55 protein-coding genes and 1 pseudogene (1 of these 56 only partly in view) are annotated in these 57,671 nt (G+C 41.3%); 32 read left to right on the top strand and 24 right to left on the bottom strand.

The genetic code is table 11. From position 1 onward, the window contains the following. From ACLFKQ_RS17990 to ACLFKQ_RS17980, 3 genes are all read left to right on the top strand, one after another. A protein-coding gene (locus ACLFKQ_RS17990; RefSeq protein ID WP_449001152.1) for a glutamine synthetase family protein crosses the window boundary here: on the top strand, nt 1–781 show its 3' portion. The gene continues 578 nt to the left of window position 1, outside the view; only the last 781 of its 1,359 coding nucleotides appear in the window; its start codon lies off the left edge, out of view; its stop codon occupies nt 779–781. 126 nt (nt 782–907) lie between these two features. After that, a complete protein-coding gene (locus ACLFKQ_RS17985) occupies nt 908–2,041 on the top strand; it encodes an amidohydrolase family protein (RefSeq protein ID WP_449001151.1) in 1,134 nt (377 codons plus the stop codon). Nucleotides 2,042–2,272: 231 nt separating this feature from the next. Continuing rightward, nucleotides 2,273–2,476, top strand: a complete 204-nt coding sequence (locus ACLFKQ_RS17980) for a hypothetical protein (RefSeq protein ID WP_449001150.1) — start codon at nt 2,273–2,275, stop codon at nt 2,474–2,476. A 193-nt stretch (nt 2,477–2,669) separates the two neighbouring features. Here ACLFKQ_RS17980 and ACLFKQ_RS17975 read toward each other — a convergent pair whose 3' ends face one another. Further along, nucleotides 2,670–3,164, bottom strand: coding sequence for an N-acetyltransferase family protein (locus ACLFKQ_RS17975; protein ID WP_449001149.1), 495 nt, complete (start codon nt 3,162–3,164; stop codon nt 2,670–2,672). A gap of 181 nt (nt 3,165–3,345) precedes the next feature. Between ACLFKQ_RS17975 and ACLFKQ_RS17970 the strand changes: the two genes are divergently transcribed. The 3 genes from ACLFKQ_RS17970 (at nt 3,346) to ureC (ending at nt 7,293) form a co-directional block, all read left to right on the top strand. Further along, on the top strand, nt 3,346–4,665 hold the full coding sequence (locus tag ACLFKQ_RS17970; protein WP_449001148.1) for a glycoside hydrolase family 10 protein: 1,320 nt from the start codon (nt 3,346–3,348) through the stop codon (nt 4,663–4,665). Between the two features lie 196 nt (nt 4,666–4,861). After that, nucleotides 4,862–5,431 carry a DUF3172 domain-containing protein gene (locus tag ACLFKQ_RS17965; RefSeq protein WP_449001147.1) on the top strand — a complete coding sequence of 190 codons (570 nt, stop codon included), beginning with the start codon at nt 4,862–4,864 and terminating at the stop codon, nt 5,429–5,431. Between the two features lie 149 nt (nt 5,432–5,580). Then, nucleotides 5,581–7,293, top strand: a complete 1,713-nt coding sequence (gene ureC, locus ACLFKQ_RS17960; protein WP_449001146.1) for an urease subunit alpha — start codon at nt 5,581–5,583, stop codon at nt 7,291–7,293. A gap of 238 nt (nt 7,294–7,531) precedes the next feature. On the opposite strand, the gene ACLFKQ_RS17955 is transcribed toward ureC, so the two are convergent. The 3 genes from ACLFKQ_RS17955 to ACLFKQ_RS17945 form a co-directional block, all read right to left on the bottom strand. After that, a complete protein-coding gene (locus tag ACLFKQ_RS17955; RefSeq protein WP_449001145.1) occupies nt 7,532–7,942 on the bottom strand; it encodes a VOC family protein in 411 nt (136 codons plus the stop codon). A gap of 319 nt (nt 7,943–8,261) precedes the next feature. Beyond that, entirely contained in the window at nt 8,262–9,617 is a 1,356-nt protein-coding gene (locus tag ACLFKQ_RS17950; RefSeq protein WP_449001144.1) for a mechanosensitive ion channel family protein, read from the bottom strand. A 198-nt stretch (nt 9,618–9,815) separates the two neighbouring features. Beyond that, on the bottom strand, nt 9,816–11,051 hold the full coding sequence (locus ACLFKQ_RS17945) for a cation:proton antiporter (RefSeq protein WP_449001143.1): 1,236 nt from the start codon (nt 11,049–11,051) through the stop codon (nt 9,816–9,818). Between the two features lie 663 nt (nt 11,052–11,714). Here ACLFKQ_RS17945 and ACLFKQ_RS17940 point away from each other — a divergent pair. After that, nucleotides 11,715–11,927: a hypothetical protein gene (locus ACLFKQ_RS17940; RefSeq protein WP_449001142.1), complete on the top strand. Its 213-nt coding sequence runs from the start codon at nt 11,715–11,717 to the stop codon at nt 11,925–11,927. Nucleotides 11,928–12,199: 272 nt separating this feature from the next. Further along, entirely contained in the window at nt 12,200–13,324 is a 1,125-nt protein-coding gene (locus tag ACLFKQ_RS17935; protein WP_449001141.1) for a YihY/virulence factor BrkB family protein, read from the top strand. An 89-nt stretch (nt 13,325–13,413) separates the two neighbouring features. On the opposite strand, the gene ACLFKQ_RS17930 is transcribed toward ACLFKQ_RS17935, so the two are convergent. The 3 genes from ACLFKQ_RS17930 to ACLFKQ_RS17920 form a co-directional block, all read right to left on the bottom strand. Next, nucleotides 13,414–13,818: a DoxX family protein gene (locus ACLFKQ_RS17930; RefSeq protein WP_449001140.1), complete on the bottom strand. Its 405-nt coding sequence runs from the start codon at nt 13,816–13,818 to the stop codon at nt 13,414–13,416. A 25-nt stretch (nt 13,819–13,843) separates the two neighbouring features. After that, entirely contained in the window at nt 13,844–15,145 is a 1,302-nt protein-coding gene (locus ACLFKQ_RS17925; RefSeq protein WP_449001139.1) for an NAD(P)/FAD-dependent oxidoreductase, read from the bottom strand. 188 nt (nt 15,146–15,333) lie between these two features. After that, a complete protein-coding gene (locus tag ACLFKQ_RS17920) occupies nt 15,334–15,786 on the bottom strand; it encodes a cupin domain-containing protein (protein ID WP_449001138.1) in 453 nt (150 codons plus the stop codon). Between the two features lie 76 nt (nt 15,787–15,862). Between ACLFKQ_RS17920 and ACLFKQ_RS17915 the strand changes: the two genes are divergently transcribed. The 3 genes from ACLFKQ_RS17915 to ACLFKQ_RS17905 all read left to right on the top strand — a co-directional run bounded on the left by ACLFKQ_RS17915 (nt 15,863) and on the right by ACLFKQ_RS17905 (nt 17,396). Next, nucleotides 15,863–16,186 carry a glutathione S-transferase family protein gene (locus tag ACLFKQ_RS17915; protein WP_449001137.1) on the top strand — a complete coding sequence of 108 codons (324 nt, stop codon included), beginning with the start codon at nt 15,863–15,865 and terminating at the stop codon, nt 16,184–16,186. 41 nt (nt 16,187–16,227) lie between these two features. Beyond that, nucleotides 16,228–16,982 (top strand): IS5 family transposase gene (locus tag ACLFKQ_RS17910; RefSeq protein WP_448998612.1). Its coding sequence is split into 2 segments (ribosomal slippage): nt 16,228–16,548 and nt 16,551–16,982, totalling 753 coding nucleotides; the frame shifts between segments, so codons are not numbered across the junction. Nucleotides 16,983–17,024: 42 nt separating this feature from the next. Then, nucleotides 17,025–17,396: a glutathione S-transferase family protein gene (locus ACLFKQ_RS17905; protein WP_449001299.1), complete on the top strand. Its 372-nt coding sequence runs from the start codon at nt 17,025–17,027 to the stop codon at nt 17,394–17,396. Here ACLFKQ_RS17905 and pheT read toward each other — a convergent pair. Continuing rightward, entirely contained in the window at nt 17,393–19,828 is a 2,436-nt protein-coding gene (gene pheT, locus ACLFKQ_RS17900; RefSeq protein ID WP_449001136.1) for a phenylalanine--tRNA ligase subunit beta, read from the bottom strand. The genes ACLFKQ_RS17905 and pheT overlap by 4 nt on opposite strands. A 568-nt stretch (nt 19,829–20,396) precedes the next feature. On the opposite strand from pheT, the gene ACLFKQ_RS17895 reads away from it, so the two are divergent. Further along, nucleotides 20,397–21,980 carry a protein kinase domain-containing protein gene (locus ACLFKQ_RS17895; protein WP_449001135.1) on the top strand — a complete coding sequence of 528 codons (1,584 nt, stop codon included), beginning with the start codon at nt 20,397–20,399 and terminating at the stop codon, nt 21,978–21,980. Between the two features lie 20 nt (nt 21,981–22,000). Here ACLFKQ_RS17895 and ACLFKQ_RS17890 read toward each other — a convergent pair whose 3' ends face one another. Then, nucleotides 22,001–23,080: a M42 family metallopeptidase gene (locus ACLFKQ_RS17890; protein WP_449001134.1), complete on the bottom strand. Its 1,080-nt coding sequence runs from the start codon at nt 23,078–23,080 to the stop codon at nt 22,001–22,003. Between the two features lie 172 nt (nt 23,081–23,252). Here ACLFKQ_RS17890 and ACLFKQ_RS17885 point away from each other — a divergent pair, with 172 nt between their 5' ends. Then, nucleotides 23,253–24,101, top strand: coding sequence for an alpha/beta fold hydrolase (locus ACLFKQ_RS17885; protein WP_449001133.1), 849 nt, complete (start codon nt 23,253–23,255; stop codon nt 24,099–24,101). A gap of 121 nt (nt 24,102–24,222) precedes the next feature. Then, nucleotides 24,223–24,966 carry a type 1 glutamine amidotransferase gene (locus ACLFKQ_RS17880; RefSeq protein WP_449001132.1) on the top strand — a complete coding sequence of 248 codons (744 nt, stop codon included), beginning with the start codon at nt 24,223–24,225 and terminating at the stop codon, nt 24,964–24,966. A 44-nt stretch (nt 24,967–25,010) separates the two neighbouring features. On the opposite strand, the pseudogene ACLFKQ_RS17875 reads toward ACLFKQ_RS17880, so the two are convergent. The 8 genes and pseudogenes from ACLFKQ_RS17875 to ACLFKQ_RS17840 form a co-directional block, all read right to left on the bottom strand. Further along, nucleotides 25,011–25,262: pseudogene (locus ACLFKQ_RS17875) on the bottom strand (ISKra4-like element ISMae18 family transposase); the annotation flags it as partial. A gap of 130 nt (nt 25,263–25,392) precedes the next feature. Then, a protein-coding gene (locus tag ACLFKQ_RS17870; RefSeq protein WP_448999162.1) for an IS1 family transposase occupies nt 25,393–26,099 on the bottom strand; the annotation gives its coding sequence in 2 pieces (ribosomal slippage) (nt 25,393–25,826 and nt 25,826–26,099; 708 coding nt in all). Between the two features lie 17 nt (nt 26,100–26,116). Continuing rightward, the gene (locus ACLFKQ_RS17865; RefSeq protein WP_449001131.1) at nt 26,117–26,404 is read right to left on the bottom strand and encodes a phosphatase domain-containing protein; all 288 of its coding nucleotides are present in this window, start codon (nt 26,402–26,404) and stop codon (nt 26,117–26,119) included. A gap of 335 nt (nt 26,405–26,739) precedes the next feature. Continuing rightward, nucleotides 26,740–27,135 (bottom strand): arsenate reductase, glutathione/glutaredoxin type, encoded by a 396-nt coding sequence (gene arsC, locus ACLFKQ_RS17860; RefSeq protein WP_449001130.1) that lies wholly within the window; start codon nt 27,133–27,135, stop codon nt 26,740–26,742. Between the two features lie 15 nt (nt 27,136–27,150). Continuing rightward, nucleotides 27,151–27,774, bottom strand: a complete 624-nt coding sequence (gene arsH, locus ACLFKQ_RS17855) for an arsenical resistance protein ArsH (protein WP_449001129.1) — start codon at nt 27,772–27,774, stop codon at nt 27,151–27,153. Between the two features lie 26 nt (nt 27,775–27,800). Beyond that, entirely contained in the window at nt 27,801–28,955 is a 1,155-nt protein-coding gene (gene arsB / locus ACLFKQ_RS17850) for an ACR3 family arsenite efflux transporter (RefSeq protein WP_449001128.1), read from the bottom strand. A gap of 19 nt (nt 28,956–28,974) precedes the next feature. Next, nucleotides 28,975–30,000, bottom strand: coding sequence for a PstS family phosphate ABC transporter substrate-binding protein (locus tag ACLFKQ_RS17845; protein ID WP_449001127.1), 1,026 nt, complete (start codon nt 29,998–30,000; stop codon nt 28,975–28,977). A gap of 590 nt (nt 30,001–30,590) precedes the next feature. Beyond that, nucleotides 30,591–31,514, bottom strand: a complete 924-nt coding sequence (locus tag ACLFKQ_RS17840; RefSeq protein WP_449001126.1) for a putative capsular polysaccharide synthesis family protein — start codon at nt 31,512–31,514, stop codon at nt 30,591–30,593. A 250-nt stretch (nt 31,515–31,764) separates the two neighbouring features. On the opposite strand from ACLFKQ_RS17840, the gene map reads away from it, so the two are divergent. Continuing rightward, nucleotides 31,765–32,616, top strand: a complete 852-nt coding sequence (map, locus tag ACLFKQ_RS17835) for a type I methionyl aminopeptidase (protein ID WP_449001125.1) — start codon at nt 31,765–31,767, stop codon at nt 32,614–32,616. 124 nt (nt 32,617–32,740) lie between these two features. Here the strand turns inward: map and ACLFKQ_RS17830 are convergent, their stop codons facing one another. Then, the gene (locus ACLFKQ_RS17830; protein WP_449001124.1) at nt 32,741–33,184 is read right to left on the bottom strand and encodes an Hsp20/alpha crystallin family protein; all 444 of its coding nucleotides are present in this window, start codon (nt 33,182–33,184) and stop codon (nt 32,741–32,743) included. 186 nt (nt 33,185–33,370) lie between these two features. On the opposite strand from ACLFKQ_RS17830, the gene ACLFKQ_RS17825 reads away from it, so the two are divergent. From ACLFKQ_RS17825 to psbQ, 3 genes are all read left to right on the top strand, one after another. Continuing rightward, nucleotides 33,371–34,162 carry a phytanoyl-CoA dioxygenase family protein gene (locus ACLFKQ_RS17825; RefSeq protein ID WP_449001123.1) on the top strand — a complete coding sequence of 264 codons (792 nt, stop codon included), beginning with the start codon at nt 33,371–33,373 and terminating at the stop codon, nt 34,160–34,162. A gap of 200 nt (nt 34,163–34,362) precedes the next feature. Continuing rightward, entirely contained in the window at nt 34,363–35,205 is an 843-nt protein-coding gene (locus ACLFKQ_RS17820; protein WP_449001122.1) for an alpha/beta fold hydrolase, read from the top strand. Nucleotides 35,206–35,269: 64 nt separating this feature from the next. Beyond that, the gene (gene psbQ, locus ACLFKQ_RS17815; protein ID WP_449001121.1) at nt 35,270–35,746 is read left to right on the top strand and encodes a photosystem II protein PsbQ; all 477 of its coding nucleotides are present in this window, start codon (nt 35,270–35,272) and stop codon (nt 35,744–35,746) included. 169 nt (nt 35,747–35,915) lie between these two features. On the opposite strand, the gene ychF is transcribed toward psbQ, so the two are convergent. Beyond that, a complete protein-coding gene (gene ychF, locus ACLFKQ_RS17810; protein WP_449001120.1) occupies nt 35,916–37,007 on the bottom strand; it encodes a redox-regulated ATPase YchF in 1,092 nt (363 codons plus the stop codon). A 32-nt stretch (nt 37,008–37,039) separates the two neighbouring features. Next, a complete protein-coding gene (locus ACLFKQ_RS17805) occupies nt 37,040–37,777 on the bottom strand; it encodes a response regulator transcription factor (RefSeq protein ID WP_449001119.1) in 738 nt (245 codons plus the stop codon). Nucleotides 37,778–38,121: 344 nt separating this feature from the next. Between ACLFKQ_RS17805 and ACLFKQ_RS17800 the strand changes: the two genes are divergently transcribed. The 3 genes from ACLFKQ_RS17800 to ACLFKQ_RS17790 all read left to right on the top strand — a co-directional run bounded on the left by ACLFKQ_RS17800 (nt 38,122) and on the right by ACLFKQ_RS17790 (nt 41,240). Then, nucleotides 38,122–39,540 (top strand): aminotransferase class I/II-fold pyridoxal phosphate-dependent enzyme, encoded by a 1,419-nt coding sequence (locus ACLFKQ_RS17800; RefSeq protein WP_449001118.1) that lies wholly within the window; start codon nt 38,122–38,124, stop codon nt 39,538–39,540. 65 nt (nt 39,541–39,605) lie between these two features. Continuing rightward, the gene (gene cbiT, locus ACLFKQ_RS17795; protein ID WP_449001117.1) at nt 39,606–40,196 is read left to right on the top strand and encodes a precorrin-6Y C5,15-methyltransferase subunit CbiT; all 591 of its coding nucleotides are present in this window, start codon (nt 39,606–39,608) and stop codon (nt 40,194–40,196) included. Between the two features lie 156 nt (nt 40,197–40,352). After that, a complete protein-coding gene (locus tag ACLFKQ_RS17790) occupies nt 40,353–41,240 on the top strand; it encodes a phosphatidate cytidylyltransferase (RefSeq protein ID WP_449001116.1) in 888 nt (295 codons plus the stop codon). Here ACLFKQ_RS17790 and ACLFKQ_RS17785 read toward each other — a convergent pair. Next, on the bottom strand, nt 41,233–42,630 hold the full coding sequence (locus tag ACLFKQ_RS17785) for a cytochrome P450 (RefSeq protein WP_449001115.1): 1,398 nt from the start codon (nt 42,628–42,630) through the stop codon (nt 41,233–41,235). The two genes, ACLFKQ_RS17790 and ACLFKQ_RS17785, sit on opposite strands and share 8 nt — an antisense overlap. Nucleotides 42,631–42,912: 282 nt before the next feature. On the opposite strand from ACLFKQ_RS17785, the gene ACLFKQ_RS17780 reads away from it, so the two are divergent. Genes ACLFKQ_RS17780 through ACLFKQ_RS17770 form a run of 3 tightly spaced genes read left to right on the top strand, consistent with a single transcriptional unit; the run spans nt 42,913 to nt 45,301 of the window. Continuing rightward, nucleotides 42,913–43,389: an ATP-dependent zinc protease family protein gene (locus ACLFKQ_RS17780; RefSeq protein WP_449001114.1), complete on the top strand. Its 477-nt coding sequence runs from the start codon at nt 42,913–42,915 to the stop codon at nt 43,387–43,389. Between the two features lie 29 nt (nt 43,390–43,418). Next, a complete protein-coding gene (rimK, locus tag ACLFKQ_RS17775) occupies nt 43,419–44,324 on the top strand; it encodes a 30S ribosomal protein S6--L-glutamate ligase (protein WP_449001113.1) in 906 nt (301 codons plus the stop codon). A 20-nt stretch (nt 44,325–44,344) separates the two neighbouring features. Further along, a complete protein-coding gene (locus ACLFKQ_RS17770; RefSeq protein WP_449001112.1) occupies nt 44,345–45,301 on the top strand; it encodes a succinylglutamate desuccinylase/aspartoacylase family protein in 957 nt (318 codons plus the stop codon). A 37-nt stretch (nt 45,302–45,338) separates the two neighbouring features. Here the strand turns inward: ACLFKQ_RS17770 and ACLFKQ_RS17765 are convergent, their stop codons facing one another. Beyond that, nucleotides 45,339–46,124, bottom strand: coding sequence for a DUF1206 domain-containing protein (locus ACLFKQ_RS17765; protein WP_449001111.1), 786 nt, complete (start codon nt 46,122–46,124; stop codon nt 45,339–45,341). 873 nt (nt 46,125–46,997) lie between these two features. On the opposite strand from ACLFKQ_RS17765, the gene ACLFKQ_RS17760 reads away from it, so the two are divergent. Next, nucleotides 46,998–47,870, top strand: a complete 873-nt coding sequence (locus ACLFKQ_RS17760) for a sigma-70 family RNA polymerase sigma factor (RefSeq protein ID WP_449001110.1) — start codon at nt 46,998–47,000, stop codon at nt 47,868–47,870. 874 nt (nt 47,871–48,744) lie between these two features. Beyond that, nucleotides 48,745–48,966 carry a hypothetical protein gene (locus ACLFKQ_RS17755; protein ID WP_449001109.1) on the top strand — a complete coding sequence of 74 codons (222 nt, stop codon included), beginning with the start codon at nt 48,745–48,747 and terminating at the stop codon, nt 48,964–48,966. 38 nt (nt 48,967–49,004) lie between these two features. Here the strand turns inward: ACLFKQ_RS17755 and ACLFKQ_RS17750 are convergent, their stop codons facing one another. Both ACLFKQ_RS17750 and ACLFKQ_RS17745 read right to left on the bottom strand, forming a co-directional pair. Continuing rightward, nucleotides 49,005–51,230, bottom strand: coding sequence for a glycosyltransferase (locus ACLFKQ_RS17750; protein WP_449001108.1), 2,226 nt, complete (start codon nt 51,228–51,230; stop codon nt 49,005–49,007). Between the two features lie 277 nt (nt 51,231–51,507). Continuing rightward, nucleotides 51,508–51,981, bottom strand: a complete 474-nt coding sequence (locus ACLFKQ_RS17745; protein ID WP_449001107.1) for a DM13 domain-containing protein — start codon at nt 51,979–51,981, stop codon at nt 51,508–51,510. 200 nt (nt 51,982–52,181) lie between these two features. On the opposite strand from ACLFKQ_RS17745, the gene ACLFKQ_RS17740 reads away from it, so the two are divergent. The 6 genes from ACLFKQ_RS17740 to ACLFKQ_RS17715 form a co-directional block, all read left to right on the top strand. Further along, nucleotides 52,182–53,456 carry a DUF389 domain-containing protein gene (locus ACLFKQ_RS17740; protein ID WP_449001106.1) on the top strand — a complete coding sequence of 425 codons (1,275 nt, stop codon included), beginning with the start codon at nt 52,182–52,184 and terminating at the stop codon, nt 53,454–53,456. Between the two features lie 155 nt (nt 53,457–53,611). Continuing rightward, nucleotides 53,612–54,934: an aminopeptidase P N-terminal domain-containing protein gene (locus ACLFKQ_RS17735; protein ID WP_449001105.1), complete on the top strand. Its 1,323-nt coding sequence runs from the start codon at nt 53,612–53,614 to the stop codon at nt 54,932–54,934. Nucleotide 54,935: 1 nt separating this feature from the next. Then, nucleotides 54,936–55,541, top strand: coding sequence for a 7-carboxy-7-deazaguanine synthase QueE (locus ACLFKQ_RS17730; protein WP_449001104.1), 606 nt, complete (start codon nt 54,936–54,938; stop codon nt 55,539–55,541). A gap of 259 nt (nt 55,542–55,800) precedes the next feature. Beyond that, nucleotides 55,801–56,442: a hypothetical protein gene (locus tag ACLFKQ_RS17725; protein WP_449001103.1), complete on the top strand. Its 642-nt coding sequence runs from the start codon at nt 55,801–55,803 to the stop codon at nt 56,440–56,442. 3 nt (nt 56,443–56,445) lie between these two features. Beyond that, a complete protein-coding gene (gene queC, locus ACLFKQ_RS17720) occupies nt 56,446–57,117 on the top strand; it encodes a 7-cyano-7-deazaguanine synthase QueC (RefSeq protein ID WP_449001102.1) in 672 nt (223 codons plus the stop codon). Nucleotides 57,118–57,265: 148 nt separating this feature from the next. Further along, nucleotides 57,266–57,671, top strand: a 406-nt coding sequence (locus tag ACLFKQ_RS17715) for a DUF6444 domain-containing protein (RefSeq protein WP_448998436.1), incomplete at its 3' end; no start/stop codon positions are given.

Below are 57,671 nucleotides of genomic sequence, written 5' to 3'. Positions count from 1 at the left end.
TTATCCCGAATCGGGTCCAGGTCAACAGGAGATTTCCATGGGCTACACTGATGCTTGGGATGCGGCTGACTGGCAGATTGCCTTTAGGGAGACTATAAAAGCGATCGCTCACAAACACGATCTAGAAGCTTCTTTTTTACCTAAAATTTTCCCCGATGCTTCTGGTAGCGGGTGTCACATACACTTTAGTCTCTGGCAAAACGGAGAAAACTTGCTGCCCGACAGTCAGAGTATTTGTGGTCTATCTAAAACAGCCAGAGAATTTATTGCTGGGATATTGCATCATCTACCATCGCTCATGGCATTGACCACACCCAGTGTTAACTCCTATCGCCGTTTACTTCCTCACTGTTGGAGTGGTGCTTTTCGCTGTTGGGGACTGGATAACCGCGAAGCAGCCGTGCGAGTACCTAGCAATCCCACTGGCTGCCCCACTCATATTGAATTAAAAACAGTAGATGCCTCTGCCAATCCCTATCTAGCACTGGGTGCTGCGATCGCTGCTGGATTGGATGGGGTGCAAAGAAGTCTCGAAGCACCAGCACCGCTAGCTGTAGATCCCGGAAGCTTGTCCCCTGAAGAACGAGAGGCTCGAGGAATCGAACGACTGCCTACCAATTTAGGAGAAGCGATCGCTCGCCTCCGAGAAAACGATTTGCTTTTAAATGCTTTAAATCCAGAATTATCTCAAGCGTTCTTAGCCGTACGTCAAGCCGAATGGGAAGCGATGAAAGATTGGGAACTAGATCGAGAAGTAAACCAACTGTGGGCGCGATACTAATAGACTTCTCACACGAATTTAGAAATAGTAGGTTGAGAATGTAGTCAAGAGTCAGGAGTTTTGATTGTGTCTCTCTATCTTTAATATTTAAAAATATTTAAAAAAAATATTTATGCAAAAAATCTGATGAACCTTACCGATATTCCCCTTATCGACCAACACGGACATAACTTATTGCAAACACAAGCTGCGGTAGAGTATCCCTATGCTGCTGCATTTACTCAGGGCTATGACCCAGAAATAATCGACTATCATGCTCGTCATACCCTATTCTATCGCCGCAGCTTGCGAGCAATGGCGGCTTTACTAAACTGTCAAGCAGAAGAAGCGGCAATCTTAGAACACCGACAAAATTTGGGACTGGAGAAATTAACTGAGTTGTGTTTTCAATCGGCTAATTTAGAGGCAATTTATTTAGATGACGGATTGGAACCGGATTCGATTTTACCGCTATCGTGGCACGAGCAATTTGTCTCGGTTAAAAGAATTTTGCGCCTAGAAATTTTAGCCGAACGATTGATTCCTCAATGTGAAGACTTTGCAACTTTTATTACCAGATTTGACGACGAAATTGACCCACCGCCATCTAATGTAGTTGCCTTTAAGAGTATCGCTTGTTACCGTACTGGTTTGGCGATCGCAACTGTGAGTTCTGAAGTAGCAGCCCAGAGTTTTAACAATCTAAAACAGCAACTACAAGGGCAATATTTAAGACTGGCTGACAAAGTTTTAATCGATTTTCTACTGCAGCGAGCATTATCAATTGCGGCTAAATATCGCCTTCCAATTCAATTTCACACGGGTTTTGGCGACCCAGATTTAGATCTGAGATTAGCAAATCCGCTGTTGCTGCGTCCTCTGTTAGAATCTCCAGAGTATCGTCAGGTTCCTTTTGTCATACTTCATGCAAGTTATCCTTACGTACGCCAAGCTGGCTATTTGGCCTGTGTATACCCCCACCTTTATTTAGATTTTGGTTTGACACTGCCTTTTTTAAGCTTTTCTGGTATGCGAAATACCTTACGGCAACTACTAGAATTGTCACCTACAAGTAAGTTGATGTATTCTTCCGACGCTAAATTTATTCCCGATTTATATTATTTAGCAGCAAAGTGGAGTCGTCAGATTTTAGCAGAGGTATTAGAAGAAGCGATCGCCGATTCCGATTTGACTACTAAGGAAGCAGAGGCAATTGCGATCGCTATTTTACGCAATAATGCTCTTGCTTTGTATCGCTATTGTTTTAAATCTGGTCGATAGTGTTTAGAGTAGCCATGGGTAATCCTGAGCGGTTCAATTGATTTGCTCGATTGGTCTGAACCTCTTTCATTGTTTCCCTCCAGACTGAAGCTACTGGAATCTAGATGTAAACTTTCGGTCGAGATATAAAACCGTTGATGGGCTAACATAGCAATGCTAGTGAACAATAGTGTCAGTCCTTGATTTGATGCTAAGTTAAACTAGTAATGTAGACTGCGTTCATCAAAAATTATGGTTATTGCTAACAGCCAGGAAAACTCAAAAAGAATTGTTCCTGCACCTCAACCAAGCTTATCTCTAACTTCTGCTACATCAAATATTCCTTCCGCCGTAATCAGCGTCGAATTGAACGAAAATGAAGAAGTTCAGTGGATATGGACTACTTATCCCAATGGTCAAATAGTGGTTACGGGTTACAATATTATTCAAAAATAATTTAACTTTACCGATTTTCTTTTGCATTTCTCACGGTTGGTATATCAAATTCTAATTTAAATGCAGACAAATAGAATAGATCGCTCATAAATCGCCCACCAACAGATTGATTAAATCGTCAGGAATTCGGTTTTGCTAGATATAGGCGTTAATCTCATTTTGGCGATCGCAATAGTAACTCAAGACATCGAAACTAGCTACCATTAATTCGGCGACCCAAAATTATTAAATCTCTCTCGATTCCGTCTAGTTCGGCTACCTGGGGTAAGTGTCCCCAAGTTACAAATCCGTAAGCCGCAAAGAGCTTTAAACTGGGGTAATTGTGAGCAAAAATAAACCCAAGCAGGGTCTTAATTTCTAGTTGCAGACTTTCGGCGATCGCTCTTTCTAATAAACTGCTACCAATTCCCTGCCGCTGATAGTTATAGTCTACATAAATACTTAGTTCGGCAGTGTGGCAATAGGCGGGACGACCGTAAAAAGATTGAAAACTGAGCCAGCCAGCTACAACGCCATTAATTTCAGCTACCCAAAGGGGACGAGTATGAGGGCGATCGCGATACCAATTGAGACGACTGGCAACCGAAATCGGTTCGGTATCGGCAGTAGCAGTGCGATGGGGAATGCTTTGATTGTAAATCTCGACGATCCCTTCGAGATCGCTGGCAACAGCATTGCGAATATACATTGCTTATTACTTATTTACAGAGCCTCGTTTATGTTTTGGAAGAGAACGAGCTATAATCGCCATGTTGAAAATCGAGCGCGCTATTTAATATCTCCTGTCATCAGGACAATTGGTAATTATCTAAAACTAAATTGCCCATCTCTAGCTCTCGATTGCTAATATTCCTCACTCTAACATCAATATGAAAGAGCGTATTGCCAAGATCTACGATAACTTTGCTAACAAATTAGTTCAGTTTAGCCGAGATTTGGGTCGTCCGACTTGGTTAATCTTTCTCTTTGTCTTGACTTTTACTATTATTGCCCTAACTCCCCTGACAGGTAATACTCAACTACCAAGTGATCGCCCGTTGGTGCAACTAAATCGATCCTGTGCCACCAATACGGACAGGGAATTAAGAGGGGTCTGGCTGACTAATATCGATAGCGACGTACTGTTTTCCCGTCAAAAAACTGCTGGGGCGATCGCTCGCTTGGCAGAACTAAATTTTAATACGCTCTATCCTACCGTCTGGAATTGGGGACATACACTCTATCCTTCCCAGATTTCACGACAGGCTACGGGATATGCCCTAGATCCGAGAGAGGAATTGAAAGACCGCGATTTACTCCAAGAAATTATTACTGCAGGACACCAAAAAAATCTGGCGGTAATTCCCTGGTTTGAATTTGGCTTTATGGCACCTGCCGACTCGGTATTGGCACAGCGTCATCCTCAATGGTTGACCAAACGCCAAGATGGCAGCAGTATTTGGTGGGAGGGTAAAGTTCACCAACGAGTTTGGCTCAATCCCCTACATCCAGAAGTCCAGCAGTTGATTAGCGATTTAGTCGTGGAGATAGTTAGTAACTACGATGTAGACGGCATTCAATTTGACGATCACTTTGGTTATCCTTCTGAATTAGGTTACGACGAATACACGGTCAAACTCTATCAACAGGAACACCAAGGACAACTGCCACCAGAAGATAGTCAAGATCCCGAATGGATCCAGTGGCGTGCCGATAAAATTACGGCTTATATGGAAACCCTATTTCATCAAATCAAACGAGCCAATCCCCAAGCAATTGTATCCCTCTCACCCAATCCTCAAGATTTTTCCCTCAACTCTTTTCTGCTAGATTGGTATCGCTGGGAGAGAATGGGATTGATTGAAGAGTTAGTAGTTCAGGTCTATCGCGATCGCCAAGATAGCTTCCTTAGAGAATTACGGCAACCCGAAGTTATTGCTGCCAACCGGCACATTCCCGTAGGAATTGGTATTTTATCTGGTTTGAAAGGTCATCGGGTATATTGGAGCGAGATTAATCAACAGATAAAGGCAGTTCGCGACCGCAATCTCGGTGGCATGTCTTTCTTCTTTTATGAAAGTCTGTGGAATTTAGCTGCCGAATCTCCAGAGCGCAGACAAGCGGCTTTAAAATCAGTTTTCCAAGAGCCAGCGAAGCGTCCGCAAGTAGCTGATTGCCAGTTGGCGGTTAATAATAATTTTAGACACTAGAGGTTTTCAGGGCGAGCGAGCGATACCTTTGACTTCCTGCCAAAGGCTGCCAGTAGAGATATCTCAACCCTACGCTCTCTAGATCGATTCAATAATGAGATGGCTAAGAAAACTATCCTTCAAATCTTTGTTAGTTAAAATAATTATAAAATCGCTTTTCAACTATTTAAATTTTTAACCGATTGCATTTAATTTTATGAAACGCAGAAATCGACCCGACTCCGTATACGATCGCTATAGTCCTCCCAATGGCAAGTCTGCTCCCTCTTCTTCATCCCCTAACAACAAAAATCCCTTTAATGCAGCTAAAGCCGCAATTTTAGCCAGTGTATTTATTTTAGGTATTGTCGTAGGAATTAGCTTAAACTTTAGCAGCAACTCCAACCTTGCCAGTATCGATTCTCGCTTAGAAATCGATCGCCTAGCACCAAATCCCGAACTCTGTCAGCAATTCGGAGCGAGTGCGGTCGTGACCGATATGCGTTTCTTCTTGAGTATGAATCCTTTCAACGTTTTCGTTTCTCAGCCAGTAATGCAACCAGGCTGTATTCTGCGCCAAAATAACTGGTCGCTTCTCGAACAACGAAAACTAGTTAGTTCCGAACAAGTTAGAGACTGTAAGCGCAGAATGAATACTTTTGCTTATACGGGTAGTATAGACGGTTCTCCTCAAATTAACTGCGTATACCAAAATGATGCTGCGGGTAATTTGTTCTTAAATCGTTCGGGAGCGTCTGACGCCAGACCTGAATCTGATAGTTTTTAAGGCAACTTCACTCAGTCTGTTGACTCGCCTCCCTACTTTTCTATAATTGCTCAGTGTGCGATTCTGGTAATTTAATTATCAGAGTCACACTACTTTTTTTGCTATAGCTGTAATAAGATTAAAAATCGTTAAAGTAGGGTGAGAGAGAAATGAGCTACCGTATGGAACGTCGGGCGTATGCAGAGACTTTTGGTCCGACAGTAGGCGATCGCGTCCGTTTGGCGGATACGGATATTATTATTGAAGTCGAACGAGACTATACGCCTTACGGTGATGAAGTCAAGTTTGGTGGCGGTAAAGTCATCCGGGATGGGATGGGACAATCGCCAATTTCGCGCGCAGATGGAGCGGTAGACACGGTAATTACCAATGCCTTGATTCTCGATTGGTGGGGCATCGTCAAAGCCGATCTGGGACTTAAAGACGGCAAAATTCATAAAATTGGCAAAGCAGGCAATCCTCTGATTCAAAATGATGTCGATATTATTATCGGTGCCTCGACCGAAGTCATCGCTGGAGAAGGGATGATTCTCACCGCCGGGGGCATTGACAGCCACATCCACTTCATCTGTCCCCAACAAATCGAAACGGCGATCGCTTCTGGGATTACGACGATGTTTGGCGGCGGTACGGGACCTGCCACCGGTACTAATGCTACCACCTGTACTCCGGGGGAATGGCATATGGCGCGAATGTTGCAGGCTGCCGATGCTTTTCCGATGAATTTGGGCTTTCTGGGCAAGGGGAATAGTGCCAAACCTGAAGGGCTGGTAGAACAGATCGAAGCAGGGGCAATGGGGTTAAAACTACACGAAGACTGGGGTACGACTCCTGGGACGATCGATACCTGTCTTGGGGTTGCCGATGAGTATGACGTACAAGTAGCGATTCACACCGATACTTTAAACGAAGCTGGTTTTGTCGAAAATACCATTGCCGCTTTTAAAAAGCGCGTTATCCATACCTATCACACCGAGGGGGCTGGCGGCGGACACGCACCAGATATCATTAAAGTCTGCGGCGAGACTAATGTTTTGCCTTCTTCTACCAATCCCACTCGACCCTTTACCGTCAACACTTTAGAAGAACACCTCGATATGTTGATGGTTTGCCATCACCTGGATAAAAACAGTCCCGAAGATGTGGCATTTGCCGAGTCGCGCATCCGTGGTGAAACCATTGCTGCCGAAGACATTCTCCACGATTTGGGTGCTTTTAGTGCGATCGCTTCTGATTCTCAAGCCATGGGTAGAGTGGGGGAAGTAATTATCCGTACTTGGCAAACCGCCCACAAAATGAAGCTGCAACGGGGCGTTCTCTCGTCCCCTAGCGAGGAACGAGCCGATAACTTTCGCGCCAAACGCTATATTGCTAAATACACCATCAACCCCGCCATAATGCACGGTATTGCTGATTATGTCGGTTCGGTTGAAGAGGGTAAACTAGCCGACCTCTGTCTTTGGAAACCTGCTTTTTTTGGAGTCAAACCAGAGATAGTCATCAAAGGTGGCGCGATCGCCTGGTCGCAAATGGGCGATGCTAATGCCAGTATACCGACTCCCGAACCAGTGCAAATGCGTCCCATGTTTGGCAGCTATGGCGGTGCGGTAGGGGCGACTTCTTTGAGCTTTATTTCTCAAGCAGCTTTAGAGCGAGGGATTGCCGAACGAATTGGCTTACAAACTCCCGTCGTCGCCGTCTCCAATACTCGTAATCTCAGTAAGGCAGACATGAAACTCAATGATGCTACCCCACAAATTGAGGTAAATCCCGAAACTTATGAGGTGAGAGCAGATGGAGAATTATTGACCTGCGAACCTGCCAAAGTTTTACCGATGGCGCAGCGTTATTTTTTGTTTTAAGTGAAATTAAACGATCTAAAAAAATTATTCCAACTACTAAAGCTATAGACTTTCAAAACTCGAGCCGTATTCTCACAGCTAGGACTTACGCAGTTGAACGAAATTTTCTTGTTTGAGCAACGGGTTGGTCAGGGTAGATTAAGTTTTTAATGCTCGAGTGCGTAAGTCCTGAAACCTTTGTCAAATAATTTAGCTCCCTAGGAAGTATCTCGCTCCGAACCCGATCTCCTTTCGAGCTTTACTCCGCGCCTACCATTTGGGCTAATTGATTTAATTCGATTAAATTACCTTCAGGATCGCGCACTAGAGCTAATTTTACTCCCCAATCGGCAAAATCCCAAGGCTTACTCACAATTTCTACCCCTTGCTGACACAAATACTCAAAGGCTTTGTCTACATCTTCGACGTGAAAGCTCAAAGCAATGGCATCATTTTTATGTCCGAAAGACACTGGAGTATCACTTCCGAAGTATTCGGGAATTTTGTTGCGGTTCAACAGCGTTAGCTTAGTAGCACCATCGGTAAGTTCGATGTAAGTATCTATTTCTGAAGCAAAAGTTACTTTTAATCCTAAGATATCGCGATAAAACTTCAAGCAAGTTTTGTAATCTCCTACGTATAGCCTAGTATAGTTAAATTTAAATTCCATCACTTCTCAATTACAATATTTTTCGAGGGATTTTTTGGCGTTCGAGCGACAATCTAGCTGAATTTTCGGCGATCGCCATAAGATTTCTAGCTACTTTTCAAAAATTTTTGCCAAACAAATCTAAGAAAAGATTACCATATGTCTATATGTCTATTTTTGTCCTCTGTAAAAATTAGCTCGATTTTGTAGTTAATAAATCTATCTCTAAGTAGTTTTCAATTTCCGGCAATCTTTAGCATTAAGATTTAGTCGTTATTGGCGATCGCGACTACCAAAAAGCTATTATCTATTTCCCATTCCCTATTCCCTACTACCTGTTTTATTGACTATCCAAATTAAGTTTCTTAGTTCCTTCTTCCCGCTCCTGAATTTTAATTTGTGAAGGAAAGTCTCGCATGACCAAAGTATAAATATCTGTCGGCATATCAATATCGGCTCTTTCTAAAACTTCTTTAACGGTTTGAGCGACTTTGGAGGTAGTAGCAAGAAACCCAGAACGACGAGAATCTACCCAAAAACGAACTTCCAAATTTACCGTACTAGCAGCTAACTTGTTGACTAAAACATCTGGAGCGGGATCGAGCTCTACTTCTTTTATCGCCTCTAAAGCGCGCAGGATCTCTTCTCTAGCCCGTTCGATATCTTCACCATAATCGATTCCTACTATAATGCTGCTACGGCGACGGGGAGAAGCAGTGTTATTAATAATGCTGGCTTGAAATACTTCTTGATTGGGAATATAGACAACTCGACCATCGTAGGTTTTCATCGTAGTAGCCCGTAGCTGAATCTGAGTAATCGTACCTTCGTAATCGTCAATTACTACTTGGTCGTTGATTCTAAAAGGACGAGCTGCTAGTAAAATTACTCCAGAAATATAATTACTTAAAACATCTTTGAGACTAAAACCAATTGCCACGCTAGTTAGTCCCAAAGCTCCCAACAAGGCTCCAAAATTTAACCCCATCACTCCTAGAGCAATTACCGAACCTACTATCCAAATTCCTCCGTAGCTAAGTCTAGCAATTAGAACTTCAGTAGTAGAGTCTCCTTCAGTTTGTTGTGCCCACCGAAAAGCTAAATAACGTACAACTCTAGCAACCAGTAAAGTAAATCCAATAACAACAATTGCTCCTACTAAGGAAGGTAAATTTGCAACCGTATCTCGTAACAATTCTCTTATCGTACTATAAAGCCTCTGTCCGACATCGATCGCCAGTGGTGGCTTATCCAAAGCGGTATTTAGTCGTTCTGCCCATCTAGCTGCTAAAGCCTCGACGCTAACCCCATAGTCTTCGGCATCTTGCTGGGTTACGGTCATTAAAATTCGATTATTTAGCCTTAAGGTAGCAATTTGTCTCGAAGAGTCGAAAGCGACAGTAACTGGTTCTAGCTCTTCGGCATTAGCCACCACACTAGCAATGCGGCGATTGATAATTTCAGCTCTCGCCCTGGCATTAATTTCGGGCAAGCTGCCAATTTGAATTACCGGTCGATTTCTCACTAACACATCGGCAAAGTACATCCCATCTTCAGGAATTGTTACTGGAGCAGAAGTGTCAGCAGGAGGTAAGATTTCCTCTTGAGCGATCGCTATGGGTTGCGAGATCGTTAATAACCCAACAGTAATAATCATTTTGGGAAATTGACGCAGTAAATCAAATTGCTGTTTCATAGTTGGTTGGATTGACACTCCCATGTATAAATAACTCAAGTTGAGGTGCCATTACATATCAGTTAGACAATGCTCGACATTGTCTTCGAGCGTGTACTTAAAATTAGAGGTCAGTAGTCAAAACAATCGAGTTACGATAGCACTTCGATCGAACTCATATTGTAAACGTCATCTCTCCAGCTAGGGCACGAGAAACCCTTAAACTAAGGGTTTACCAGAAGTTTCTTGTTTTTGATACCAGTTCATTAAAGGTGCTGCACTAATGCCATGAATAACTATCGATAACACTACTACGGTAAAAACGATCCAGGAAATTTGTTCGCCGAGGGTTCCTTCCAAGCTTTTTCCCAAAGCATAAGTTAAATAGTAAATCGAACCAATACCGCGAATACCAAACCAGCCCATCAGATGCTTGGTCGATTTAGGTAAGTTAGTATTAACAGTTGAGAGCCAAACTCCCAAAGGGCGAACGAGAAAAAATAATACTCCCGCTACTAACAATGACTGAGGCAAATAATGAACTATTGGCTCGATAGATAAAATCGTTCCCAATAGCAAGATAGTAGTAATTTCTAGTAGCTTTTCGTTCTGTTCGATAAATTTTAACTGTGCCAAACGCTTTTGAAGATTGACGCAATAGCTTTGTTGAACGATGAAACCAGCTACAAAGACAGCGAGAAACCCATAACCGTTGACTAATTCTGTTAGCGAATACGTTAGTAAAATTAGACTTAAAGCAACAAAATCTTCTAAGAGATTGTCGGCAGGACGACGTTTTTGTATTTTACAATCGCACCAAACGATCGCTTTGGCAACCACAATTCCCATTGCTACTCCGGCAGCTATTGCCCAAAGCAAATCTATGATTACCCATTGAACGAACCAATTATCCCAGTTACTATCTTCTAAGGCAGCAACGCCAAAATAAACAAAAGGAAAGGCTAGAGAATCATTTAATCCGCCTTCAGAAGTCAAACTAAAGCGTAATTCATCTCGATCTTTAATATTTGCTAGCTGAACCTCGGAAGCCAAAACCGGGTCGGTAGGGGCAAGAACTGCACCTAAAACTATTGCTCCACCCCATGATATATCCAACAGCCAATGGACGATCGCTGCCAAACCAAAAATTGAGAAAGGCATTAAAAAACCAATTAACCTAATCGTAGTTTGCCAAGCTCCTAACTTAAGCGGACGGTTGATCTTGAGTCCACAACCAAATACCGAAATGATAACTACAAATTCCGTTAACCTCTCTAGAAATTCAGCGTTGGGACGCAGGTTAATTAGCTTGAAACCATGAGGACCGAGGGCAATTCCTACTGCTAGATAAATTAGAGAATACGATAGGGGCAAACGCTTTATCCAACCCGAACCTAAAGTTACGACTAGCAGCAATAAACCAACCGCCAGTAAGTTAAGAATATATACATCCATATAAATGTTAGGGTAAACCAAATTGAGCTTTCGTCAAACTGGTTAAAAGTTGACTTAACACCGAAATACCTATCGTACCGCCTTTTATTCTGCACAATGCCCATAGCTTTTTCCATACTGTGTTATTTCGAGCATTATCTAAAAATTCATGACCTAGTTCAATGTCAGCATTAATAGTTTGAGCAATTCTTAGAGCTTTAATCCAGCCTCATCAGTGTTTGTTGCGACATTGATATCGTTTCTTTTTTTCGTCGGGTAAGTAAAACGGAGTTTGATTGAATTGTCTCTACTAGCAGACAAACTAACTATACCAATTTTCTATACCAATTTTGGCTTTTCTCTCTTCGTTATTGATATACATGGCGTTGAGCGATTAATAAAAACCGCACCACTTTCGCACCACTTTTTAAAGAGATTACAAAAGACTACAATTATCTACTATCCAAATTGATATTATCAATACCAAACTGCAACAACCACCAGCATTAGGGGATGAAACTGTACCTTTGGAATCTGCCATCGGTACATTTGAGGGAGATTCGAGGGAAGATATTAAGTTTAAACTCGAATCATTTACTCAAGGTGTTGATGGTAATACGCAATTTTCAGTCGATCCTGGTGCTCTTGTTTCTAATAAAGATGTTCAACAACTAATATAGTAATTTGACTCTGGCGATCGCCGAAAATTTCCAAGACAACGACCCAGAAGATGTTCTCACCTACACTACTACTTTAGCCGATGGTGCTGCCATTTTCGTCAATGCAGGTGGTAGTGCCTATACCGATAGCCTGGGACAGCAATGGTCTGCCAGTGGAGATTTTAGCGGTGGTAGTAACTACTTTAAGAGCAATGCGATCGCTCTGGTTGTCCAATAATTAACAGTAAATCTCTAAGCTTTCTCAAACCTGTAGCCTTGCGTAGAGTAGATACTGCAGCAAGTTGACTTAGCTTTCTTTCTAATTCCGCTGTAGTTAAACTGTCTAATTGCATTACTCAGATACTCATACCTTAATTTACCAACGCCGAAAAATTATTGGTAATTAACCTTAACCTCAATCAAACCAAATAGAGTCTTCTACTCACGACGCATCTGACTAATAGCAGTTATAAAAGCACTGGGTAGTTAGTCAGGCAGTAAAAATTTTAGATGTCTATTTGGATTCGTTTTGTACGTCATCTCAACTGGATAACCCTACAAAAAACTATTGCTAGCGTTATTGAAAAACGGTTGACTGGCTTATCGGCGGAAATGGCTTATCATGCCATGTTGGGTTTATTTCCCGCAATTATTGCTACCTTAACCGCCATTGGTTTGTTTGAAACTTCAGTAGAAACCAAATTGCGTTATCTTACCATTTATTTCGCTGATATAATTCCTCGGCAAGTATGGAACTTACTCCTAGAATTTATTCGCGAAATCAAGCATTCAGAGGGAACTAGCTGGTTTTCTTTAAGCTCTATTGCCGCTATCTGGATTATTTCTGGGGTTTTGAGTGCGGCAATTAATGCTCTAGACCAAATTCATCAAGTTCCTCCAGCAAATAGACGTTCTTTTTGGCAAGCTAGATTACTGGCAATTTTGCTGACTCTTTGCACGATCGCCTTATTGATTGTTGCTGGTTTTTTGCTCTGGATCGGAGATTTTTTACTACAAATAGCACTACAACAAAGCTGGAATCGCCTGTTACTAATTACTTGGAAAATTTTTAGCGCCATACTAATATTAACTATTTTTACCATTACTGTCTGTTCGATCTACCAATTGCAAACCAAACTGAGCCGAAAACGAGAACAAGTAAGAGCCAATTTGATTAATGGAATTATTCTGATTAGCTCATTATTAATGCATTTGGTCTATTCTGGTTATCTTGCCGTCCAAAATATAATTATTGATTCGAATCTTAAGTTTAACCTCAGCCTAGTTTCAATTTATATCTGGCGATTATTAGGATTTCCTATCGCACTTGCCGTAGTCGCCACCGCTTTTGGTCTAATTTATCGTTTCGGTGCTAGCTATCGAACGCCAAACATTCCGATTGTACCCGGCGCAACAATAGCAGCTATCTCTTGGGCGATAGTTTCGCTGCTGTTTCGAATCTATGTTACCCATATAGGTGGGTACAACAAGATCTATGGTGCCGTAGGTACGGTAGTCGTTCTAATGCTTTGGCTGTATCTTAGTTCTTTAGTTATGCTTTTAGGGGAACAGCTTAATGTGATTGTCGGCAAAACCATGCTCGAAGATTGCCGCGATCGAGAGTTCGATATCTAAGTAACTCAATTTCGCCCTCCCTAAGAAAGGAAGAGCATCGAGAAAGAGGCTATTTTTTCTCTTGTCGAAGTTACCTCACATAGATAATTCTAAATTTTTTCCCTTCTGCTAGTGGTAATTATCTTTTCGCCATCAATACTCAGCGCGCCAGCACCAGCAGCAATTACCATTAATAATCCGCCAATCAAACCGATATTTTTGAGAAAATCATTAAGTTGAGTAGGATCGGCAATAGGATTGTGAAATACTAAAGTGGCAGGAATTAGAAATATAATCAATAGAATCGAGCCGAGACGAACCTTAAAACCTAATAGTAACGATAGACCTCCTAATATTTGAAATATTACGGTAAAAGCTAACAAAATATTGGGAACCGGTAAACCATTACCCGCCATCATTTCTACAGTCCCATTGAAGTTTAAAAGATGGCTGATACCTGCCTTGAGAAAAATTAAACAAAGACAGATGCGAGCTGCTAAGGCAACGTATTTCATTAGTAAAAACCTCCACTATGCTAGTTCAAGAATGAGAGCGAACTTGTCTTTTTGAATCTAAAAAATCTGGCGAGTATGAGTTTTGGTGAGCAAAAATCTGGCGAACTTTGCGCTCGTGGAATAAATAATCCCGAACCCAGCTAATCAATAAACTCAGACGATTAAAGCCGCCAGGAAGATAATACAGATGAATCAGCAACCACAGCAACCAGCAGAAAAAGCCTTTGATGGGAATTTTACCGAACAAATAAGCGACACCGGCATTACGAGCGATAATTGCCGCAGTGCCTTTATTAAAATAGTCGAATGGTTGGGGCGCTAATCCTCTTAATTGTCGTTTGAGATTGCGAGCTACTGTAGCACCCTGCTGTAGTGCTTCAGGGGCTACCCCAGCCAGAGGTTTACCATCTTGTCTGACAAAAGCAACATCGCCAACAGCATAAACTTCCGGATATTCTAGAAGCTGCAGAGTCGATCGCACGCAAATTTTATCTTTTTTAGCTGTAGCTAGTTGACGCTCGCTAATGGGTAAATTGGCTTCTACTCCTGCCGTCCAAATAACCGCAGCAGTTTCGATAGTAGTTCCGTCATTTAATTCTACCGCCCCAGGCAGCACGGAACTGACCCTGCTGTTTAAATGGACTTTGACTCCCCGAAGACGCAACTGCCGACAAGTATAATTGCTTAAATCTTCGGGATAACTAGCTAGTAATCTCTCGCCCGAATGAATTAAAAATAAACGTAATTGGTTTAAATCGAGCGAGGGATAATCTCTAGCTAGAGTTTCCTCGATCAGCTCGATTGATGCTCCTGCTAGCTCTACTCCCGTAGGACCTCCACCTACAACAACTATGGTTAATAGCTGCTGTTTTCGTTCTAGATCGCTTTCACAGGCGGCTCGTTCGATATTTCTCAGCAGGCGATCGCGCAATCTTACTGCATCTTCTAATGTCCGCATCGGTAAAGAATACTGGGGCGCACCGTCTATACCCAGAAATTTGGTTTGGCTGCCGGTGGCTAATACTAAATAATCATAGGTAACCTCAAGGCGATCGCTATGAATGACTTTAGCCTCAAAGTCTATATCTTCAACCTCTGCTTGTAAAAAACGAGCATTGGGAATAGAGCGCAGAATGAGACGCAAGGGATAGGCGATAACCTCTGGTGAAATAAAGCCAGTGGCAACTTGATAGAGTAAGGGAATAAAAGTATGGTAGTTATGGCGATCGATTAGTAAGATGTCTGCATTAGAGCGAGCTAATTTTTTAACCGCTCTCAAACCTGCAAAACCAGCACCAATTACTACTATTTTAGGTTGAACCAACACTGTTGCTGTTTTGTACTGATAAAAAGGTTCAGATTAATCCTGGTCGAATGCAGGTTAGTTTTAACATTACAAAATTTAATACTTGCTTTTCATTATTACCTTGATGTTTTGTTATTGGTCTCTGTCTTTAGTAATAGATTGGAGAAAGTAATAGTGCGATCGCCTTCTAGATTTATCATCAATAATTATCAAGCTGGATACTGGTCGAATTTTTGCATCAATTCCAATAACTCCTCTTGACTGGGTTTTCTTCCGTCTTTAGTTAACTCTGCTAATCCTTCAAAATACTGCTCTCGCGAATCTGCAGGACAAAACATAATGAGTAATTTCGAGCGCATCGAGCTAGGATTAGAAAAACCGTGAGGCGTATTTTCTGGTACGGTCATTAGTGTTCCAGGTAAAGCAGTAGTTATTCTATCTCGATCCGACATCAATTCTATTTCGCCCTCAACGACGTAAAAGATTTCGGTCAAGTGTTTATGTATGTGGCGACTTGCGCCTTGAGTTTCTGGCTCTAATGTAAACTCAAATAGTCCAAAATGACCGTGAGTATCTTTTCCCGTCAGCTTAAAGGTGCAGGTACTCGTGCCAATTTGGACGGACTTTCCTTCTCCCGGCTGAAGAATAATAGGTAATGACATTTTTAAACCTCTTTTAAAGATAAATTAAAACTAGATCCAAGTGCGATCGCCTTCAACTAGATTTTTCTCTACTAAGATGATGCAGTTTTACTATCAAACACTTTCACTATACTCTCGTCCTGTATGGATTATGCTGCTGGAGAAACAAGTTCCTTTCGAGCCAATCGAACTAGCATTAAATGGCGACCAATGGCAGCTTGAGTTTTTAAAAATTAATCCTTTTGGTCGCGTTCCCGTACTAGTAGACAATGGCTTCTCAATCTTTGAATCTCTGACTATTTTGGACTATCTCGAACTTCGGTATCCAACTCCTGCCTTTTTACCCACAGACACCAAGACATTAACCATCGTTCGCATGACGGAATGCTTAGGTTCTGTTGACGTAAAGAGGCAAAGATGAGAAAGTACCTGAAGTTGCTGATTTTAGTCAAAAAATTCTTCATGAAATCTCGTGTTAAGTTGGACGATTCTGCTTGGCAGCAAATTTTCGTTGTTCTGAGCCACCAACAAGACATCCGTATCAAAGACCCCAAAGCTTGTCGTCGTTTTCTGAATGCGGTTCTCTGGATTACTCGCACAGGTGCTCAATGGCGTGAATTACCCAAACGTTTTGGCAACTGGAACAGCCTCTACAAACGATATCGGCGTTGGTGTCAGAAGGGAGTTTGGCATCGTCTCTTGCAAGAAATGTCCCACTCTGCTGACTTAGAAAGTTTAATTCCCGATAGCACCATGATTCGTGCTCATCCCTGTGCAGCAGGAGCAAAAGGGGGTCAGAAAAACACTCTTTAGGAGGTTCTTGTGGCGGATTTAGTACCAAGTTACATGCTGTGGTAGATGCGTTGGGCAATCCGCTGCGGTTGCTTCTGACTCCAGGGCAAACCGCCGATATCAGTCAAGGAGAGGCATTGGTGGCTGGTTATCGAGCTCAACAGGTAATTGCCGATAAAGGCTATGATTGTGATGCTTTTGTGGTCTTGATTGAGGAAACTGGTGCTCAAGGCGTGATTCCGCCTCGTTCTGGTCGCCTCAACCCTAGAGATTACGATTCACATCTGTACAAGGAGCGACATCTAGTTGAGTGCTTTTTTAACAAACTTAAATACTATCGTCGCGTTTTCAGCCGTTTTGACAAAACTGACGAATGTTATTTGGGATTTGCCGAATTTGCTTCGGCTTTAATTTGGTTGCGTTAATTGTGTCAACAGAACCTAGCACTAAACGAGTTAATTCCTGCCATGCTTGCTCTCATTCGTGAAACTAACAACAAAAATCAGATCGAAAGAGCTAAGCAGCAGATCCTTAGCATGCTTAATTTTCTAGAAAAGCAACTTGCTAGTAACTCCTATATTGCTGGCGATCGCCTCAGCATAGCTGAAATCGTCGCAGGATCGCTGATTCTGTGGTTGCCTTACCTAAAGGTTTCTCTATCGAATTATCCAAGTGTAGAACACTGGTCAAGACAATTAATGCAGCGTCCAGCTTGGCAAGCAACTCAACCTAATTCCCAAATTATTCAAAATTGGCTAAGACGAATTAAAAAATTACCTAAAGTTAGAGCTAGACAGTGGCAGCAACAGAAAAAATCAGCATCAAACAACAGACTTTAACTACGGAGGGTAACATTTAACTCCTTTTCTAGAGTATTACGAACTTTTTGATGAACGGGGTCGACATCTTTGTCGCTTAAAGTGCGATCGCCTGCGCGATAAATTAAGTTAAAGGCTAGACTGCGCTGTCCTTCAGGAACGTTTTTACCGCGATATTCATCAAAAATTTCGATTTCTTGGAGTAATTTACCTCCCGCTTTAGTCATCGCTCGTTCGATTTCGGCTACGGAGATTTCTAATGGAGCGAAAAAGGCGATATCTCTAGCCGCACCCGGATAAGTAGAATAAGCTTCAAATTTGGGAGTGGTGAGTTCCTCTCGATCTAAAGCAGCTAACAAAACTTCAAAAGCCAGTTGAAACACATAAACTTCTTCTGGTAAATCGCGCTGCTGTCCCAGTTGGGGGTGAAGTTGCCCGAAAATTCCCAGATGCTCCTCACCTAACCATAGAGAAGCGGTACGTCCTGGATGCAATCTCTCTTCCCTAGTTTCAGGACGATATTCTACGGATAGACCGAGATTGGTTAAAACATTATCTAAAATACCTTTCGCCTCATACCAACTCATTGGCTTACCTTTACCACTATTCACCCACAAACCTTCAGAGAATAAATTACCGCCCATAATTCCTGCAACTACATCGGCTTCATGTAGCTTGTTTTCTTCGGGCACGAATACTCGTTCGATTTCAAAAGCATTTAACGCACCATTTCCCTGAGATAGATTATAGGCAAAAGCATCGAGCAGACCAGAGAGTAAATCGGTTCTCAAAGCCGAATATTCAGCAAACAACGGGTTAGCTAGCCCCATTTCTCTACCCGTTGGCTTGACGAGAGAGTAGTGTACCACCTCAGTCAGCCCGACACCTCGGAATGCAGTTCTCAGCTTATTTTTAAGATAATATTCAAAAGAAAGATAGCCTGGTTCGGTTTTGGCAGGTAGGGTATCGGCGAAGCGATCGTAACCGTAGAGGCGCGCTACTTCTTCGATGAGGTCGATTTCGCGCTCTAAATCCCGGTAACGATAAGGTGGAATGGCAACTCTCCAGACGCGATCGCCTGCTGAGACTGTTTCTAACTTACAGCCCAAAGCACCGAGAATCGATTCTACTTCTGTCGCTTCAATATAACCGGTGCCATTTTCTTTAGTAACCGTGCCTAAAACTTGATGAATTCTTGTCAAACGCAACTCGATCGCGCTACGACTGGCGGGATCGACTCGGTTATCGGCTATGGTTTGGCTGACTACTTTACCCCCTGCTAATTCTTGTAATAAAGCGATCGCCCGACTACTGGCTGCATCTAATTCAACTTGATTGACTCCCCGTTCGTAACGAGTAGAGGCTTCGCTCCGCAAACCTACAGCGCGCGAGGAACGGCGAATGGCTACGGGGTCGAATAAAGCTGCTTCTAGAACGATATTTTGTGTCTTGTTATCTACTTCTGTAGCTGCGCCCCCCATCACCCCTGCTAGAGCTACTGGTTGGTTATTGGCGGTAATCAATAAGTTGCGATCGCTCAAACTTCTGACTTTATCATCCAAGGTCTTGAGATTTTCTGCGTTTTCCGCAAACCGCACTCCAATAGTTAATTCCTCGGTACCAGCTACCTGTTGTAATTTTTCTCGGTCGAAGGCATGAAGGGGCTGTCCCCATTCCAACAGTACGTAGTTAGTAATATCTACTACGTTATTTATCGGACGTACTCCCGCTCCTTGCAGTCGCCGTTTCAGCCAATCAGGAGAAGCTCCTAGTTGAACATTTTCGATCGCCGTACCGATGTAGACAGGACAAGCTAGTTTATCTTCAATCTCAATTGACAGAGAATTAGTTTGGGAAACTTCAATTTCTGGAATTTTGGGTAATTTGACCGATTTATCGGTCAATGCTGCAACTTCTCGCGCTATTCCTACCATACTCAAAGCATCGGCGCGATTGGCTGTGGTTGCGAGGTCTAAAATTACATCATCTAAACCCAGCAGAGGACGCACGTCATCTCCCGGTTCGATCCTTTCTTCGGTAAAAATATGGATGCCCTCTGATTCAGATTCTAAACCCAATTCTGAGAGAGAACAAATCATACCCTCTGAAGCTTCGCCTCGCAATTTGGTACGTTTTAGTTTGAGGTCGATCGCAGGTAAATAAGTGCCGATGGTAGCTACGGCAACGTAAATATCTGCTCTGACATTAGCCGCACCACAAACGATATTTAGTGGGGTTTCTCCGCCTACATCTACCTTACAGACGCTGAGTTTATCGGCATTGGGATGGCGATCGCGCTCGATTACTCTACCGACTACTACTCCATCAGCATTGGTTCGTAAATCTTCAATTTCTTCTAGTTCAAAGCCGGCAATGGTTAAAATTTTCCCCAACTCTGCTGGAGATAGATTGACATCGACTAATTCTCGTAACCAGTTTAAAGAGACGCGCATCGAATCCTAATTTATTCAATCAATTTTTTTCCGCTCAAATATTCTAACCTTTATAGGTATAATCGCTGAAGCAGCGATCACTATTTTTAAGTCTCAATCGGTCGCTGGATGTAAAATCCAGCGACCGATTGAGAAGGAGGCGGTTGCTGAGGCTTCCTCAGTAATTAAAGACCTCCGTCGTTGCTCAATCACGCCAGCGACCATTATGTTTGACTAAATTCACCTGCTATCTCTACAATTACCAAGATTTTTTTTAGGTTATTAGCAAATTTAAGTAAATTTATTTAGTTATAAACTCTCAAATAAAGTTTGAGCAATTTTTCTATTTTATAGACTACAAAGAGTGATTTATAAATTAAGTTGAGATGTCTTTTGACTTCGAATAAGAAAAGTTTTAATAAATTAAACTTTAGTATTGAATCTAGTAACCCCAGATTTAAAAAACTTAGGATATGCTGTTGATAAGTAACTCCAGTCTAAAAAATCGTCCGAAAAAAAGTTGCTGCTAGAACTAAACTGTTGAATGAAAAACATAATTTAATCAGACAGAGTCTTATAGAAATTCTGAATGAGTTATTGCCTAAACCCCACCTGTCCCAAACCTGTCAATCATCCCAAAGCTAGAAAATGTAGAGCTTGTGGATCTAAACTGCTATTGCGCGATCGCTATCATTTGGTAAAAGGTTTGGGCAAAGGGGGCTTTGGCGCGACGTTTCTAGCTGCCGATCTTTCACTTCCCGGCAATCCCTTGTGTGTAATTAAACAACTACGTCCCAACTCCGACAACCCTAACTTTCTAAACATGGCAAGGGAACTATTCCAAAGAGAAGCGAAAACTTTAGGAAGAGTGGGTAATCATCCCCAAATCCCCAGATTACTAGATTATTTTGAAGATAGAAACCAATTCTACCTCATACAAGAATTTGTTAAAGGTAATAACTTACAGCAAGAAATCAAAAAGCATGGAGTTTTAAACGAAACCCAGATCAAACAGGTACTTAAAGAAGTTTTAGTTATATTAAGAGACATTCACGCCCAAAAAGTAATTCATCGCGACATTAAACCTGCCAACATCATCCGTAGAGAAATCGATAACAAGCTGGTATTAATTGATTTTGGAGTCGTGAAAAATCAAGGTAATACGGTAGCAGGCGGAGATATGACTGCTTTAACTGCTTTTGCCGTCGGTACGCCTGGTTTTGCACCCCCCGAACAGTTGGCGATGCGTCCCGTATATGCTAGTGATGTTTATGCTTTGGGTGTTACCTGTATTTATCTGATGACGGGTAAAGCTCCCAAAAATCTGGATTGCGACCCGATAACCGGTGAAATAGACTGGTTCAAAAATGTTAATGTCAGCGATAGTTTTGCCCAAATATTAACAACTATGCTTGAAGTAGCGGTTAAAAACCGTTACAAAAGTGCCGATGAAGTTCTACAGGCACTGGATATTGAAAATCACATTGATAGTTTATCCGAAAGCATGATTAGTTATTCTAATGTCGAGGAAAATTCCAGTAGTCTATCAAAAAGAAATAGTGTGATTCCTCCTGGTAGAAATGCCGTTTTTAGCTCTCGAACGGCTGTCTCCAGAATTTCTCATCGAATTGGTTCCCATTTTACTAGTAGAAAACCTTTTACTAGTGGATTGTCTGCTAATAGAAAAATTAACAATATAAACGGCAATCTTTCCGATAAACCAAAAACAAAACCCAAACCCGTCAAAGTAGATGCAGCTACCATTTTAGATGCCTATGCTAGTGGCAGGAGAGATTTTGCCCGGAAAGATCTTAGTCGGCAAGATTTGCAAAAAGCGGATCTATCCGAAAGCAATTTTCGCAATTCAGTGTCGATTAAAACTAACTTTCAGAATGCCAATTTAAGCTCCTGTGATTTCAGGGGTTCGGATATGCGTCAAGCAATACTACGTGGTGCCAAGCTAAATCGTACCTTTTTTAATGGAGACAATTTAGAGGGTGCGGATTTGCGAGGAGCAGATTTGAGAGATGCTAACTTCGAGCGCTGTAAATTAGCAGGGGTTAATTTGAGTGGTGCAAATTTAACCAATGCCAAAATTAGTAAGGAACAATTAGATGCTGCCAAAACTAACTGGCTGACTATTTTACCTAATGGTAGAAGGGGTTTTTGGTAGTGAGCTCTGAGTAGAGAACGCTAATTAACAAATTTACTACTAGAGCAATAAGACAGCAAAATTTTAACGCAGTTGGCGATCGCCCCTAAATGGGCAATTTCGTAACCGTGAGTGTTCTCCGTGGGAAAGCCCAAACAAGCAGCCCTGGCTACATGACCGAATTTCATGGCGATCGAACCATCGCTACCAAAACTGTCGAGAGCGGCAAACTGTGGGGAAATACCAGCTTCTTTGGCTGCTTGCAGGATTTCTGCATTGAGGTTCTCATCATAAATTCCATAGCTGTCTCGAGACAGCAATACCGGAATTTTTCCCGGCTTTAAAGGATACTCAGCAGCCAAAGGACAAATCTCTAGGGCAATTAAAGCATCTAAACTTTGATTTTGGGTAAAATATAAAGCTCCAATCGCACCGACTTCTTCTTTAGCCGAGGCAATCAAGTATACATCTACAGGAGGTTCGGTTAAATGTCGAGCTAGCAGCAGTAAGATTGCAAGGGAAGCTTTGTTGTCGAGAGTATAGCTGGCAATATAGTCTTGAAGACGAAATGGCTGTTTGCGATGCTTGCCAACTACAACTCTAGTACCAGGACGAACTCCTACAAATTCGAGTTCGACTGGAGTACGTTTGGTTTCTACCCAAGCATCTTCCCAAATCAAGGATGCATCTTTTTGTTGAACTTTTTGAGGAGATTCGTGGGAAACGTGACGCGAACCAAAAGATAATATACCGCTAATCGTCTGATAATCGCCGATAATATCGACAACTCCTTCACCGTAAACCCAGGGAAACGAACCACCCAGCCGACGTACTTGAAGACTACCTTCTTCTTCGATAGATTTGACAGTTGCTCCAATCTCATCCTTATGTGCGGTAATGGCGAGCGCTCGTTCTGTATTTCTACCAGGAATTTTAGCAATGATATTACCGGCTCGATCTTGCCAGGTTTCTACTCCTAAAGTTTGAAAGCGATCGAGTAGAACACTATCGATCTCTGTTTCTACACCACTTGGAGAATGGAGTAAAACTAATTCGGCAATGGTATCAAACAACTCATCATAATTAAACTCAGTCGCAGTATTGCCACCATTTAGTTCCATACTTTGAAGTTCAATTTTTTAATGTTAACTAATATTAAGGGGTTTTAAAATGGCTTTTATCTACTAATAGTAAGAGAGCTAAGAGTCAATTAAACTCGATCGCCGTGAGATTCAACCATGTTATCTACTACATTAAAATATCTATTATTGATAAGTACATCGATTGAATCAAATGCCTGTTGTTAATCTTCGCGGTGTAGACCATTATTACGAATGGATTGGCCATTCGCCCAACTCCACTAAACCCGTAATGGTATTCGTACATGGTTGGGGTGGTTCTGCTAGATATTGGCGCAGCACTGCAAAAGCCTTGTCTAATGATTTTGACTGTTTGCTATACGATCTTAGAGGCTTTGGACGCTCCCTCTTGCCACCTCAACCAGTAGGAGTCGGTTATGAACTCGAAGAATATGCTGAGGATTTGGCACTACTGTTAGATGCTTTAGAATTAGATCGAGTTTATCTCAATTCTCATTCAATGGGTGCCTCGATCGCCGCTCTATTTATTAACCGCTATGGCGATCGCGTTTGTCAAGCAATTCTTACCTGTAATGGCATTTTTGAATACGATGCTAAAGCTTTTGCGGCTTTTCACAAGTTTGGCGGCTATGTAGTTAAGTTTCGCTACGACTGGTTTTTAAAAGTTCCCTTTGCCGACAGAATGTTTATGGCAAGGTTTTTACATCGTCCCATAGATAAGCGCGATCGACTGGCTTTTTTAGAAGACTTTTTACTAGCAGATTACGAGGCAGCCAAAGAAACGATCTATACTTCGGTGAGCAAAAAAGCTGTAGAAATCATGCCGCAAGAATTTACCAAAATTAGTATACCAACCCTAATGATTTCGGGAGCAAAAGATATTATTATTCCTGCGGCAATGGGCAAAAAAGCCGCTGCGTTAAATGACAATATTAAATATATAGAATTGCCCAATACTTCCCATTTCCCCATGCTGGAAGATACAACCGGTTATTTACAAGCAGTAAGAGAGTTTTTGCAAATAGATAGCATGGTTACCTGAAGGATGAAATTTATCACATCAACGCAGCTTGCTAAGGTTATCTCGGCAAGAATGTCGATTATTCGGCGAAACGATCGAGATTTTTTGTTCCCAATTTGGAAGAAACTTGGGAAAGTTAACTATGAATATATTAGTAATTCAAAATTCTCAACTCGCAACCCTGGGTTTTTTAGGTGAGTGTATCGCCAAGAGAAATGTGCGAATAGAAGTTATTACTCCTTTTACCAATCAACCGCTTCCCACTGGCATCAATTCATATGATGGTTTGATTATTCTTGGTGGTGCGATAAACGCTGAAGATGACGAAAATCATCCCCATTTATCTGAAATCGTACGCCTAATTCATTTATTCGCTGCCCAAGAATTGCCCGTTCTAGGTATTTGTTTGGGAGCGCAGCTTATTGCTAGAGCTTTTGGTAAAAGAGTTTATCAGCACCAAGAAGTCGAATTAGGTTTCACGCCACTATATCCAATTTGCGATATTACTGCAAGGGATCCTTTACTCAAAAAGTGTCCTGAAACTGTTCGGGTGATGGAGTGGCATTTCGACACTTTTGATTTGCCAGATGAAGCCACCTTACTTCTAACTGGAGATAAGTGTCACAATCAAGCTTACCGTATTTGGGACAACATCTATGGATTCCAATGTCATTTTGAAGTAGACGAAGCAATTATCTTAAATTGGCTCGATGATAGTAGAGAATATATTTGGCAACATCGTCCAGATTTTCCCAGTCAATTGCGGCAAGATGTAGAAAAATATTTAGTGCGATCGCAATCTTTTTGTCAGTATATATCGGATGCTTGGCTCGATTTAGTTCGACTTCAGATGAACAGAAAAAGTCATCTTGCCAAAAATAGTTGAGTAGTTTCAGATAGAAAAACTGAGGGGAGCGTCTCACTTTTAAACTAGGCACAAATACTCAAACTAACATCTTTGTTTAAATATGCACAGCGAAGTCGCAGCATTTGAGTTACATTTTTGGGATTCCATTGTGCGCCAACAATCTTGATTCTTGAAGCTACTTGTTTAATCCAAGACTCTACAGACCCCGAACCAATACAAATACCAAGCTCTTGGTAAAGTTGATAATCAGGAATTCTAAATCGGTGTTTGCGTAGATAATTCTGAAAATTCCTTGCTTGTTTTTTCTTTAAATCATTAAATTCGGCAATCGCATCATCCAGAGACTTAGACAAGCCAAAAACTATCTTTGGCATTAGGAAAAGCTTTTTTCCAGTGTGGTAATACTTGAAGTGTATAAAATTCGGTAGTGGTGAATAGTAATGGTTAAGCTCGAAGAAGACTATTGTAATGATGAACGAAGTACCAGATTGCGCCGATGTGATTGCTCAACTTTTTCGAGAAGGATAAGGTCTTGCGAACTAAGGGACCCACTCGTTGCCGCAAGGTATTGTTAAATCGCTCAACGTAATTGGTTTTACCTGTGTTTTTACCAACAGCCCGATGAGGCTTACTTGGTAGCACCTGTTCGTAAGCCTCCCAAAAGTCGGTGTAACAGACCGCACACTGAGGATAAATCACCCCCAAAGATTGCCAAAGCGGCGGCGCTGACTGCCGAGAGCGCTCGCCAACAAATACCCCGACAATTTCGCGGCTCTCGGCATCAATAGCCAACCAGATCCATTGCTTGTTCTTCTTGGAACCCAGAAATGACCACATCTCGTCTAATTGAATCGTCAGCCTACCTCTTTTTTTTGGGTAACGTTAACAGTCCTAGGGATTTGATAAAATTTCTGATTGACGTACATTTGTAACCAACGTTGAGCAACACCTGAGACTCTGGCGATCGCTGCCAACGATAGGCGTTCGAGTAGCAGCTTGTCAATCAACTGGCGAGTTGCCTCCTCAATCGGTTGACGGCTAGCATTCTCGACAAATTGTCGTCCACATTCTTGACCGCGGAATCTTGGTTTACCGTAATGGGTAGAACCGTATTTGATGATTCGAGCTGATTGGCATTTGGGGCAGTTCATTAGCTCGGCTATAATTCCTAAAATGTTTCGACTTTTAGATTACCATTACAATGCATTACTACCAGAAATTGCTTTACCTGCTCTACAGTTGGTGGTTTTCCGCCTGTAATTGGTAGCCAAAGAGCTTTAAATCCAGCCTGTTTATATTCTTCGATACCTGAAAGTTCATCCATAACCGATACAATACCTCGCATTCCTGCTTGGTAGAGTTGAGGCAAATCTTCTAAAGAAGGTCTGGAAATTCCTGCTAGTTTTTCAGGTATAAGCCACCAAACATAGTCGGGATAGGGAACTCGAACTGACATCTATACATTTTCTCCCAAATTAATTGTTTGTAAGCTGACGACTTGTTAAAAAAGTAATTACTTCTTCGGTATGAAGACGAAGCTGGGGAACATCTCTTACCGACAAAATCCATGTATCTTCATCTTGCTGTAACTTCCATCTTTGATTTGCCTGTTGAGGAAGAATCTGCCAACAGTTCGCTCCTCGATACTGACAGATAAAACCTCAGCTCTTGGCTTGACTGACTACAGAATCGAGCAATTTGCAACCTAAAGCTAAATTAATCACCTTTATCAAATGCTAAGCAGCTTCCTCGATAAAAATACATCGAGTGAAATATAAATTTTCTAAGGCTTTAACTAAGTTGCTCGATTAATTTAGTTACTCGCTCTTTGATTTCATCTCTAACACGGTAAAAAGTTTCTCTTGGCTGTCCGTCGGGGTCGTCTAATTCCCAATCTTCAAATACTGACTGTATTACCCATTCAGCAGGCAAATTTACTCCACAACCGCACATAGAAATTACCGCATCGTAATCATCGGCATTAAAATTACTCAAAGAGTCAGAAGTTTGATCGCTGAGATCGATGCCTATTTCTGACATTACTTCTATGGCTGTGGGATGCACTCGACTTGCTTCTAAGCCAGAAGAAGTGACTTCAATTTTGCCTTCTCCCAATGTTTTGGCAAAACCTTCTGCCATTTGTGAACGGCAGGAATTTCTCTTACAGACAAACATGACTTTTTTCATGATTTTGACAATTATTTATTTGCTATTGACTGTTTCTTTGGCTTTGCGTTCGCTGTAACGATCGGTTAAATAATCCACCTTATCCCGCAGTAGCAGAGTAAATTTATATAATTCCTCCATCACATCCACTACTCGATCGCGATAGGAAGAATCTTTCATCGTGCCGTCTTCGTTAAACTCCTGGTAAGCTTGAGCTACCGAAGATTGATTGGGAATGGTAAACATCCGCATCCACCGTCCTAAAATCCGCAGGGTATTAACCGCATTAAAAGACTGCGAACCACCGCTAACCTGCATTACCGCTAGAGTCTTACCCTGAGTCAGTCTTACCGCACCGATACTTAGAGGTATCCAATCAATTTGGTTTTTGAGAATACCCGTAATATTGCCGTGCATTTCAGGAGAAGACCAGACTTGACCTTCAGACCATTGGCTCAACTTTCGTAACTGCTGCACTTGAGGATGGGTTTCTGATACCTGTCCCCGTAGTGGTAATTCGTGGGGATGAAAGAATTTAACTTCTGCTCCCATATCGCTAACGATCCTGGCTGCTTCTTCTGCTAGAAGACGACTGTATGAACGCTCTCTTAGTGAGCCATATAAAAATAGAATTCTCGGCGGATGGTCGAAACCGATCATTATTGAATCTGTACTAAATATTGAAATTATCTGTAAGGACTCACACAACGAGGGTCGAGTAGAGTAGCTTTTTCTGGCTCTCTGGGAAACCAGGAAGCAGTGCGCTTGCAAAATTCCACCAGGATTAACATTACTGGTACTTCGATTAACACCCCAACTACAGTAGCCAGTGCCGCACCAGAATTCAAACCAAATAAAATTACGGCAGTAGCTATGGCAACTTCAAAGTGATTGCTCGCACCAATCAGAGCGGCAGGAGCGGCATCTTCATAGTGAAAACCGAGTTTGAGAGCGGCAACGTAGGCAATCAAGAAAATAAAGTTGGTTTGGATGAATAACGGTACGGCAATTAACAAAATGTGCAAAGGGTTGTTGACGATTAGCTCTCCTTTAAAAGCAAACAACAGCACTAGCGTTACTAGTAATGCCGCAATTGCTACTGGAGAAAGATACTGCATGAATTTGGTTTCAAACCAGCGTCTGCCTTTGTATCTAAAAATCCAATAGCGACTAAAAATTCCTGCGATTAAGGGCAAACCGACGTAAATTAAAACTGAAAGTACGATTGTTTCCCAAGGTACGACTAAATTATTAGTTGACAGCAACCATTTACCTAAAGGTGCATACAAAAATAGCATCGCCAGAGAGTTGATTGCTACCATAACCAAAGTATGACCCTGATTGCTATAGGATAGATAACCCCACATCAAAACCATTGCCGTACAGGGGGCAATTCCTAATAAAATCGCTCCTGCGATGTAAGAATTAGCCAGAGTTATTTCCGTACCGCGAATTAGCTCGGTTTCTAATAGTAACGGACGAAATAACCAACCTAAAAAAAACTGAGCGAATGCAACCATGGTGAATGGTTTGATTAGCCAGTTAATTACCAAAGTAAGAATTACGGGTTTGGGAGTTTTAGCAGCTTTTACCGCTTGGGAAAAGTCAATCTTTACCATGATGGGATACATCATGAAAAAAAGACAGATGGCAATGGGAATTGAAACATTGTAAACGCTCAGATTATCTAAAGTTTGAGCTACACCAGGAAAAATTCTCCCTAGAGCAATGCCAACAATAATACAGAGAACGACCCATAGGGTTAGATATTTTTCAAAAAAACCTAGCTGACTGCCAGCTTTGACGGCTTTAGCATTGATTTGAGAACTTTCTGGATTCATAGGTCTACTTAGTTAACAACTAAAAACGTGCTTGTTTGCGTAACAATTCGGGTATGGTGACATTAAACTGAGACTGTCCCTCAAACACAGTTCCTACTTCACCTCGATAAAAGGTAACTTCATTGATTTGATAGGCTTCATCGGGCAGAGGAACATAACCTACTTCAGCAACTACTTCTGGAGCATTCTCAAGATAAAATTCTGTAAATCTGACTAACGCTTCATTTTCTCTTGCCGCCGCTGCGTTGACATAAACAAATAAAGGACGAGCCAAAGGTTGATATTCTGCTGCTTCCACTGTCGCTCTAGAAGGCACAACCGCACCATCACCACTATCAATCGCCAGAGCTTTCATCTCGTCGGCATTTTGCTCGTAGTAAGATAAGCCAAAGTAACCCAGCGCATTGGGGTCTTGACTTACTCCTGCAACTAAGACATCATCATCTTCACTAGCCTTGACGTCGTCACGACTCGCCCCTGCTTCTCCTACAATTGCTTCGGTAAAATAATCAAAAGTTCCCGAATCTTCACCAGGTGCATAGAGATTGAGGGGTCGGTTGGGAAAACTAGGTCTAATCTGATTCCAATTAGTAATTTGACCTTCAGCCTCTGGCGACCAAATCTTGGCTAACTCTTCGGTAGTCAAGGTATCAACCCAATCATTGGCTGGATTGACTACTACCGTCAGCGCGTCAAAAGCTACGGGTAACTCTATATAAGCTACTCCGGCTTCACGACAGGCTTTCATTTCATCGGTTTGAATCGGACGAGAGGCGTTATTAATCTCGGTTTCGCCGCGACAGAACTTTTCAAAACCCCCGCCCGTACCAGAAAACTCGATCTTTATATCTACTGGTTTGTTGTAGCTGTCTTGAAATTCTGCAACGATTTCTTTGCTGATAGGATATACTGTGCTAGACCCATCAATTTTTATTGATGGCGTTTCTTGTGAGGCTAGAGGATTGGAGATAGCTATTAATGCCGTACCCAACCCCAAAGCTAGAAAGCCAGACAATCTGTAAGATATTCTATCTCGAATATTCATTTGTTCCTTCTCCACTAACAATTGTGGAATTAGTAAAATTTTACATCAAGTATATTTGATGCATCAAAAAAAATAAATATGTCGAAACAATAATATTCATTACAATCTCAGTAAGAATGTACTTTATGCTTGAGTTTCTCTAGTCACGGTTTTTAGCTGGCAATATATCGTCAAAACTCGACTCTAAATATTATTCGACAATTACAAACTCGCTCATGCTAATCATCTACTAGGGATGAGCAGACTTTTAAAGTCCATTTCTACAGAATTACAATCTGCAACAGCAGTAATGGTTGAAGCAGGCTATCGATCGCCCTAACGCAACTATGGGTCAAAACCTTATTTCTGTTATCGTTAGGGAAATCAAAAAACCTCAATTTATAAATTCCTAATTATTTATATTTTCCGAAGAAGACTAAATTCTCAAAATTATTTTAATCTCAACACAAATCAATGAATTTTTATGTATATCACTTCCGGTCAGTTTCGAAAAGTAACTCTTAAAAAACAAAATTCTATAGCTGTCTTGCTAACTATTTATGGTGAAGTTGAAGATTAGTATCTTCTTGCTTAATTATTGATTTTTTGAATTAGTAAGTTATTTTGGCGGATTCCTTACTAGGTTTTTTGTTTAATGGTTCTCGAGACCATTTGCGAATAAATTTGGCGATCTCAACATCACTATAAAAATGTTTCGCTAGTTTTGAGGCATAAATTTTTTCACATACAGCTTTAGGTATAGTAATTTGTCGTTTAATTTCTTTATATTGTGAGGCATATTTTTTTTGACTACCAATATTCTTATTAATAATTTTAATCGGAGTTCGAGCTCCTAAAAATTCGGTCAAAATATTACTACACTGGTTTAAGTCTTCTAGTCTCAAGATCGAAACTTCAGCTCTTGGATTATCGATTGTCTTATATCCCTTAGCTCGATCGAAAGGATAAGCGTAAACATCAATGCCAAATACAGTTTTTAACTCTCTGTCAAACCACGTACAGGCAACATCTGTTGTCTCATCAAAATTTATCAAATTTTCACTTAAGGTTTCAATCGTGCTTGTAATATCTTTGAGATTTTCATTGTCATCGAAACTTTCAGGAGATTTTCTTTTTAAAGTTTGAAAATAGTCAGAAATTTCTCTAGCAATGGGATCTCTTACGAGAGTTATAATCTTCCACTTAATATTTTTATCCGTTAATTTAGAGCGTATTATTTGACTATGTCTGATGTGATCGTAGAATGGTTTGTCAGGTCTAGTTCGTTGATAATCTAGTACTGATAATTGATGACCGTCGTCAGATAAGACATGAAGATGAAAAACGGGATTGGGAATTTTAGCCGCTCTTAATGAGTTGTAGATTGTCGTCGATCCTACTTTACCCATTTGATAGATGATAATCGGTGATAATCCGTAGAGTAATTTTGAGTTTAGCTCTGCGGTTTCTACGAATCTTTTCAAGCCGAGCTGACGAATTATTTTGTCGATTCGCCTACCTATTATTTTATTCATGTAGCTTTGAGGATTAATTAAGTGGCAATTTTATCAGTAGATTACTACTAAATTTGCGTAACTTACATTATTTCATAAATATATATTGCCACACCGTACTAGTTCTTTTAGCTAAACTGATTGGCAATAGTTCTGTAAGTTCAATTTACAATTACAAGCTGCTTGCTTAGCAGCTAAAGTGTGCCTCGCTCGAGCTTACACTAATAAATATTATCTAGATCTCGTTAAATTTTTAATGGAGAACATTTGAATGAATATCATTACCGATCTACTTTTTCCCAAACGCTCATCTCAAACCCCAACCAAACAGCAGACTGGGCTGCCAGTTTCAAATCGCAATCCACACCGTATTTATCTCAAATCACCATCAGAAATTGAAAAAATGCGTCATTCTGCTAAAATTGTCGCCACCGTACTTAAAGAAATTGCGGAAATAGTCAAACCAGGAATGACAACAGCAGATTTGGATACTTATGCCGAACGGCGGATTCGAGAAATGGGTGCGACTCCAAGTTTTAAAGGCTATTATGGCTTTCCAGGTTCGATTTGTATCTGTCTCAATCATGAGGTGGTACACGGTATCCCTAGCCCTAAAAAAGTCATTCGCAAAGGAGATATCTTGAAAGTAGATACTGGTGCCTACTGTCAGGGATTTCACGGCGACTCTTGCGTTACTATCGGAGTAGGAAAAGTTTCAGCTAGTGCTGCTAAATTAATTAAAGTTGCTGAAGAAGCCTTGTATAAAGGTATCGAACAGGTAAAAGCGGGTAACTACCTACTCGACATCGCCGGGGCAATTGAAGATTGTGTTAAAGCTAGTGGCTATAGCGTCGTAGAAAACTTTACGGGACATGGAGTAGGTAAAAATTTACATGAAGCTCCCTCTGTATTTAACTTTCGTACCGATCGCATTCCCAATGTAAAATTAAAAGCGGGAATGACTCTGGCGATCGAACCAATTGTCAATGCAGGCTCGAAACATACTAGAACCCTATGCGATCGCTGGACGGTAGTTACCGTAGATAATAATCTCTCCGCCCAGTTCGAGCATACAGTATTAGTTACTGACAATGGCTACGAAATTTTGACCGATCGCCGATAGAGTTGCAGTTGAGAATTTCCCAGAGATATTTTTAAAGAAAAAACCCAGCTACGGGAAAGGCAACTGGGTTAAATGATTATTTCAGATGATTCTACACGACGTTAATGATGCTTCAAGCTACAGGCTAAGCTATGTTCACTTTGACGACTCGATTTTTTTCTTCCTCAGATTTGGGTAGAGTTAAGTTGAGAATACCGTCTTTGTATTCTGCGGTTACGTTGGTGTTTTGAATTGTGGTCGGCAAAGGAATTACTCGTTGGAATTTACCATAACGAAACTCAGTTTGAGTTCTACCGTTATCTTCTGTTTTAGTTTCAGATTTACGTTCGCCAGAGATCGCTACACGATCTGCCATAACTTGAACGTCTAAATCTTTCGATTCTATGCCGGGAACTTCCAGTTTGAGATGTAGTGCATCATCAGCCTCGGTTAGTTCGGCTGCGGGAACTTTACCAAAATCTCCGAAATTATCCCAATTTGCCGGAGCTAAAGCATCGTCAAAAAAACGATTTAAGCGATGCTGCAAAGAACTCATTTCAGACCAGGGGTTGTATCGAACTAAACTCATAGCTCTTCCTCCTTTGGCAATTGACACAATTGGTTATTTGTTTTTTCAATTCTTATGTTAGTTAGTTATTAAACCAAGTGGAAGTGTGGTTGCTATCCCTTGCCAGTAGGGGTTTCCGTCTAAATTTGACTGACAAAATTCAAGTAGCGTAAACCCTATAAACTTAACCTATAAAAAGTTAAATCGATGAAACTTCCTAACCTCAAACCTCAAATACTAAACGCCTTTCAAGGAGAAAAGATGAACCAACGCGATCGCGTCGTTTTCGATCTCAAAGGCTATCTCGTCAAGCCTGCCGTATTAAACCAAGCCCAAGTAGAACATCTCAAAGAGTTCGTTCTACAACAGCGAAACAACCCCGATTCTTTACCACCACACCAACGTCGTTTGCCTGGAGGTCCCTTCGCCAAACTAATCGACCATCCTGCAGTGATGAAGGTGCTGTTAGAGGTAATCAATCCCGATCTTGAAAAAATTCGCCTAGAAAATATCTTTCTCAGCTATCGAGAACCCGGAGAAGGAGAATGGAAACCCCACGCTGGTGGACTTACCACCAATCCCAATTATGCCTATAACTTTCAACACGGACGGATTTATGCCGGGATGACGCGAGTGGTTTGGGAATTAACTGAAGTCTTGCCAGATAAAGGGGGAACTTGTTTTATTCCTGGGAGCCACAAATCTAACTACAATATCCGCACCAATCCCATTGCCAGTATCGATGCTCGAGATTCGGGATTTTGGGAAAGCTATAGCTGTCCTCCAGGATCTTTAATTATTTTCTCTGAAGCAGTCCGGCATTCGGCTGATTTTTGGCAGAATCCCCATAATCCCAGAATTGCGATTTTTTGTGCTTACAATCATATCAACGTTCGTCACCACAAACCAGACATTTCTCCAGAAGTTATCGAAAAACTAGCCCCCAAACATCAGCGTTTTTTTCGCGAAGTGTATCATCCCCAATTCGATCGCTTTTAAGGGATTGATTAACTGTCTGAAACCAAACGGGGCGATCGCCAGAAAGTAGTTGACTAGAGTGAAAAGTGAACTATCGTTCATCTCAAAGGTTACCGCTAGATCGATTAAGTTCGGTTACTGGACCACCAGTCTTTCGTACATTGAAGTACGAATTGGCGTATCATTGAATGATGCGATGGCATTAAGGAAATTAAGTTAGCGTGTCAATTCAAGAAACAACAATCCAAGTTGGTAATTTGCGGTGGTTTTATCGTTATACAGAAGTAGAAAGCGATCGCCCTACGGTACTATTGCTACACGGCATACCCACTCATAGCTACACTTGGCGAGAGGTAATGAATTTATTAGCAGCAGAAAATCTTCCGGCGATCGCACCTGACTGGATTGGGTGTGGCTTTTCCGATAAGCCCAACAAACGAGATTTTGCTTATACTTCAGAAGCTTTTTTAACTGCCCTAACCGAGTTCATTGACGCTCTCCAACTAGAAAAATTTTATCTAGTAGTTCAGGGTTTTTTAGGTTCTGTTGGTTTGCAATACGCTTTGCAACATCCCGAAGCTATAGAAAGCCTGATTATCCTTAATACTCCCCTCGACTCTACTGTCAAAATCCCCTGGACGATGAAACAACTGAGTTTTCCCATCGTCGGCGACATGATGGTGCAAGATCCGCTGATGGTCGATCGCACCTTAGAAAAAGGCAGCGGTTTTGTAATTGCCGATGCCGATCTAGCCGTACACCGCAAGCCATTTTTACAAACTTCTGCCGTTGGCAGGGCACTCAAAACCACTATCCAGAAGTTAGAGTTAGCCAAAACTAGTGGGACAATTGAAACGGGTTTGAAACAGTGGCAACAACCTACCCTAATTATCTGGGGAATGTCCGATCCCTGGCTTAAGACAACCGATGTAGGAAAATTAGCTGATTCTCTTACTGATGCTAGACTCGTCGAACTTCCAGAAGCCAAACACTATCCCCAAGAACACTGGTCTAAAGAAATCGCCGCGGCGATTGTTGGTTTTTTTCGCCGTAAAGTTTTTTAAACAGCCAATTTCTTGAGAAAATTATAAATAAATAATTAAGAAAGAAACATATTTTGGGAAAAACATGAATATTTTTCGGTCTATTTTGTCTGTGTTATTAGTCTTAGTGGCAACTATGTTGGTCAGTTGCGGCGAACCTCAGGTTTCGGCACCCCCTACTTATACTCCAGAGAAAATTGAAAAAATTAACACCTATCGCATTCCCATAGATGTAGCCAGACAGAGAATGCCCGAATTAGGAGCAGCGATCGAGCGAGAAAATTGGGCGGATGTTTCTAGTTTTATTCACGGTCCTTTGGGCTTAATCCGCCGCGATATGACTTATCTAGCCGGTTCTCTGCTACCAGAGGACGAGAAAAAGGCAACGGCATTAGCTAAAGATATTTTCAATCACCTGGAAGATATCGATGCGGCAGCTAAGAACAAAAATTACACTCAGGCAATTGGAGAATACAAAGAGGTAGCCTCCGATCTCGACGTTTTTGCCGGTTTAATTCCCAATGCCCCAACCGCCTCAGCAACAGAAGACGGTAATGCCTGATAGTTAAGTTAAAGCTATAGATGCGATCGCTGAGATTTATTGGTTGGATTTAGCTAATTTGATTCAATCTATTTTTGCTTAAAGGCGATCGCTCTAAAAAATCTGACTGTGATTGAGTTTGCCGGTCGAAAACTTACGAAAACTACCAAGAAGCTACTAGATACTAGTTTTAGCCTCCAGCCCGAAACTCAATCACATCCCCTTCTTCGACCACATAATCTTTGCCTTCAAAACGAATCAAACCTTTTTCTCTAGCAGAACTTTTAGAACCAGAATTTACTAAATCTTGGAAGCTAATCGTTTCGGCTTTAATAAATTTTTTTTCAAAATCGGAGTGAATTATTCCGGCAGCTTGGGGTGCTTTCATACCTGCCACGATAGTCCAGGCACGGGTTTCTTTCTCTCCCGTAGTTAAATAAGTGCGTAGCCCTAAAAGTTCGTAGGTAGCTTTAATTAAAGATTTAAGTCCCCCTTCTTCTACACCTAAAGCGGCAAGATAATCCTGTTTTTCAGCTTCAGATAGCTCGATTAATTCTGATTCTACTTGGGCTGAAACGACAACTACTTTGGCATTTTCACTAACCGCAAAGCGTGTGACTGCTTCTACCCAATCATTCCCCACTGCTAAGTCATCCTCAGAGACATTGGTGGCATAAATTACGGGTTTGTTAGTTAACAGTCCCAAAGGCTCAATCATCGCTGCCTCTTCTTCGTTAAGCTCTACTTGTCTGACGGATTTTCCTTCATCTAGAGCGATACCGAGCTTTTCTAAAACTAGGAGTTCGCTGCGAGCAGCTTCATCTTTCTTTGCCTGTTTGCGGACTCGTTGGATTCGTCTTTCAATTTGGGCTAAGTCTGCCAGGGACAATTCTAGGTTAATAACTTCAATATCGCGTACGGGAGCGACCGAACCTGCAACGTGAATGATATCATCGTCATCAAAACAACGGACGACGTGCACGATCGCATCTACCTCTCTAATATTAGCTAGGAATTGATTGCCCAATCCTTCTCCTTTACTCGCACCAGCTACCAAACCGGCAATATCGAGAAATTCGATTCTCGTCGGTACGATTTTCTCCGAACTAGAAATTTTTGCCAAAACCTCCAAACGTTCGTCAGGGACGGAAACTACACCAATATTGGGTTCGATGGTACAAAAAGGAAAATTAGCAGCGTCTGCCTTAGCATTGGCTACCAAGGCATTAAACAAAGTAGATTTGCCGACATTTGGCAATCCTACAATTCCAGCTCTTAACATAAGTAGTTTAGTAGTTCAGATAATTAACTAGTTCAATCTGCTAATTCTAGTGTATCTGAATTCGGAATTTCAAACATATAGCCCCTACCCCAAATAGTTTTAATCAATTTAGCATCGAGATCGTCGATTTTTTTGCGAATGCGACCGATGTGAATATCTACTTTGCGATCGTCTCCGTCATAATCATTTTTATTCCAAATAGCAGAGATCAATTCCGCTCGATCCCAAACTCGATTGGGATGACGAGCTAAAAAATATAGAAGTTCGAATTCTAAGGTGGTCAGGGAGATCTTTCTGTCACCCACAATTACCAGTCGCCGACTGAGATCGATTTTTAAGCGATCGTAAACTATATTATTTTCATTATTCACACTAACGTTTGAAACATGATTTCTTCTCATTACGGCTTCTATTCTGGCTTTAAGAATTTCTAAGTTAAAGGGTTTGGTAATATAATCAGCTGCTCCTTTTTCAAATGCTTCTAAAATGTAGCTACTATCTTCCATTGAAGTTAACATGACGACTGCAGTATTGTTTTGGTGCATTTCTTGGCATAGATTTAAACCCGTATCGTCAGGTAAATTAATATCTAAAATCACCAGATTAGGATGCATTTCTCTAAATAGCTGTCTCGCAGTTTTGGCATTTGAAGCTGTTTCTATCACGTAATTATGATAAATTAAAAAACGATAAATTAAATTCTGAAGTGCCAAATCATCATCTACGAGTAAAATTTTTTTTCGATCTTTATTCTGATTTGTGGTTGACATTTGAGATTTATTTATTAGGTTCATATATTTTTTACTTGATAGCGAATGATTTAAACGGGAGCTTTATATACAAAATAATAAATTTCAGGAAAACTACTTATAAGAAGATATCAGAAATACTACGTAAGCCACGAGAGTAAAACTCAGTTTTCACTCAATCTTTAATCAAAACCGCAATTGTATAAAGCTGAAGTCAAACAGTAACAAAACCCCAAAAAAAATTTCATTCCTAAATCTATACTTCGTGCCGATTAGTTAATAATTACTTTAAAAATATGTCTTTGTTTTCAGCAAATTTTCGCTCAAAAACTCCAATAATTAATGCTTTATTTCAAATTTCAAAAATGTCCCATGCCCCTTTCTATGCACCCGGACATAAAAGAGGAAAGGGAATAAGTTTAGAACTTGCCGAGCTATTGGATAAATCTGTTTTTGCCGCAGATTTACCGGAATTACCAGAGCTAGATAATTTATTTGCACCCCAGGGTGTAATCGAAGAAGCACAGCAATTAGCAGCCGAAACCTTTGGAGCGGAAAAAACTTGGTTTTTAGTCAATGGTTCGACCTGTGGCATTATCGCCGCGATTATGGCAACGTGTGGTGTGGATGATAAGATAATTTTGCCCAGGAACATTCACACTTCAGCGATCGCCGGTTCGATCCTTTCTGGTGCAGTACCCATCTTTATCAATCCCGAATATGACCCCAAACAAGGGCTAGCCTATGGTATTACTCCAGAAGCAGTGGAGCGAGCCTTAGAGCGGCATCCCGATAGCAAAGCTGTAATGATGCTCTATCCAACCTATCAAGGGGTTTGCGGCGATCTCGAAGCGATCGCCAAAATTACCGCTCGACATAATATACCTTTGTTAGTAGATGAAGCACACGGGGCACACTTTGCCTTTCATCCAGACTTCCCCCCTTCTGCCTTAAGTGTTGGTGCAGATTTGACCGTACAATCTACTCACAAAGTTCTCAGTGCGATGACTCAGGCTTCGATGCTTCACATTCGGGGCAAGCGAGTCGAGCCACAAAGAATTAGTCAAGCTTTACAGCTAGTACAATCTACCAGTCCGAACTATATTTTGCTGGCTTCTCTCGATGCAGCCAGACAGCAGATGGCGACTCAAGGAAGAGAGTTAATGAGTCGGACTCTAAAATTAGCTGCTACAGCTCGCAGTCACTTAGAGGAAATTCCAGGTATTTCAGTATTTCAACCAACTATTCAACCAGGTATTACCGATTGCGATCGCACTAGACTGACAATTAAAGTTTCACAACTAGGTATGAGTGGATTTACTGCTGACGAAATTCTGCACCAACAGCTAGGTGTCACCTGCGAACTACCTTTAATCCATCATCTTACCTTTATTATTTCCCCAGGCAATACCAAAGATGACATCGACAAACTGATTGCTGGTTGTCAAACTCTCTCTCAAACTTCAGTACCCACTAGCGATTATCCACTACCCACTAGCGATTATCCACTACCCACTAGCGATTATCCACTACCCACTAGCGATCCTGACCTTTCCCCCAGACAAGCCTTCTTTGCCCCTACTGAAACTATACCCATAGAACGAGCAGGCGATCGTCTCTGTGCCGAACTGATTTGCCCCTATCCTCCAGGAATTCCCTTACTGATGCCAGGAGAAAGAATTACCATTAATATTATAGATTACTTACAACGAGTTATGAGCTTAGGAGGCATGGTTACGGGTTTGAGCGATCCTACCTTAACCACGATACGAGTAATTAAATAATTCGACCAAATTAGTTTAGTTTGGTTGCTATCTGCTTAGCAATAACTGTTCATCGAGCGACAATCATGCTTTGGCCTTATAAAACTCCTGGTATTCCCGATAAACTATTCGACCGTCTTCCCGGTATTCCTCTCAGCAAAAGAGAAGTTCGTATCTTGCTGATCTCTTCACTGAGAATGAAGCCCGATTCGGTATTATGGGATATTGGTGCGGGAACTGGTACGATTCCCGTAGAAATTGGCTTACTGTGTCCTCAAGGCAAAATTATTGCCGTCGAACGAGATGAAGAAGTTGTCGGCTTGATCGAACGTAATTGCGATCGCTTTGGAGTCAAGAACGTTCGGGTTATCCAAGGCAGTGCACCTGAATGCTTACAGGAGTTGCAGCCCAAACCAGATTTGGTTTGTTTAGAAGGAGGTAAGCCAATAAAAGATATACTCAAACAAGTCTGGAAATATCTAAAATCAGAGGGAAGAATCGTTGCTACTGCCCATAATTTAGAAAATTTATACGTTATTTCCGAGGGTTTAGCAGAATTGCAGGCACGTAATATTGAGGTGGTTCAATCAGCCGTCAATCGTTTAGAAACACGAGGTATTCATCAGACTTTTGCCGCCGTTAACCCGATGTTTATTCTTAGTGGTGAAAAATTGTAGTAAATGGGGCAAAATAACTTTAAATAATGGTGTTCAATCCCTGTTAGACCTTAAAACTGTAGCTTTACTCGATAAACTTAATTTATTAACCCGTTCTCAAGCTACTTTAACCTAAGTTCTTATTTTCTTGTTTTTATCTGGAATGAGTCACAATTTATGTCATTTTCTCGTATTGTTAGTGCCTTAGTCGCGATCGCTCTAGCTTCGGGAATGATTATTCTCGGCGGCTGGTATTTTACTATTGGAATTGGTCTTGTCATCTTTCTGGGACAGCTAGAGTATTTTCGGCTAGTTCGTGCCAAAGGAATCGAACCCGCAGCCAAAACAACTTTGGTCGTCTCTCAGATTTTACTCGTCAGTGCAACTATTACCCCAGGCATTACCGATGCAGCCTTTTGTTTGGGGGGAACTGTAATCTGTTTTTATCTGTTATTTCAGCCAAAAATGGCAACTATTGCCGATATTGCCAGCTCGATTTTGGGTTTATTTTACGGCGGCTATCTGCCCACTTACTGGGTACGTTTGCGAGTCAGCTTGCCCGACAGTGCCAGCTTGAGTAACTTGCCTCTAAAAGGTTACTGGCCGGATTCTTGGGCAAATCCCAGTCAGTTTCCCGTAGCTTTAACGATAACTTTTTTGGTTATGGCATGCATTTGGGCGGCAGACATCGGTGCCTACACCATGGGAAAAGCCTTTGGTCGAACTCAATTATCGAGTATTAGCCCGAAGAAAACCGTAGAAGGCGCACTGTTTGGCGTGATAGGTAGTTTACTAGTCGCCGAGTTAGGCTCGTGGTATTTCTGTCTACCTGCCTGGCAGTTTAGTGGCTTGCTGTTAGGAACTCTAATTGGGGTTACCAGTCTCTTAGGAGATTTAACCGAGTCAATGATGAAACGAGATGCAGGGGTTAAAGATTCGGGACAGTTAATCCCAGGACATGGGGGCATCCTAGATCGTACCGATAGCTACGTTTTTACTGCCCCTTTGGTTTATTATTTTGTCACTTTACTCTTACCCCTGTTGGCAAACCAAAACCTCAATTGAGCGGCGTTTTAGCTCTCTCAATCGATTTGTCAGTGCGCTGAGAAGTCCTCACTCCCTGAAACTGCATTTTTACGCCACCAGCAGGAGCGAGAGTCACGCCACGACGCTGGGGTTTTTCTGGACGGTTGCTCGCTAAAGCTAGCTGATACTGAGAGACTACGGTAGCCAAGACTAATTTTAGTTCGAATTGAGCCAGGGCTTCACCGATACAGCGACGCGCTCCACCACCAAAAGGAACGAATTCACCAGGAGCAAATTGTCGTTCTAAAAAGCGTTCTGGTCTAAATTGCTTAGCTTGGGGGTAAATATCTTCCCGTTGATGTACGGAGAAAATATTGCCCATTATTACCGTTCCCGGTTCTAGATCGTAGTCTAGTAACTGCATCGGTTGTTGTACTACCCTGGGGAAAGTTAGCATTGCCACCGGATAAATTCGCAGGGTTTCTTTACACACTGCATCCAGATAGGGTAGTTTGGCGATCGCTATTGGCTCGGGAGAATCTCCCAAACTGTCGATCTCTTCGAGCAACTTGGCTTTAACTTCTGGTAAATGGTGAACCCAGTACAGTGCCCAGGCAATCGCCGTAGCTGTAGTTTCATGTCCGGCAAACATCAAACTCATTAATTCATCCCTTAGTTCACCATCGCTCATCGGTTCTCCTGCTTCATCGCGAGCCGACATTAACATCGAGAGAATATCTTCGCCTTGAAAGTGATTTTGCTCTCTTCTATGAGCAATTTCAGCATAAATAACTTCGTCTACTGCCGCCTGCAAGCGTACGAAATAGCCCCAAGGACTCCAAGGTCCCCAGTCTCGTTGCAACCAGGGTAAGAAAAGTAATCCCGAAGTCAGAGGAGAACGAAAAACATCTGCCATTTCTGAAATTAAGCGGCTTAACTTTCTAGCGCGATCGCTGCCGGACATACCGTAGACGATCTGTAAAATAGTTTGCAGAGAAATAGCTTGAGTTAAATTTCTGGCAGTAAAGATTTCACCAGAAGTCAAACTGCCAAAAACTCTAACGGTCAATTCCCTAATAGAGCGACCATAGGTTTCCATCCTTTCACCATGAAAGGGAGGTAATAGCAACTTACGTCGTTTCCGATGGGGATCCCCTTCGAGTAAGATTACCGAATTATCGCCTAAGAGTGGTCTTAATAAATTATTATCCCGAGAAGAAGCAAATAGCGTTTGACGATTGCTCGCTAGGATCTCTTGAATTGCTTGGGGATGGTTGACAAGTAAGAATTTGCCACCAAAACCGATCGCGTCAGCCATATACAGATCTGGGTATTGACCGGCAGCGGTTTCTAAGTATTTGACGGGATCGATTACCCAGGTAAGTTTTTGCCAAAGAGGAGATTTATTGAGTTTTGGAGGTAATTTCATTTTAAATAGCTCGGCAATTGAAGTAAAAGTTAAAATATAGGCTATCTTCATCCTAGACAAAATTAAAACTTATTCCTCGCGACGGAAATCGACAGCAATCGAGCAACCAGAATTTTGAAAACCCAAAAAAATTTTCAGTTGGTATTTACTACATCCTCGCTCAATTGAAACTCATTTCACTGAGAACGATCGCTAAGACAAAAATAAATAATGTGGCTCAACTCAAACAAGTAAGCCATAATACTTAAGGTATTTCATATCGAGCGATAGTTTAAAATTTTCGTGAATCTAGATCGCCAACAAAGTTTTAAAAACATCGAGCAACCAGCGGTGATAGGCTGGCGAGAAATCATTGCTTTGCCAGAATTGGGAATCGATAAAATTAAAGCCAAAATTGATACGGGAGCGCGATCGTCAGCTTTACATGCCTTTCATATTGAAAAGCTGCAGCGCGACGACAAAAAGATAATCCGGTTTCAAGTCCATCCCCTCCAACGCAACAGTAAAACGACTATAACTACAGAAGCCGAACTACTAGAATACAGAGAAGTTCGTAATTCCGGCGGTGTAGCTCAACTCAGACCCGTAATTCTGACGACGATCGAGCTGGGACGACAAACTTGGCAAATCGAGCTTACTCTGACTAATCGCGACGTTATGGGGTTTAGGATGTTGCTAGGAAGACAGGCATTGCGCCATCATTTTTTGGTAGACCCAGGCAAGTCATTTATTCAAAGCCGACGACTTAAAGAACGATAATAGTTATCAGAGCAATCGGAAACTAAATAATGAAAATAGCTATCTTGTCCCAAAACTCCTCTCTCTATTCCACTAAACGTTTGAAAGAAGCAGGTGAGAAACAGGGACACCAAATGAGAGTAATAGATTACCTACGTTGCTATATGAACATTACTTCCCAGCGACCGACGGTAGTGTATAGCGGCAAACCTTTAGAAAATTTTGATGCGATTATTCCGCGCATTGGTGCTTCTAAAACCTTCTATGGTACGGCAGTAGTCCGACAGTTTGAGGTTATGGGAGTATTTACTACTAATGAATCTCAGGCAATTTCTCGTTCTCGCGATAAGTTACGCTGTCTGCAGATTTTGGCACGAGAGGGATTGGGACTTCCCGTTACGGGTTTTGCCCATGCCACCCAAGATATTGATGGCTTGATCGAAACTGTGGGGGGTGCGCCTTTAGTAATCAAACTATTAGAAGGAACTCAGGGAATTGGAGTGGTATTGGCAGAAACCCAACAAGCAGCTAAATCCGTAATTGAAGCCTTTCGCGGTTTGGATGCCAATATCCTCGTACAAGAATTTATCAAAGAAGCCAAAGGAGCCGACATCCGCTGTTTTGTTATTGGCGGTAAAGTAGTAGCGGCAATGAAGCGTCAGGGAGCAGAAGGGGAATTTCGCTCCAATCTCCATCGTGGTGGTTTGGCTGAAAGAGTTAAGCTAACTCCAGAAGAAAGAAGTACGGCGGTTCGAGCGGCTAAGGCAATGGGATTGAGAGTTGCAGGAGTAGATTTACTTCGTTCCAATCACGGTCCCGTGATTATGGAAGTTAATTCTTCTCCCGGGCTGGAAGGAATTGAAAAAGCAACTGAAGTAGACGTAGCAGGCAAAATCATTGAATATGTCGCCATTAATGCCGCACCTAATAAAACACGCGATCGCATTAAATATTAGTCTGAGTCAGGGATTGAGGTTTGGAAGCCAACAATATTGAAATAGCCAAAGAAATTATTCCTCCAGGAGAGTTACGACGCTTAGATATCCCTGTAAGTCGTTTATCTACTCAGACTCTATTGTCTCTTCCAGTAACGGTCATCAATGGCAGCGAGCCAGGACCTAAACTTTGGTTGAGCGCGGCAATTCATGGCGATGAACTCAATGGCGTGAGAATCATTAGTGAGGTATTGGCAAGGATAGAACCTGCTAAATTACGGGGTACGATTATTGCTGTTTCTATCGTCAATGTCTTTGGTTTCATCGAACAATCGCGCTATCTTCCCGATAGAAGAGATTTAAACCGCTCTTTTCCCGGTTCGGAAACTGGTTCTTTGGCTTCTCGGTTGGCAAATTTGTTTATGCGAGAAGTAGTTAACCGTAGTACTCACGGTATCGATCTCCATACGGCGGCAGTACATCGAATTAATTTACCCCAAATTCGCGCCAACCTAGAAGATGAGGCTACTTATCGCTGTGCTAAAGCTTTTGGCGCACCAATAATTATGCATGCCACGACCCGAGACGGTTCCCTGCGTCAAGCAGCTACCAAGCAGGGAATTCCCGTTTTACTCTACGAAGCAGGAGAAGCTTTACGTTTTGACCGCCAAGCAATAGAAGTTGGCGTAGCCGGAATCATGCGCGTCATGGATTGTTTGTCGATGTATCAGTTCGACACTATTCTGCCAGTGTCTGCCTCGATTGAAACTCGTCAGAGTAAATGGGTAAGGGCATCACGAGCGGGCATTTTTTATTTAGAAGTAGAATTGGGAGAAAAAGTACGGAAAAAACAAAAATTGGGATTTATTACCAATGCTTTTGGCGAAGAAAAAGTTATAGTTCGCGCTAGCGTCAATGGTATCGTCATTGGCTACACTCAAAATCCTTTAGTCAATCAAGGTGATGCGATTATCCATTTAGCAGTAATCTCTGAGTAAAATCCCCCGTTTCGATTCGGAGAAAACTCTTTACGAACTAATTATTAATATTAATCCGACGATATTTTGCCTGAACGAATAGATAAATTCCGTAAGCGACTAATCCTAAAGCAACAATAACTAAGAGAATTTTACCAAAAGGCTGTTGGGCAACAGTTAATAATACTCCGTCCAACCCTTTGACTTCGCTAGCATCTGATTGCCGAGCCGCTTGAATAAAGAAAAAGCCTAAGATAATAAAAATTACGCCCCTCGCAGCAACACCGAAACGACTGACTTGCACCAGCAAATCTTGTTTTTGAGCATCTAATTCGGCTAAATTCAGCTTTTTGCGAAACTTAGTTTTGTAAGCTTGGTAAATTCGGTAAATTCCCATACCGATAAAAAGAGCACCTACCACTCCAACCAACCATTGTCCTAAAGGCTGCTGTAATAGTCTTGCCGTCCAATCTTGCTTAGAATTACCGCCGCCTCCTCCTCCAGTGCCTACGGCAAGTAAAATTGCGTTTACAGCCAAACCGGCATATGCCAGTCCGCTAACTGCAAAACCCAAACGACGTGCAATACCTTGGGCATCATTTCCTTTGTGTTCGGGATCTTTAATTGCCTGAATCAAACGCCAAATTACATAACCGAATAGCCCAATTCCAATTAGTAATAATAAAACCGTACCGAAAGGCTGAGCTGCAACGGTGCGCAAAGCTCCCGAAGTTCCTGTTGTCTTGCCGCCACCAACACTAAATGCAGCTAAAACTGCCAAAATACCAATCAACAGATAAACTACACCTTTGGCAACGTAACCAAATCTAGCTAATTTTTCCATAATATAATGTAATTGAGATTTTTGAACTGAACTTTGGTAGTGCAACAAATATTGCTCTATAAGAATTTTTCCCCTTCTCTAGTAGATTACTTCAGTCGATAGGGGCGACTACATCTATCTTGAAGCTTATTTATCGCACTCAGACTTTAGCTGCTTGACGATGTAACTTAAAAACTTATACATAAATCACAAAAAACTAAATGTCTTGCCGATAGTGAGTTCGGATAGTGTCATAGTAACTCTGAGTGCAAGCAGAGAAATTTTTAGATTACTAAAGGATTCGTCGCTCTTAAATAGTTGATTTTGCGATCGAACAACTATCTTCTATCTATAGAGCGATGAATTATGTATCCACAAAAAACTAATATAGTAACTAGCAAATAACTACAAAACATTGTTCACGGATGTTTGAGTCAGGCAATTTATGCTCGATATTCAAGGCGCAATCGCTATAATTTTTGGTCTAGACACTATCTAGTTTTCTTGAGTTACTAAAAGTTTATTTATTACTATTTACCTCTGGAAATAATCGTATTAAAAAATCATGCAATTAAGCTATAAATAACTCAAATATTAGTCTAAGAAAAACTAACTTTATAACCAATGACTATATTTATATTGTTGTATTAATCAAAACAAAAATTTTAACTTTATTATTTCGCCAAAATTAGCAATACACTCAGTAGTAACTACGTAAAAGTAAACTTACCTCATGAGGTTTTTCTAGTCAAAACCTCGGTCGAAAATAGCTTAACTAAAAATCAGACAATCACTCAAACCTAGTTAGAAGAACGATCGCTCGTATCTAATTTAAGTAATTAGGTCAGTAAAAATTCAGTTAGCAACAACGGTACAAAGTTAGACGGATTATTAATGAAAAGTAACATAGAAGCATACTTAAAAGAAATAGGTAGAACTCCCCTATTGGATGGAGCTCAAGAAGTCAAACTTGCCAATCAAGTACAGGCAATGTTGCCCCTACTCGAAAAAGAAGAACTGACCCCTGAAGAACAAAAAATAGTCAGACGGGGACAAAGAGCAAAGCAAAAGATGGCTAAGGCAAATTTGCGCCTGGTAGTTTCTATTGCTAAAAAGTACCAAAATCGTGGTTTATCTTTTCTAGATTTGATTCAAGAAGGAAGTTTTGGTCTGATTAGAGCTATTGAGAAATTCGATCCCACCAAAGGATATAAATTCTCAACCTATGCTTACTGGTGGGTGCGCCAGGCAATGACTAGAGCGATCGCCAATCAGGCTCGTACTATAAGGTTGCCGATACATATTACGCAAGATTTAAACAAGATCAAAAAAGCTACTCGTCAACTATCCCAAGAGCTAGGTAGACAGCCTACAGAACGAGAACTAGCCGACCGTCTCGAATTAGACATCAAAAAGTTAAGAAGTATTCATCAAGCAGCTAAGAGAACCAAATCTAGAAGTCTTAATATTGTCATTGACGATCAAAAAACCGAGTTAGAACAGCTATTATCTTCTGATTCACCTTTACCAACCGATATACTTGCAGAGAGTGAATTAAGAGATAGAGTTGAAAACCTATTAGACAGCTTGTCTCCCAAACAAAGAGATGTAATTGCTTTACGCTTTGGACTTAGCGATGGAAAACCCATGACCTACGAGCAGATTGGCAATCAGTGCGGTATCAGTAGAGAAAGAGTACGGCAGATTAAAAACAAGGCATTAAAGCTGCTCAGAAAAAAAGCAATTGACTTGAGAGAAGCAGTATGACAACCAATTACAATTATGCCGAACTGGCTATTAATAGCTGTAGATCCAAAATCAACCAACTCTCAGAGATTACTCCACCATTTTAGGACGGAGTAATCAGTGTCTTGTCAATCAATCAAATAAATTGCTAAATTGCGATGACATTAAAGGTCAAGAGAGATCGATCTGGCTTTCGTCGCCTACCGAGTCCTACCTACTACACTACAATATTTAAATATTTAATAGGTCTCCATCTTTTTCGATTAGCTCCAACAAATAATCCATACCATAATCTTTTTTGCTAGACAATCATCTGATTGTAACTATGACGATATGGTATGGTGCTGCAATAATCGCAAACTTACTAGAATCTAATTCTCATTCTCCAAAAATTTACTGCTCGTACTGCTCGCCCATTTCAATAATTGAATGCAAGTCAATAATTGAATGCAAGATGAAAATTTGCTTGAGTAATGAGGTAAAATAACCAAACTAATCTCATCACACAAGAAGATGTTACCAGCTTCATCGGCGATCGCCTTTTATTAGTTTAGTTCTTCTATGTACTTTCGATTGTTTTGTCACCCCTAACCATTACTTGGCAGTCAATTTTGAAAATGAATAATCCTTCGTCGCTCTCAAATCAGCTAACTTGACGACTAAACTTAAGATTAAAATAGCATTAAATTATAACCTGAGAACCCAAGACAGGGGTTGACAAATCCCCAAAAAGTTATAATATCTTAATGTTAAACTAAATAATTATTAATCTTATTGTTAGCGTTCAACCCTTAAAGACTTTGGGGCAGAAGCAAGTTAGATCGAACCGAAGGTAAGCATAATTGGGGGAAAAAGAACATAACTATAAATAAATAAATATTGAGAGGAAAGTACAATGCTTGCAGTTTCTTTAGTGAGTTTATTGGTTGCAGTGATCGCTATATATATTAGTTCGATTATTGAAGATGATGTATTTAAGGCAGGGATGCGCGTTACCGCTCTCGCATTCACCTTAATTACTCTGTTTTGTGCCCCTTGGATTTTAAAGCTCGGCATAGTAGCAATCCCCTTGATACTGGGTGATGCTAATTTTTGGTTGCCAGGAGATCTCAGTTAAACTCTAACGGCGATCCCCAGTATTAGTTTTCAGTCTAGCTAGGTTTGAGAAACATGAATCCCATTTATTTCTAGGTTACGGTTAAATAAAACTTTAGGACGCAGCAAAATTCTAATTACTAACCAGATAGATTGTAACTCTCCGGGTGTATTCCGTCTCTTCCATTGACCGGGACGACAAAACAAAAGAGCGATCAGTTTTCTTTCGTTTTCGAGGGTCAAGCGATCGAAGACGACCTTAATATTTAAAAAGTCTCGACCTTTATCGACTGAAGTAATTGCTCCTGGTAAGACAATATTCTCTTCTAAGATAGATATAGTTGCGAGTAAAGTTTCTCCTCGATTGAGTTGGGGAAGCCCAGACTGAGTTAGGGAAATATCTGCTCCTACTTCTGAAATCAAGGTAGTTACTCCCCAGTATTGTTGTTTCCCCATTGGAGATACTACGTCTATTTTTACCGTTCTTCTCAGCTTAAACCACTCGTGTAAATCGGGTTTGGGCACGTCTAACAAAATCAACAAAGCCGCACCGATAGTAATCAGATTATAAAAACTCCAAATCCAGCCCAGATTTAAACCGCGCAAATGTTCTGCTAATCCTTGAGGATTATGCAATGCCGCGATCGCAGCAGCAGATAAATTCGACCAAAAGCTTAAAGCATTAAAAACAAATAGCACTAATAACGGAAGAGCCAAATTCCAGTTAAACGAAAAGCGATTGCTTTTCGTTCCTTTGGGAGTAACTTTAAACTCTTTGGAAAAAGGGTTGAGCATTACCTTGATTACGGTTACAGCTAAGGGAAAAGCCAACACCAAACCATATATTCCTGATAATATTGCCGAGCGCGAGCGATAATTCAACCAGGAAAAAACCGTTAATTGAGTTAAATAATAGGGTAAAAAGAAATATAAAAACTCATCTGTTGTAGCTCTAATTGGAATTACATTTAAAAACGCATAGGCTAAGGGCATTAACAGAAAAAATACGGTGGCAATACTGGTAAACCAGTGCAGCAAGCCTTCAAAATGAGCTAGTCTTTGCAAGGGATTCAAACCAGGTATAGTTAGAGGATTAGACTTAATAAAAAATGCCTGCAGAGTTCCTCTCGCCCAACGTAGCCGCTGCAAGGCATGGGCGGCGATATTTTCTGCCGCCAAACCAGCACTCAATTTTTCATCCAAATAAGCCAAACTATAGCCTTTAGCCGATAATCCGATCCCCGTAAAGTAATCTTCACTGAGTGAGTCGGTAACAAAACCACCGATAGACTCTAAAGCCTTACGCCGTACCACAAAAGAAGTTCCCGAACACACTACACTACCCGCACCATCTTTTATTGGCTGTAGTTGGCGATAGAATACTTCTTCTTCTGGAGTTAATACCTCCTCCAAACCCAAATTTCGAGCTATGGGATCGGTGTTGTAAAAACTTTGAGGAGTTTGCACTAGAGCTAAATTTTCGTCTTGAAAAAAGCCCAAAGTACGCTGTAAAAAATTGCGAGTCGGGACGAAATCTGCATCAAAAACCACGATAAACTCCCCTTTAGTTCGAGAAATTGCGTGATTGAGATTTCCTGCTTTAGCATGATCGTTATTCGGACGAGTCAGATATTTGCAGCCCAGTTCTTTGGCTAGCTGAGCAATTTGAGGTCTTTTAGTGTCGTCTAATAAGTAAATCGTTTTGCGCAGATAGTCTATAGCTTGACAGCCAATAACAGTACGTCGCAAGATAAATTCCGGCTCGTCATAGGTAGGAATTAAAATATCGACGGTAGGATTAAACGTACCATTTTTAACCTGAAGTGAGAGACGATCTGCTTCGGGCTGACGGTTGCGAAATCTCAGCATCAGAAATAGCTGTAGGCTACTACTAAACAACGTCAGCATTTCTAAAGCGAATAAGGTAATGCTAAAAACGCCATCTAAAGGGTTACTGAGATTGAGAGTAGACAGCGAGCGCCACAGTAAATAACGTAAAGTCAAACATAATAAAATCGAGACTAATAAAACTCTCGACCAATCACGAGGTTCTCTGGAAATTTTGACGATCGCTAGAACGACTATTAACAAAATAACTGCCGGAGCGAGCAAGAATTCACCCATCACCATCGGAGCTTCCACCCACATAGGCGGCTGTTCTTGGAGCAAATTTAAATAAGTAAAAAGCTCGTCAACCAAACCCAATCCAGCCGCCCACAGCACAACTACCGCTGCTGCAAGGAAAATAATTCCGATCGAGAGAACAGTAGCTATTTTTGGCTGCATTGTTCTAGATTTAGTTTTATTTGCAGTCATGAGTTTTTAGCGATCGCGATTTATTTAAATCTATTTAATTTAGTTGTCTGTTAAATGCAATCGTAACAAAAACAGTTTTGTTACAACTTAATTAATAGTTGTGGGATATATGAAACTGTAGCTCTGGTAAAAAACCTCAAGACACTCTTTCAGCTTAGTAGATTATGGTCGACACAAAGTAAAAATAGGGGGCTAGAGCTCGACTGGTCTACTCTGCCCCATAAATGCTTGAATTCTTAGTTGCCGACTAATTTTCGGTGGACACTGCCAAAGGTGCATATCCAAAGGTAGCATTAAACTGTTCGCACCAGATAGCTACGGATTGATACTGGTTGAGATCGACATCTTCGGGAATTAGATAACGTTGAGCACCAGAAAAACTAGATAAAGCACCCAAACTGACATAACTTCCTTCCTCTACTTTAAGATCGACCGTATCGGCATCGTGTAAAATGACTTTGAGATCGGGTCCTTCATCGGTTTGGAAATCGGAACTTAATTCTAAATAGCGGTTGCCATCCTCTTCGATAATACTCACCTGTCCCTGGGTGGGATGTTCTACTGCTACAAATTGACCGCTAGGGGCAGATTGTTTTTCGGAGATTAAAATATCCGAGCTGACATTAGTAGTAGAAGATTGGTATTGGGTAGAAGCGATCGCTCCAGTAGCAGTCGTGCTAACTGCCAAAGCTAAAATGATTCCTAAAGATAAACGTGGCATTGATTCAACTCCTAATTAAATGATAGATATAATAGATTGCCGCTTTGAGATAGACTATTTGCCCGTCCGAGCTCGATAATTTTGTTTGGCAACCTATTATTGAGTCTGCATTGAAACACTGAATATTTCCTGAAAAGATAATGATATAAGCAAAAGAAATTGGATTAGCACTGGTAAATGAAAATTGAAACCAACAACAAATGCGCCAACTTTTAATTGAAGTAAAGTCGGGACAGGGACAGGCAGTTCTCGATTTAGCCAAGCGATATCAGGGAGCAAATTTAAGTCAATTAGCGGCAATTAGCGATCGCGGCACGATCGATTTGATAATTGCTTATCTTCCCAACTCCCGAATTGAGGAATTTTTAGGAGAATTAGAAGATTTTCCCGAGTTACACGTTACTCTAATTCCCAGAGGCGTAATGCCTTTACAACCCCCGGTTGCTCAAGTGCCCCAACAAGTCATCGACGTTCAATCCAAAAGTCCGCTAGAAGTCTTTTTGGCAGGTTTGCAGAGCGTTGGCTCTTGGAAGGGTTTTTTAGCATATGCCGTGGTTGGAGGCGTTGTCGTCTGGATCGGTTTGTTTACTAACAGTAGTTTCCTTTTGGTCGCAGCAATGTTGATTGCACCTTTTGCGGGACCGGCAATGAATACAGCGATCGCTACAGCCAGAGGAGATGGTATGCTACTGAGACAAAGCCTGGTGCGTTATGTGGCGGCGATTTCCGTAACCGTTGTCGTTACGACGGTGTTGAGTTTAGTGCTCGGTCAAGAACTAGCTACTAATTCGATGGTAGAAAGCAGCAAAGTCTCTACCGTAGCAGTCTTGCTGCCTTTAGCGGGGGGTGCTGCTGGTGCTTTGAATCTCGTACAGGCAGATCGCAGTAGCTTGGTTTCGGGAGCTGCGGTTGGAATGCTGGTGGCGGCTGCTTTGGCACCTCCTGCAGGTACTCTAGGCATGGCAGTCGCACTCGGTAGATGGGAAATGGCAGTTAATAGTCTATTTTTACTGGTGTTGCAATTAGTAGGTATTAATCTAGCTGCAGCGATTGTCTTTCGCCTTTATGGTCTGTCGGTAAGGGGAGCGCGTTATAAACGGGGCAGCAAATGGGTATTTCCGGTAACTTTGAGTATTATTTCTGCTATATTAATTGCTTTATTAATTCTGCAGTTTTCTTTCTCTCCCAATCTCCGACGCTCTAGTTTAGAACAGCGAGCCAATGCTGAAGTTCAAAAAGTAGTTCGCAATAGTGATTTGGCTAAATTAGTACAATCTAGCGTCAGTTTCACTAGAGCCGATATTGAAGACCAAAATACTTTGCTTTCTTCGATCTACGTTCAGCGCGCCGATAATGTGACTATTTCGGATACTGAAATTAAAAATCGCTTGACTGAGGCGATCCAAAATCAGCTAAACCAACAAAATTTTTCAGCTACTCCTTTAGTTGATGTTACTGTGCTGCAAGCTCCCTAATCTAATATCCGACAAAATTTCGCAACCCAAACAACCAATGGTCTAAAGCGATCTAATAATTAGCTCGATCGCTGATTTTTGGGTTGGCAATTCACTCAATTTTAATTCTCTTGCATAATAGATAAATAAGAAAAATTTAGAGAAGCAGACGATAAATGGGGATCGAACATAGCGAATACCGTCAAAGACGGGAACGAATTATGGAGAAAATTGGTAGCGGTACGGCGATTTTCCGTAGTGCGCCAAGGGCAGTCATGCACAATGATGTTGAATATACCTATCGTCAGGATAGTAGCTTTTATTACTTGACTGGATTTAACGAACCTGAAGCTGTCGCAGTATTCGCACCCCACCATCAAGAACATCAGTATATTTTGTTCGTACAACCTAAAGATCCCGAAAAGGAAACCTGGACGGGGTATCGCTGCGGAGTAGAAGCCGCTAAAGAGATCTATGGCGCAGATGAAGCTTACCCGATTAACGAATTAAATGAAAAGTTACCTCAATATTTAATTAATGCCGATCGCATTTACTATCATCTCGGCAGCGATCGCGCCTTTAACGATGTAGTTCTCTCTCATTGGCAAAGAACCTTAATCAGATATCAGAAATACGGCAAAGCACCACTGGCTTTAGAAGATAGCAGACAGCTAATTTTTCCGATGCGCCTGGTTAAAAGTCCGACGGAAATAGCCATGATGCGTGAAGCTACCAGAATCTCAGCAATGGCGCACAACCATGCTAGAGAATTTGCTCGACCTGGAGTTTATGAATATCAAATACAGGCAGAAATTGAGCATATTTTTCGTAAAGAAGGCGGAATTGGCATTGCTTATCCCTCAATCGTCGCCTCTGGTGCCAATGCCTGCATTCTCCACTATATTGAGAATGACCGCCGTGTTGAAGAGAATGACTTAGTATTGATCGATGCTGGTTGTTCCTATGGTTATTACAATGGCGATATTACCCGTACTTTTCCCGTTAGCGGTAAGTTTACCCCCGAACAAAAGGCAATTTATGAAATTGTCTTGGAAGCACAGTTAAAAGCGATCGCCGAAGTTCAGCCAGGTAAACCTTACAATGAGTTTCACGATATGGCTGTCTGCGTTATCGTACAGGGATTATTAGATTTGGGGTTACTCAAAGGTGATTTAGAAGAGATTATTAAAGAAGAAAAATATAAGCCATTTTATATGCACCGTACAGGACACTGGCTGGGTCTAGACGTTCACGATGTGGGAACTTATAAGCACAGTGAAGTGACTTGGCAGAGTTTGCAGCCAGGACATATCTTGACTGTAGAACCAGGAATTTATATTTCCCCTCACATCACACCAGCCGAAGGACAGCCAGAAATCGGCGATCGCTGGAAGGGAATTGGGGTACGTATCGAAGACGATCTTCTGGTTACCGCCACGGGACACGAAATTTTAACTGCAGATGTTTCTAAATCGGTTGCAGATATGGAAACTAAGTAAAATGAACCAAACTACGACCTATCCCATCGTAGAAACTTTTCATTCGGTACAGGGAGAAGGTGCTTGGACTGGTGTAAATGCCTTTTTTATTCGCTTGGGAGGTTGTGACGTTCATTGTCCCTGGTGCGATACCAAACATTCTTGGAGTGCCAAGAAACATCCTCTAAAAACTACTGAAGAGATAGCTGAAGCGACTAAAGCAGTTAATCCCGCAATTGTAATTATTACGGGTGGGGAACCCCTAATGCACGACCTCATTCCTCTTACCACAGCGATTAAACAATTGGGAATGCAGGTTCATCTAGAAACTTCTGGTGCCCATCCTTATAGCGGTAATTTTGACTGGGTGACGTTTTCGCCCAAACAGTTCAAGCCACCCCATCCTACTATCTACGATCGCGCTAGCGAACTAAAAGTAGTGGTAGCTAACCAGCAAGACTTAGATTGGGCAGAAGAACAAGCTCGATTAGTCTCTCCACAAACAGTAAAGTACTTACAGCCAGAATGGAATACGCCGCAGAGTAAAGATCTCGTTTTTAACTACGTACTCCAACATCCACAATGGCGCATGAGTTTACAGACCCACAAATTCCTCAGAGTAAGATAAATATTTGTCGGTCTGTATTTAATCTTTTTATTATGACGCAAAGATGGGCTTCTCTACCAGCAAATACTCGTTTTTGCCTCAATTTTAGTACATTTTGAACTAATTGACTTACAAAACACATTGTTTTAAAGTTAAATTTAGATTAATCAAAAGTTAAGTAAAAATTAGAATAAATTTAAATTGAAACAACTTAAAAACGTCGGTTTCTCTCCTAATAAATACAAAGTAGGCTACTGTAATTTACGCCCTAGTTTTAGTTTTGCTATTAATTGTCATATTTGCTAGCTGGAAGACAAATCTCCCTGTAAGTTCATTTACCAAAGATATTGCCTCAATCGCAGACGTTAACCCTTTTAATGGTGTCATTTCTAATCTGGGTATTTTGTTATGGTGTGCTGCTGCATCCATCTGTCTATTCAGTTTTGCAGTACTACAAAACTTAAAAACTAATCATGCTTCTATCCAGAAAAAATTTCGATTTTTTCTCCTAGTATCTGGTTCGATCGGGTTGATTATAATGTTTGACGATTTGTTTCTGTTGCATGAAGAAATTTTACCCAGTTTAAACATTTCTGAAAAAGCAGTTTTTTTAAGCTACATGATAATGATTTGCTTGTATCTTCTAAAATTTAGAAAAACGATTTTAAAAACTGAATGGATTGTTCTATGCCTAGGATTATTGTGTTTCGCAGCTTCAATAATCATCGATATTTTGGTAATGTCGGGTAAAATTATTTTCTTTGATAAATTTTTCTTTGAAGATGGATTGAAACTATTGGCTATTGCTAGCTGGTTTAGTTATTTTGTCAGACTTTGCTTTCAAATTCTCAAAAATACTATCGACCCAGTTTTTTACTACGATAGAAGACATAAATTCGAAAGCGTTAAAAGCATTAGTTAAATCATGAATAAAGCAGTTGTTCTATTATCTGGAGGTTTAGATTCGGCGACTACAGCTGCCATTGCTATTGCCGACAATTACGAAGCGATCGCTCTATCATTTCGCTACGGACAACGCCATCAAAAAGAGTTACAGGCAGCCACTAAAATTGCCAAAGCGTTAAATATCCAAGAACACTACATTGTCGATATCAATTTAGCCCAGTGGGGGGGATCTTCCCTAACCGATACATCCCAAACTCTCCCTCAAGATGGGGTAAAACCAGATATTATTCCTTCTACCTATGTTCCGGGACGTAACACGATATTTATCGCGATCGCACTTTCCCTAGCAGAAGCCAAAGGTGCAGCAGCAATCTATCTTGGGATCAATGCCGTCGACTATTCAGGTTATCCCGACTGTCGCCCTGAATATTTGCAGGCATACCAACACCTAGCCAATCTCGCTACAAAAGCTGGAATTGAAGGTCATGCACCCCAATTAATTGCCCCTTTAGTAAAAGATTCCAAAGTGGATATAGTACGCCTAGCACTGGAACTAAATGTACCGATTGCTGACACTTGGTCTTGTTATCAGGGAGGAGAAACTCCCTGTGGTTCGTGCGATTCTTGTCGCATACGCGATCGCGCATTAGTTGAAGCCGGGCGACCAGATTTAGCTAGTCACCTTGCCTAATTTAATTATTCTGGGTAATTTTCCCTAGTCATAACTTGACTCCTTCTGGGGATAAAAAAAGTAAATTATACAAAAACTTATAAATAAAAAAGTAAGGATTCAGGTATCAGGGTTGACAAAAAGGAAAAAGAGATTAAAGTAGCCAATAATGAGCGAAGCTAATCACCCCTTCAAAGCCGAAGAACTGCGCCAGTTGTCCAATGAGAAACTGGCAGAAATCGTGACTACCCAACAAAAGCTGATTGAGAAGCTAGAAAAAAGAATAGAACAACTGGAACAGAGCCTCAACCTCGACAGCCAAACCTCATCGAAACCCCCTTCAACTGACTTGCTGAAAAAAAGCGAGAGAAAACCAGAAGTAGGGTTGGAAGAAGCCAAAAAAGAGACAAAAAGAAAACCAGGAGGACAACCAGGACATCAAGGGAAGACGAGAAAAGGATTTGGGCGTGTAGACCGCTACGAAGTATTGAAACCGACCATCTGCTCCAACTGTGGAAATCAACAATGGAAGACTAAGGGGGTACGAGTAGATACTCAACAGGTAGCCCAGTTGG

It is taken from the genome of Myxosarcina sp. GI1(2024), assembly GCF_053543375.1.
Note: the sequence above shows the minus strand (reverse complement) of the source record. Positions and strands in the feature narration are given on the sequence as shown.

Coding starts and splice junctions, on each gene's coding strand:
- ACLFKQ_RS17880 (WP_449001132.1), top strand. CDS start 24,223: ATGAATATATTAGTAATTCAAAATTCTCAACTCGCAACCCTGGGTTTT.
- rimK (WP_449001113.1), top strand. CDS start 43,419: ATGAAAATAGCTATCTTGTCCCAAAACTCCTCTCTCTATTCCACTAAA.
- ACLFKQ_RS17735 (WP_449001105.1), top strand. CDS start 53,612: ATGGGGATCGAACATAGCGAATACCGTCAAAGACGGGAACGAATTATG.
- ACLFKQ_RS17840 (WP_449001126.1), bottom strand. CDS start 31,514: ATGAATAAAATAATAGGTAGGCGAATCGACAAAATAATTCGTCAGCTC.
- ACLFKQ_RS17750 (WP_449001108.1), bottom strand. CDS start 51,230: ATGCAGCCAAAAATAGCTACTGTTCTCTCGATCGGAATTATTTTCCTT.
- ACLFKQ_RS17985 (WP_449001151.1), top strand. CDS start 908: ATGAACCTTACCGATATTCCCCTTATCGACCAACACGGACATAACTTA.
- arsC (WP_449001130.1), bottom strand. CDS start 27,135: ATGAAAAAAGTCATGTTTGTCTGTAAGAGAAATTCCTGCCGTTCACAA.
- ACLFKQ_RS17785 (WP_449001115.1), bottom strand. CDS start 42,630: ATGAAATTACCTCCAAAACTCAATAAATCTCCTCTTTGGCAAAAACTT.
- arsB (WP_449001128.1), bottom strand. CDS start 28,955: ATGAATCCAGAAAGTTCTCAAATCAATGCTAAAGCCGTCAAAGCTGGC.
- arsH (WP_449001129.1), bottom strand. CDS start 27,774: ATGATCGGTTTCGACCATCCGCCGAGAATTCTATTTTTATATGGCTCA.
- ACLFKQ_RS17975 (WP_449001149.1), bottom strand. CDS start 3,164: ATGTATATTCGCAATGCTGTTGCCAGCGATCTCGAAGGGATCGTCGAG.
- ACLFKQ_RS17970 (WP_449001148.1), top strand. CDS start 3,346: ATGAAAGAGCGTATTGCCAAGATCTACGATAACTTTGCTAACAAATTA.
- ureC (WP_449001146.1), top strand. CDS start 5,581: ATGAGCTACCGTATGGAACGTCGGGCGTATGCAGAGACTTTTGGTCCG.
- map (WP_449001125.1), top strand. CDS start 31,765: ATGAATATCATTACCGATCTACTTTTTCCCAAACGCTCATCTCAAACC.
- ACLFKQ_RS17740 (WP_449001106.1), top strand. CDS start 52,182: ATGCGCCAACTTTTAATTGAAGTAAAGTCGGGACAGGGACAGGCAGTT.
- ACLFKQ_RS17935 (WP_449001141.1), top strand. CDS start 12,200: ATGTCTATTTGGATTCGTTTTGTACGTCATCTCAACTGGATAACCCTA.
- ACLFKQ_RS17805 (WP_449001119.1), bottom strand. CDS start 37,777: ATGTCAACCACAAATCAGAATAAAGATCGAAAAAAAATTTTACTCGTA.
- ACLFKQ_RS17955 (WP_449001145.1), bottom strand. CDS start 7,942: ATGGAATTTAAATTTAACTATACTAGGCTATACGTAGGAGATTACAAA.
- queC (WP_449001102.1), top strand. CDS start 56,446: ATGAATAAAGCAGTTGTTCTATTATCTGGAGGTTTAGATTCGGCGACT.
- ACLFKQ_RS17930 (WP_449001140.1), bottom strand. CDS start 13,818: ATGAAATACGTTGCCTTAGCAGCTCGCATCTGTCTTTGTTTAATTTTT.
- ACLFKQ_RS17790 (WP_449001116.1), top strand. CDS start 40,353: ATGTCATTTTCTCGTATTGTTAGTGCCTTAGTCGCGATCGCTCTAGCT.
- ACLFKQ_RS17890 (WP_449001134.1), bottom strand. CDS start 23,080: ATGGAACTAAATGGTGGCAATACTGCGACTGAGTTTAATTATGATGAG.
- cbiT (WP_449001117.1), top strand. CDS start 39,606: ATGCTTTGGCCTTATAAAACTCCTGGTATTCCCGATAAACTATTCGAC.
- ACLFKQ_RS17755 (WP_449001109.1), top strand. CDS start 48,745: ATGCTTGCAGTTTCTTTAGTGAGTTTATTGGTTGCAGTGATCGCTATA.
- ACLFKQ_RS17885 (WP_449001133.1), top strand. CDS start 23,253: ATGCCTGTTGTTAATCTTCGCGGTGTAGACCATTATTACGAATGGATT.
- ACLFKQ_RS17760 (WP_449001110.1), top strand. CDS start 46,998: ATGAAAAGTAACATAGAAGCATACTTAAAAGAAATAGGTAGAACTCCC.
- ACLFKQ_RS17745 (WP_449001107.1), bottom strand. CDS start 51,981: ATGCCACGTTTATCTTTAGGAATCATTTTAGCTTTGGCAGTTAGCACG.
- ACLFKQ_RS17830 (WP_449001124.1), bottom strand. CDS start 33,184: ATGAGTTTAGTTCGATACAACCCCTGGTCTGAAATGAGTTCTTTGCAG.
- psbQ (WP_449001121.1), top strand. CDS start 35,270: ATGAATATTTTTCGGTCTATTTTGTCTGTGTTATTAGTCTTAGTGGCA.
- ACLFKQ_RS17945 (WP_449001143.1), bottom strand. CDS start 11,051: ATGGATGTATATATTCTTAACTTACTGGCGGTTGGTTTATTGCTGCTA.
- ACLFKQ_RS17765 (WP_449001111.1), bottom strand. CDS start 46,124: ATGGAAAAATTAGCTAGATTTGGTTACGTTGCCAAAGGTGTAGTTTAT.
- ychF (WP_449001120.1), bottom strand. CDS start 37,007: ATGTTAAGAGCTGGAATTGTAGGATTGCCAAATGTCGGCAAATCTACT.
- ACLFKQ_RS17730 (WP_449001104.1), top strand. CDS start 54,936: ATGAACCAAACTACGACCTATCCCATCGTAGAAACTTTTCATTCGGTA.
- pheT (WP_449001136.1), bottom strand. CDS start 19,828: ATGCGCGTCTCTTTAAACTGGTTACGAGAATTAGTCGATGTCAATCTA.
- ACLFKQ_RS17905 (WP_449001299.1), top strand. CDS start 17,025: ATGCTTGCTCTCATTCGTGAAACTAACAACAAAAATCAGATCGAAAGA.
- ACLFKQ_RS17895 (WP_449001135.1), top strand. CDS start 20,397: ATGAGTTATTGCCTAAACCCCACCTGTCCCAAACCTGTCAATCATCCC.
- ACLFKQ_RS17825 (WP_449001123.1), top strand. CDS start 33,371: ATGAAACTTCCTAACCTCAAACCTCAAATACTAAACGCCTTTCAAGGA.
- ACLFKQ_RS17965 (WP_449001147.1), top strand. CDS start 4,862: ATGAAACGCAGAAATCGACCCGACTCCGTATACGATCGCTATAGTCCT.
- ACLFKQ_RS17980 (WP_449001150.1), top strand. CDS start 2,273: ATGGTTATTGCTAACAGCCAGGAAAACTCAAAAAGAATTGTTCCTGCA.
- ACLFKQ_RS17865 (WP_449001131.1), bottom strand. CDS start 26,404: ATGTCAGTTCGAGTTCCCTATCCCGACTATGTTTGGTGGCTTATACCT.
- ACLFKQ_RS17845 (WP_449001127.1), bottom strand. CDS start 30,000: ATGAATATTCGAGATAGAATATCTTACAGATTGTCTGGCTTTCTAGCT.
- ACLFKQ_RS17950 (WP_449001144.1), bottom strand. CDS start 9,617: ATGAAACAGCAATTTGATTTACTGCGTCAATTTCCCAAAATGATTATT.
- ACLFKQ_RS17920 (WP_449001138.1), bottom strand. CDS start 15,786: ATGTCATTACCTATTATTCTTCAGCCGGGAGAAGGAAAGTCCGTCCAA.
- ACLFKQ_RS17800 (WP_449001118.1), top strand. CDS start 38,122: ATGTCCCATGCCCCTTTCTATGCACCCGGACATAAAAGAGGAAAGGGA.
- ACLFKQ_RS17915 (WP_449001137.1), top strand. CDS start 15,863: ATGATGCAGTTTTACTATCAAACACTTTCACTATACTCTCGTCCTGTA.